The organism is Promicromonospora iranensis, assembly GCF_028994805.1.
Lineage (GTDB): Bacteria > Actinomycetota > Actinomycetes > Actinomycetales > Cellulomonadaceae > Promicromonospora > Promicromonospora iranensis.
In genome coordinates this window covers 173,015-230,685 of sequence record NZ_JAJQQP010000011.1, presented here as the reverse complement: position 1 = coordinate 230,685, position 57,671 = coordinate 173,015, and the positions used below count along the sequence as shown (strand labels likewise).

Sequence of the window (57,671 nt, the reverse complement as noted above, 5' to 3'; positions counted from 1 at the left end):
CAAGGTGATGGCTGTCGTCGACGGTACAGTGGACGCTTACGTCCACGGGGGCGGTCAGTACGAGTGGGACTCCGCCGCCCCTGTTGCCGTTGCCCGGTCCAGGGGCCTCGTCTGCACCCGCCTCGACGGATCCGGGCTCGAGTACAACCGGGAGAGCCCGTGGCTCCCTGACCTGTTCGTATGCCCCCCGGCACTGGCTCAGCGCCTGCGCGAGCTGCTCGACACCGTCGGTGTCGCGTCCGTGGTCGGGGCAGATAGCAAGGTAGGTGCCAAGGAGTGAAGAGTCACGTTCTGACCCAGCTGCGCAGCCTGGAGGCCGAGAGCGTCCACATCATGCGCGAGGTCGTGGCCGAGATGGAGCGGCCGTGCCTGCTGTTCTCCGGCGGCAAGGACTCCATCGTGATGCTGCACCTCGCGGTGAAGGCGTTCGCGCCCGCGCGCGTGCCGTTCCCGATCATGCACGTCGACACGGGACTGAACTTCCAGACCGTGCTCGACTGCCGTGACCGGTGGGTGGAGCGGACAGGTGTGCAGCTGGTCGTGGCCTCCGTCCAGGAGGCGATCGACCGCGGCCTGGTGCAGGAGGAGCCCAACGGCTCCCGCAACCGTATCCAGACGCCGGTGCTGCTGGAGGCCGCCGAGAAGCACGGTTTCGATGCGCTGTTCGGCGGTGGCCGTCGCGACGAGGAGAAGGCCCGCGCCAAGGAACGCGTGTTCTCCTTCCGCGACGACTTCGGCCAGTGGGACCCGAAGAACCAGCGCCCGGAGATCTGGAACCTGTACAACGGGCGTGTCCACCAGGGCGAGTCCATCCGGGTGTTCCCGCTGTCCAACTGGACCGAGCTGGACATCTGGGCGTACATCGAGGCCGAGAACATCGACCTGCCGGACCTCTACCTCGCCAAGGACCGCGAGGTGGTGGAGCGCAGCGGCATGCTCTACGAGGTCAACGAGTTCACCCCGCTCAAGGACGGCGAGACCGCCCAGGTGCTGTCCACGCGCTACCGCACCGTCGGCGACGCGAACCTCACCGCGTGCGTCGAGTCGAAGGCGGCGACGCTCATCGACGTGGTCGAGGAGGTCGCGGCCGTTCGGCTGACCGAGCGTGGTGCCACGCGCGGCGACGACAAGGTCAGCGAGGCCGCCATGGAGGACCGCAAGAAGGAAGGCTACTTCTGATGACTGTTCTTACCGAGGGCGCGGGCGAGGCCGGTCCGGCCTCCGAGACGCACGCCGAGATCGTCAGCGGTGACCTCCTGCGGTTCGCGACGGCCGGCTCGGTCGACGACGGCAAGTCCACCTTGATCGGACGACTGCTGTTCGACAGCAAGTCGATCTTCGCCGACCAGCTCGAGTCGGTCGAGCAGGTCAGCAAGGACCGCGGTAACGACTACGCGGACCTGTCGCTCCTGACCGACGGCCTGCGGGCCGAGCGCGAGCAGGGCATCACCATCGACGTGGCGTACCGCTACTTCGCGACGCCCAAGCGCAAGTTCATCATCGCGGACACGCCGGGCCATACGCAGTACACGCGGAACATGGTCACGGGAGCGTCGACGGCCGACGTGGCGCTGATCCTCATCGACGCGCGCAAGGGTGTCGTCGAGCAGTCGCGTCGGCACACGTTCCTCGCCACGTTGCTGGGCGTGCCGCACGTGGTGGTCTGCGTGAACAAGATGGACCTCGTCGACTACGACGAGCAGGTCTTCGAGAAGATCCGTGCCGAGTTCACGGAGTTCGCCTCCCGCCTGCGCGTGCCCGACCTGACCTTCATCCCGGTGTCCGCCCTGGCGGGCGACAACGTGGTGACGCGGTCCGAGAACATGGAGTGGTTCGACGGCTCGCCGCTGCTCAGCCACCTCGAGCGTCTCCACGTCGCGTCCGACCGTAACCTGGTCGACGTGCGGTTCCCGGTCCAGTACGTGATCCGGCCGCAGCAGAACGACGCGCGCGACTACCGCGGCTACGCGGGCACCGTCGCCTCCGGCGTCATGAAGCCGGGCGACCGCGTGCTCGCCCTGCCTGCCGGCCTGGAGACGACCATCGAGTCGATCGACACGGCCGACGGTCCGGTCGACGAGGCGTACCCGCCCATGTCGGTGACCGTGCGCCTGGCCGACGAGATCGACATCTCGCGGGGTGACATGATCTGCCGCCCCAACAACGCCCCGACGGTCACCCAGGACATCGACGCGCAGATCTGCTGGATGGACGAGTCGGCGTCGCTGGTGCAGGGCAAGAAGTACGCGATCAAGCACACCACCCGGTGGGCGCGAGCGCTGGTCAAGAACATCAACTACCGCGTCGACGTGAACACGCTGCACCGGGACGAGGACGCGACCGAGATCAAGCTGAACGAGATGGCCCGGATCCGCCTGCGTGTGACCCAGCCGCTCTTCGTGGACGCCTATCAGACCAACCGGCAGACGGGTGCGTTCATCCTCGTGGACGAGGCGACCAACAAGACGGTCGCCGCCGGCATGATCGGTGGAGCCGCTCACCAGTACTGAGCCGGCATCGACCGTGACCGGTACGTGACCGGTCCGTATACCGCTTCCTGATACGCTGCGCAACACAGGAGGGCCGCCGACCCGCCGTCGGCGGCCCTCCTCTGCTGCAGAATCGGTGCCTGGCCGGGGGCTGCCGTCGCGGGTGATTCCGAGGATGTGTGCCCGGGCTCGCACGCTCACCCGGAGGTTGACCAGTGACCGTTGTCGCGACTTCGCCGACGCGTTCCGTCGGGCCGGCGGACGCGGGTACGGCGACGGGCGGGCGGTCCGGACCGGGTGGCGGACGGCCGGCCAAGGCGCGCCACGCCGCCGGTCGCCCCGGCGCCGCGCACATCCCCGAGCTGCACGGCCTGCGCGGCCTCGCGCTCGCTCTCGTGGTGGCGTTCCACCTGTTCGGCAACGGGCGGGTGTCCGGTGGCGTCGACGTGTTCCTGGTGCTGTCCGGGTTCCTGGCGACAGGGTCCCTGCTGCGCCGCGCCGAGCGCCGCGAGCTGCGGCTGGCGGACCACTACGGGCGCACGTTCTCCCGCCTGGTTCCCCCGGCGCTCCTGGTGCTCGTCGCCACGGCCGCACTGGCCTGGTGGGTCATGCCGCGCGGAATCTGGCCGCAGACCGGTCGCGAGATCTTCGCGTCGGCGCTCTACTTCGTGAACTGGGAGATGATCTCCGGCCAGCTCGCCTACGGTGCGGCCGGTCCGCAGACCAGCCCGCTGCAGCACTTCTGGTCGATGTCCGTGCAGGGGCAGTTCTTCCTGGCCTGGCCCCTCGTGGTGCTGGTGGTGGCCGCCCTGGCGCGCCTGGTGCGGATCAGGGCGCACGGCCTGCTCCTCGTGGTGGTCACCGGCGCCACTGCGGCGTCGTTCGTCTTCGCTCAGAACCTGCACGTCGTGGACCAGCCGGTCGCGTACTTCCACTCCTGGGCCCGGTTCTGGGAGCTGGGCATCGGCGGGTTGCTGGCCCTGATGCTGCCGTGGCTGCGGCTCCCGGCGTTCCTGCGCCCCGTGCTGGGGTGGGCGGGCCTCGGGCTGGTCGTGTCCAGCGGCTTCGTGCTCGACGGCGGCGCGCTGTTCCCGGGTCGGTGGGCACTGTGGCCGGTGCTGGGAGCGCTGCTCGTGCTGCTCGGCTCCGGCGGGCGTGCGGCCTGGGGTCCGCGCGGGCTGCTCCAGGTGGCGCCGCTCCGGTTCGTCGCCGACATCTCCTACGCGCTGTACCTGTGGCACTGGCCGCTGCTCATCGCCTACCTGCACCACACGGGCCAGGACCGGGTCGACTGGTTCGGCGCCGCGGCGATCCTGGCGGTGTCGGTGGTGCTGTCCTGGCTCACCACCAAGCTCGTGGCGGACCCGGCGCAACGGTTCCGTGCGGCCTGGGGTGGAGTGCGCGCGCTCGTGGCCGCCGTCGCCTGCGTGTCGCTCGTGGCGAGCGGCGCCGTGGTCGCCGAGACCCTGCTCGAGCGGCAGAACGCCCAGCTGCTCGCGGAGGCGGAGGCCGTGGCGGAGGAGGCTGGGCCCGCTCAGTACCCGGGAGCTCTCGCGCTCAGCCCTGCCTACCGCGAGCCGGTCCCGCACGGCGTCGCCGTCCAGCCCGCGCCCGCGGTCGCCGCCCTGGACCTGCCTGACGTCGACAGCGAGGACTGCATCCAGGACAACGTGCGCACCGCCGGGTCGGACGCGGCCCTGAGCTGCTCGGTGACGGACGGACCCGAGCCGGACCACACGGTGGTCATGGTGGGCGACTCGCACATCATCCAGTGGGCGCCCGCGCTGGCCGAGGTGGGGCGGCGGGAGAACTGGCAGGTCCAGCTGATGGCTCGTCGTGGGTGTCGTCTGGCGGCACCCGTCGGGCCGGTGGACACCACCGACATGTGCTGGTCGTGGCGGGTCAACGCGCTCGAGGCGCTCGAGACGATGCGGCCCGACGCGGTAGTGGTGGTCGGTAGCCGCACCTCGCCCTCCGCCCCCGGCGACAAGGTCATCCCGGCGGAGTCACGGGCCTGGCGCCGGCTCGCCGCCGCGGGGATCCGCGTGGTGACGATCCGGGACAACCCACGGTTCGACTTCGACGTCCCGACCTGCATGGAGGCGGATCCCGACGGGATCGGTTGTGCGCGGCCCCGGGCGGACGTCTACTCGCCGACGAACCCGGTCGTGACCACCGAAGGTGTGCCGGAGACGGCGGTGCACCTCGACCTCACGCGCTTCATCTGCGGAGAGCGGTCATGCGCCGGGCGGGTCGGGAACGTGCTGGTCTACCGCGACGACAACCACATGACCGCCACCTACGCGGCGACCCTGACCCGCCCGCTGCACCACGCGCTGCGGGCCAGGGCGCCGTGGCTGTTCGTGGACCCGATGGACCGCCCGCCGGTGCGCATGCGCTACTGACGGGACCGCGCCGGCCGGGCTCGTCGGGACCACGGTCCCGACGAGCCCGGCCGACGGAGCGGTCAGCGGTTCACGGCGTCCAGGGCGTCGGCGATGCCGTCACCGTAGAAGCTGTTCTCCTCGAGCCCGCCCACGCAGGCCGGCCCACGCGTCGTCGTGGTGCACTCGTGGTCGTCGGCCTGGGCACGGACCGCGGCCTCCAGCTGCGCGGGGCTCCAGCGCGGGTGCGCCGACTTCATGAGCGCCAGGACGCCCGCGACGTGCGGGGATGCCATCGACGTGCCGCTCTTGAGGTCCCAGGTGCCGTCGAGCTCCGTGGACAGGATCGCGCTGCCCGGGGCGGAGACGTCGATCTTGCCGAGGCCCCGGTTCGAGAACGCGCTCAGGTCCGTGGTCTGGGTCAACGACGACACCGTCACGACGCCGTCCAGCTCCGCGGGGATGTCCTCGCAGCCGGAGTTGATCACCCGGTCCACGGCCGTCGAGTCGTTGGGGCTCGACGCGTCGGTGGTGTTGTTGGCCAGGTCGGTGGCGGCGTTGCCCGCCGCCGCCGCGTGCACCACGCCCCGCTTGGTCGAGAAGTCCACCGCGCGGCGCACGGCCTCCTTCGCGGCGGCCTGGTCGGGCTGGTCCTCGCACCAGTACATGAACGGGTCGATGTAGTACGAGTTGTTCGTGACGTCCATGCGGTGCATGCCCGCCCAGATGAAGCCGCACACCGCGTACTCCGGGTAGATGAACCCGTCGTCGTTCACCACCTTGACCGAGGCCATCGTGACGCCGGGCGCCACACCCACGATGCCGACGCCGTTCTGCGCCGCGGCGATCGTGCCCGCGACGTGTGTGCCGTGGTCCGAGGTGGTCGGCAGCCAGCCGGTCGCCGACCTGTCCGGCCTACCGGCGTCGGCGCAGTTCACCGACTGGTCGGCGTCGACCTGGGACGCCAGGTCCGGGTGCGACGCGTCGATCCCGGAGTCCAGCACACCGACGACGACGTCGGAGGAGCCGGGGTTGATCTCCAGGGCCTGGTCGGCCTTGATCATCTCCATGTCCCACTGCGTGGCCTCGCCCGGGTCGGGGACGGCGGTGGTGCCGGCCGGCTCGTCGACGGTCCAGCCGGTGGTGTCCTTCGTGGCCTTGCCCTTGACGGCGCGGTCCTTCTTGACGCCCGCGGCCTTGTCCGCACCGGGTGTGCCCTCCGTGGGGGAGACGGTGCGGGTGGCACCGACCGACTCGACGACGCCCGCGCGGTCGGCGACGAGCACCTCCTCACGGAACGAGCCGTTGGCGGAGTGCGCCACGATCACGCCGATCTGCGGCCAGGCCTGGACCGTGACGCCGTCGGCGCGCTGGATGGCCTTGACCGCGAGGACGGTGTCACGGACACCGGCACGCTCCGTGTTGACGACGTAGGAGAACAGTGCCCCGTCCGGAGTCACGATGGGGACCGGCGTCGACTCCGGCTCGTCGGCCGCGTTTCCGGCAACGCTGCCGAGCGCGGTCAGTGCGAGTGCCGTCGCTGTGGCGACGGCGAGTGCTCGCCGGGAATGGGAGATGCGCATGGTTCACTCTCCTGTGCGTGAAGATGAGCCCCCGTGCGGGGCCCGTAGGGCAACCTACGCGTCCTGACGGAGATTGCCATCACATCTGCACAGAAGAGAAGACCGCGACATCCGAATTTTTTACCCTCTCGTCCCCATGGGACAGTAGGGCGTTCTTACCCCCGAGACGAAGAGTGCGACACGCCATGTCGGCAATGACGACCGCACCCGCCGCCACATCAGGCCGGGCGACCGAAGGTTCTGCTCGTCCCCGCAAGTTCCGCCCGGAGGTCCAGGCGCTGCGCGCTCTCGCGGTGCTGCTGGTGCTCGTCTACCACATCGACCCGGACGTCCTGCCCGGCGGGTACATCGGTGTGGACGTCTTCTTCGTGATCTCCGGTTTCCTCATCACCGGGCACCTGTGGCGCGAGGCGTCCACGACAGGCACGGTCGACCTCAAGCGGTTCTGGGCGGCTCGTGCGCGCCGGATCCTGCCGGCCTCCCTCGCCACCACCGTGGGCGTGATCGCGATCGCCCTGGTCCTTCTGCCGCCGTCGCTCGTGGAGTCGTGGTGGAAGCAGGCGCTCGCCTCGGTGCTCTACGTGGAGAACTGGGCGCTCGCCGCGGAGTCCGTCGACTACCAGGCCGCCAGCAACAACCCCACGGCGTTCCAGCACTTCTGGTCCCTGGGGGTCGAGGAACAGTTCTACCTGGTCTGGCCGTTGCTCGTCCTGCTCGCGGCGGGGCTCTGGACCGGCGCCCGCGGCGTCGTCCGGGCCAAGAACCCTGCCGCGCTCCGGCGCATCCTGCTGGCGGTCTTCGGCCTCGTCGCCGTCGCCTCCTTCGCCTGGGGTGTCCAGCAGTCGTCGGGTGCCGACCCGGTGGCGTACTACTCGACACTGACGCGGGTCTGGGAGCTCGCTGCCGGCGGCATCCTGGCGCTCCTGATACGGGACACACGGCGGTTCGCACCCTTGCGCAACACCCTCGTCGTGTTCGGTGTCGCGGCGATCGTCATCGCGGCCTGCCTGTACGACGACAGCACGCCGTTCCCTGGCGTCGCAGCGCTCGCGCCGACGTTGGGCGCGTGCGCCGTGATCGCTGCCGGCCGGACCTCCGGGCCCGGTTCGCTGCGCTCGGTCACCGAGTCGTGGGCGGCGCAGCGCCTCGGTGACATCTCGTACTCGCTGTACCTGTGGCACTTCCCGGTGATCGTCTTCTTCGGGATCTACGCGGGGCGGGACCCGCGGTTCACGGACGTCATGGTGCTCCTCATCGCCTCGTTCGCCCTGGCGATCGCGAGCTACACGCTGATCGAGCAGCCGGTCCGCACCGCCCGCTGGTTCAAGGCCGACGTGCGCATGCTGGTGGCGGCTCTGGTGGCGATGGTGCTGGTCGCCGGCCTCGCGATGACCCTGCCGTGGCGTGTCCAGGGCACCATCGAGCAGTGGGACAGCAATGCGCTGGCCGCCGCGAGCGAGGCGGACGAGTCGATCCCGGAGGGGATCGCGCGGGACTTCGCACCGTTCGTCGACGGGAGCACCGCGATCTCGCCGAACCCGATCAAGGCCGCGGAGGACAAGACTCCGGAGATCAAGGCCTGTCAGGCGGGGCAGCGGGCCACCGTGACGTCCATGTGCGAGTTCGGCGAGACGGAGAACCCGAAGGCGACCGTCGCCGTCGTGGGCGACTCGCACGCCGCCATGTTCTCCGAGCCGATCATCACGATCGCCACGGAGCGCGACTGGCGGGTGGTCACCTACCTGCACTCGGCGTGCCCGTTCAGCGCGGGTCCGCGCAGCGGTGACACCCCCGAGGTCGAGGCCTGTGCGACCGCGAACGCCGGGACGCGCGCCGAGCTCCTCGAGCTGGCACCCCACCTTGTGATCACGACCTACCAGGAGTCCTACACCCTGGCGCCTCGTGGTGGCGAGAAGCACGCGGGTGCCGAAGGGCTCGCCGAGGTGTGGAACGAGCTCGCCGACCTGGGCTCGCAGGTCGTCGTGCTGCGGGACACCCCGCACGCGCGTGAGGACATCATCGAGTGCGTCACCGAGAACTACGCGGATCCCACCCTGTGCGACCAGCCGCGGGAGGACGCCTTCCGCGGACGTGCCACCGTCCCGGCGGCGCTCGAGCTGGCACCACGCGTCAAGAGCGCCTCGTTCGAGGACCATTTCTGTGACGAGACGTCGTGCCCGGCCGTGATCGGGAACGTGCTGGTCTACCGCGACCCGAACCACGTGACCCGTACCTACATGACCCAGCTCACCGACCGGCTACGCGAGGTGCTGCCGGCGTCGTTCTGACCATCGGGTGCCGGATCTGCTCACCCGGCGCGCCGCGACAGGTGGACGTAGCCTGCCATCATGCGGCGGTTCCCGACGCAGCAGCCCGGCACTGCGACCGGCCGGGCCCGCACCAGTGGTCGGAAGACCTGCCGCTGGCTGAGCGGTCTGCTCGCAGCCACTCTTCTGCTACCGGCCGGTGGAGTCGCCGCGGCGTCCCCGGCCACGGGCCTCGGCACCGCCGACCGCGTCGAGGTCACGGTCCCGGCCCGGGTCGCCACAGCGGCGAGGACGAGCCGTCTCACCGGTGGCGTGCAGGAGCGTCAGCTGCGCAAGGGTGAGACCTTCTGGCTGTACGGACAGCTGACCGTGGGCGGATCACCGGCGTCGGGCCGTGCCGTCGTCGCGCAGAAGAAGCGGCTGAACGAGTCCGCGTGGCGGACGGTCGGCAGCGACACCACCAACAGCTCCGGGCGGTACCGGATACGGATCCGCGCGGGTGCCGTGTACCAGTACCGGGCCATCTACCGGGGATCGTCCACCGCGCAGGCGTCGTGGACGCCGCGGATCGGCGTGGGGCTCACGACGGCGGACCGGACCATGACGTCCCGCGCCCGGCAGATGGGTGTGGCACTCGGGCGGCCGACGTCGGGGACACGGCAGGTGACGCGCTCCGTCGTCTCTCGCTCGTACGAGCACGGGATCCTGGTGAAGGTGAACCGCTCCGGGCGGGTACGGACGTGGTGGGTGCACGGCGGGATCCTCCGCGAGTACCGCGAGCGCCGCGGCGCCCAGGGCGCCCTGGGCGCCCCGTTGATGGATCCGTCGTGCGGCCTGGCTCGTGGCGGATGCGTGCAGCGTTTCGAGGGCGGCGTGCTGTACACGAACGCCGACGGTGACGAGGCGTCGACCGGCCTGACGGGTGTCCGGGGCGAGGTGGTGGCGGCCGCGCGTTCCCAGGTGGGTTACACGGTGCGGCACACCCCTGGCAACGGCGCCCGCTACGACTGGCACAGCAAGTACAACGCGTGGGCGCGCACGAACGCACCGTGGTGCGGGCTGTTCCAGTCGTGGTTCTTCAAGGCGTCGGGTCACCGGACGCTCGTACCGCAGTCGACCACGTGGACGGCGTACCGGGACACCGTCCGGCGCACACGGCCGACGGGCTCGACGCCGCGCCCGGGAGCGCTGGCGTTCGTCTCGTACGTCGCGTCGGGCGAGGCGTCGCACGTGATGTTCGTGGTCCAGGTCGACGGCTCGCGGATCAAGGTGATCCACGGCAACACCTGGGGCGGTGGCACGCTCCCGGCGGGCAGACGCGGTGTGGTGGAGCAGTGGGTCCCGGAGTCGCAGGTGCTGTACTACGCGTATCCGGCGTACTGACGCCGTCGCGCACCGACCCGTTCCAGGACGCCCGCCACCAGGCAGCTCGCGACGAGGAGCGCCACGGTGACGGCCACGCCGAGCAGCAGCGAGCGCGCCCAGCCCACCTCGGGAGTGTGCAGGGCGTCGGTGACGAACGGGTGCAGCAGGTACACGTAGAGCGAGTGCCGGCCCACGGTGCGCAGCCCGTCACCGATCAGGGGGAGGGGAGCGCGTAGTGCGTCGCGGAGCGCGGGTACGCACAGCGACGCACCCAGGGACAGCAGGGTGAACGCGACGACGCTCCGCCAGGGTCCGGCCGCGTCGGACGTGTAGACCCAGCTCCGGGCGACCAGCCCCACCACGACGAGGGGCGCGAGCCACCAGAGGCCGATGCGCGGGAACCATCGGTTGCGCACCGCCACGCCGAGCAGCACCCACAGGAAGTACCCCGCGTACCGGGCATCGACGTTCTCCAGGACGACTGTCGGCACGAGGTCCTTGAGCGGCGTCTGGAACAGGAGCGCGCCGGCGACCGCGGCCCCACCGAGCGCCACCCGTGCCGCGGGCGAGCTGGTGAGCGGCCGGCCGAGCAGCCGCAGCAGGAGCACGCTCAGGAACAGCATGGGCACGTACCAGAGGTGGAAGTCCGGGCGCAGCAGCAGCACCTCGAGGAAGGTCTGCACGTCGGCGAACGCGTCCGGCTTCTGCAGCGCGAGCCAGAGCACGCTGACCACGAGCCAGGCGGCGAGCATGCGCTTCCAGTAGTGGCGCAGCAGGTCGCCCCAGGGCCGGCTGTCGAACCGCGCCATCGAGATCATGTACCCGGACAGGAACAGGAACATCGGCATGTGGAAGCCGTAGATCATCCACTTGGTCCACGAGTCGCCGACGCCCTGCCAGAACGTGTGCCCGAAGACGACCAGTACCAAGAGGATGCCCTTGAGCTGGTCCGGGCCAGGATCGTGGAGTGCGTTGCGCATCGCGGCAGAGGCTACCGGGATCTCGCCGGGTCCCCCGCCTCGAAGAGCCCTGGCGCGGCCGAGCGCAGCTGTGTACCGAGGGCGGGGGTGAGCGTGCGTACGTAGGTGTTGGTGAGGTGGTCGTCGTCGCGGTAGACCAGCACGTTCCCGACGACGGCGTCGCACCTGACCGGCCCGCAGATGGAGTCGGTGAGATCCAGGTGCACGGCGCTCTCCGGTACGCCGGGTGCCGTGGTCACGGGCGAGGTCTCGGCGAGCTGTTCCGCGCGCGGCCGCCCGCAGGCCTCGGGGGAGACCGCGTCAGCCATGCACTCAGGAACGAACCACTCGAACCGGGGGTTGTCGCGGAGGGTGATCACGGCGATCCCGGCGTCGTCCAGGGCGCGCCACGCCTCGACCTGGCCGGGCAGCACCTCTTCGGGCGATCCGTCCTCGTGGGTGCGTGTGCCCACCACGACCACGGCGTCCGGGCGGGCGGCGACCAGGGCGCTCAGCGCCCGTTCGTTCCACGTGCGGCACGACGGGCGCTGGTTCCGGGCGCTCGATTCCGCTCCCGGGCCTGAGCTCGAACCCGCGTCCGGGGCCGAGCCCGAGTCCGAGCCCGCGTCCGGGGCCGCCAGGCGACAGCCGTGCTTGAGCATCTCGCGCAGCTCCCAGCCGTGCTCCTGGGCGAGCGCCATGAATGCTTCCTCGTACTGCTGCTCGTGCGAGGCGCCGGCGAGGTAGATCACCGCCGTGGGGTCGGCGGGCGCCACGACCGTGCACTCGAGCAGCTCGGACCGGTCGCCGGCCTGGGCGCAGTGCGGCCGGTCCGGGTGGTCGTCGTACGCCACCCAGGTGGCAGGCCGGAACGGGACGGTGCGCGGCGGCTCGAACGGGGGCGCGTCCGGCGCGAGCGCGGCGGCGCCCGGGTGGTCCGGCGACGGCGTGAGGAGGTCGGCGGCGTCGCTCCGCACGGAGACGTCGTGCGCCGTGGCCGCGGCCTGCGTGCCGCCGAGCACCAGCACGGCCGCCCCGACCAGCACCGCGAGCGTCCGCCTGCCCGACGGCGTCGTGCCGGCCCGCACGGCGACGCCACCGCTCAGGTGGCCGGTGGCCGCCGCGCGGCGGACAGCCAGCCGGTCCGTGACGCGGGCGAGCACGGGCTCGGCGACGTGGTGCGTCGTGACCCAGGCGAGCGCCGTCGAGACGAGCAGGATCCCGGTACCGGCCACCGGCCCCACCCGCTGCGTGCCTGTCGTCAGGAGCCAGAACACCAGGACCGGCCAGTGCCAGAGATAGAGGGCGTAGGAGATGCGTGCGCCGAGGCGCAAGGGGACGCTGTCGAGGATCCGCTCGACGCCCCCGCGGGAGGCCGACGCCACGGCCGGCCCGCTCCGGACCGGGGCCGTGGCGACCAGCACGAGTGCGGCGCCGGCGACGGGGACGAGAGTCCAGGCCCCCGGGAACACGCGGGCGCCGTCGACCAGGAAGCCCGAGCTCACGACCAGGGCGAGCCCGGTCCACCCGAGCGGGCCGCGCCACCGTCCGGGGGGAGCGCCGGACCGGAGGGCCAGGGCGAGCAGTGCGCCCGCGCCGATCTCCCAGAACCGGGTGAACGTGCTGAAGTACGCCACCGGCTGGTTCACCGCGACCAGCCACAGTGCGCCCGCGAACGACGCCACCGTGGCCGCTCCGACGAGCACGACGAGCAGTGCGGCGGGGGAGGGCGAGGTGCCGCCGCGTCGAGCCAGTGCCCGGGCGCAGACCACCGACCCGAGCACCACCAGCGGCCAGACGGCGAAGAACTGGCCCTGGACCGACAGCGACCAGAAGTGCTGGAGCGGGCTCGCGTCCGGTCCGGCGGCGCCGTACGCGAGCGAGGCGTGCACCAGCTCCCAGTTCTGCCAGAACGTCGCGGCCGCCCCGACCTCCCGCAGCCCTGAGGACCAGCGCATCCGCGGGGCGAGCGTGAGCAGGGCGACGGTGACGGCGGCCAGCACGACGAGCGCTGCCGGCAGGAGGCGGGCGAGGGTCCGCGCGTAGTGCGCCGACAGGCGCAGGGTGCCCGCCTCCGCCTGGCGCAGCAGGGTCCCCGTCGCGAAGTACCCGGAGAGCAGGAGGAACACGTCGACGCCGCCCGAGACACGTCCCTGCCCGAACAGGTGGAACGCGACGACGAGGATCAGTGCGAGGCCGCGCAGGCCGTCGACGGCGCCGATCCGCCGGGACGGGCCGGTGCGTGCGGGAACAAGCGCCGTCGGCGCACCGGTGGAGGACACGCCGCCGAGAGTAGGGGCGTCGCCTTACGCGAAGGTTGAGCGCTGATAACGCGCAGGTCTCGACTTCACCCGGGACGGCGTCCGACGTCCGCCCACGGTGGTTCGATGACAGGGTGATCCACACCCGCGACTACGAGATCGAGGACGAGGCCCGCGTGCGCGACCTGGTCCGCACCCACGGCTGGGCCACCCTCGTCTCGGTGGCCGACGACGGGGCGCCCGTCGCCTCCCACCTGCCGGTCCTGCTGGAGGAGACGCCGCCGGGGGAACCGATGAGCCTGCTCGGCCACGTCGGCCGGCCCGACGAGGTGCTGCACCGGCTCGACAGCGGCCGCGAGTCGCTGCTGATCGTCCAGGGGCCGCACGGCTACGTGTCGCCCGGCTGGTACGACATGGCGCCCGCCGTGCCGACGTGGAACTACGTGGCGGTCCACCTGCACTGCACGGTCGAGCTGCTCGGGCCCGAGGAGTCGTACGCGATCCTCTCCGACACCGTCGACCGCTACGAGTCGGTCATGCCCGACCCGGTCCGCCTGCCTCGTGTCGAGGAGTACGCCCGGCGTATCGCCCCGGGGGCCGCGGGGTTCCGCCTGCGTGTCACCCGGTGGCAGGGCAAGGCCAAGCTCAGCCAGGACAAGCCGCGTGCCGTGGCGGACCGTGTGGTGGCGGCCCTGGAGTCGGACCCGCACCACGCGCAGCCCGCGCTCGCGGCCGAGATGCGGGCCGAGCTCGGCCGGCGGTCCGACGGTTCGGGGCACAGCGCGGCCGGCGGCGTGACCGGCGGCGCCGCGTGAGCGCCGGGGACGGCGTCGGCGAGCCGCTGCTGCTGACCGGCGCCCGCCTCGCCGGGCACGGCAAGCCGGTCGACCTGCTGCTGCGGGACGGCCGGGTGCGCGCGGTCGCGCCGTCGGGGACGCTGGCGGGTGGAGAACGGGTGGACCTCGACGGACGGACCGTCCTGCCCGGCCTGTGGGACAAGCACGTCCACCTCACGCAGTGGGCACTGGTGCGGCGCAGGCTCGACCTGTCGGGCGCCGGATCCGCGGCCGAGGCGGTGGCGCTCGTCCGCGACCGCCTGGCCGACGAGCCGCCCGCTCCGGGAACCGCGCTGGTCGGGTTCGGCTTCCGGGACGGCCTGTGGCCGGACCTCCCCACGGCCGCGCTGCTCGACGCCGTGGTGGGCGACGTGCCGGTGGTCCTCGTGTCCGGCGACCTGCACTGCGCCTGGCTCAGCACCGCCGGCCTGCGGTACGTCGGCGTCGACGCGCACCCCACCGGGGTGCTGCGGGAGAGCGAGTGGCTGCCGCTGGCCGCCGTCGTCGACCGGGTGGCCGACGACCTCGCCGACGCCTGGGTGGCCGACGCCGCCGCTGCCGCCGCGGCCCGGGGCGTCGTCGGCGTCGTGGACCTGGAGATCACCGACAACCGCACGGTCTGGCGCCGCCGGTTCGCCGGAGGGTTCGACGCGCTGCACGTCCGGGCCGGCGTCTGGACGTCCTGGCTGGACGACGTCCTCGCCGAGGGCCTGCGCACGGGGGACGTGCTGCCGGGCACGGGCGACCTGCTGGAACAGGGGCCGTACAAGGTGGTCACGGACGGCTCGCTCAACACCCGCACCGCCTACTGCCACGACGCGTACCCCGGCCTGACCGGGCCGGAGGCGCACGGGATCCTGTCCGTGCCGCCGGACGAGCTGGTCCCGCTCATGAAGCGCGCCCACGACGGCGGCCTGGAGTGCGCGATCCACGCGATCGGCGACCATGCCAATGCCCTGGCGCTCGACGCGTTCGCGGCGACCGGCGCTCGCGGCTCGGTCGAGCACGCCCAGCTCCTCGACGCCGCCGACCTCGCCCGGTTCGCCGAGCTCGGCGTGATCGCGTCCGTCCAGCCCGAGCACGCCATGGACGACCGTGACGTCGCCGACCGGCACTGGGCCGGGCGCACCGGTCGCGCCTTCCCGTACGGCTCTCTGGAGGACGCCGGGGCCGTGCTCGCCCTGGGCTCGGACGCGCCGGTCGCGGTCCTCGACCCCTGGGTCGCCGTCGCCGCGGCCGTCAGCCGCGCCCGGGACGGGCGCGCCCCGTGGCACCCGGAGCAGCGGATCGGGCTGCGGACGGCGCTGGCGGCCTCGACGGACGGGCACGGGCTGTACCCGACGGCGGGCGGCCCGGCGGACCTCGTGGTGCTCGACGCGGACCCGCTCGCGCTCGGGGGTGTGGGCCGGAGCGAGGCCGGGGGCGCCGCTGCGGTCGACGTCGGAGGCGAAGGCGTGGCGAAGGCCCTGCGCCACATGCCGGTCGCGGGCACGCTCCTGTCGGGCCGCTGGACCCACCGGACTTTCTGAGCCGTCGCGGCCCAGACCATCGACCCCGACACACTGCACGCGACACGCCGACCGTGGCATGCAGTGTGTCGGGGTCGGTGCGGACGGGAGTCAGCCGGCGAGCGTGCTCAGGACCAGGTATGCCGCACACGCGATGCCGAGCACCAGTGCGGCGGCGGTGGCCAGGGCGATGGGCGCTGCTCCGTGGTCGAGCGAGCCGGTGCTGCGCAGTGCCGTGTTGGCCCGGCGGTAGCCGATGGCGGCGGCGATGTACGCGGCGACCGCCAGACCCGCACCGACGACGCCCGCGAAGACGGCGAGGACTCCGGCCGCATCGACGGTGAACCGCATGGCGACCAGGCTGACGATCCCGAAGGCGAGGCACGTGCGGCGCCAGGCGAGCAGGGTGCGCTCGGTCTGCAGCCCGGGGTCGTAGACGCTGTCCTCGTCGGCCGTCCGGCTCATACGAACAGCCCGATGGTGACCAGTGCGACCGCCACGACGATGCCCACGACGAGCAGCCCGCCGACGGCGAGGCCGGGCAGGGGCCGGCCCCGGCGCAGCGCCGTCTCCGTGGCGGACCAGCCGAGCCAGGCCTGGATCGCGGCGACCGTGCCGAGGACGAGGAAGAGGCCTGCTGCGGCGACCCGCCAGCCGGTCGAGGCCGGCAGCGAGAGCGCCTCGAGGGCGAACGCACCCGCGTACATCCCGAGCGCCGTGCGCAGCCAGGCCAGGAACGTGCGCTCGTTGGCGAGGCTGAACCGGGGGTCAGGCTCCTTGCCGTCACGGTAGACGCGCTGGGGGAACCTCTTCGTGGTCACCGTCCCACGGTAACGGCGTCCGGGCCGGCACGACGGTGTGCGGCCGGGACCCGCGTCAGCGTCCTGCGGCGTATCCCTGTGCCCCTCTCGGGTTGGCGGCGGCGCCCAGCAGCCCGGTGGCCGGGTCGCGGGTCACGGCGGACAGGCGGCCGAGCGCCCAGTCACCGGCCCGGGTCACGACGTGCCCACGGCGTTCCAGGCCCGCGATGACGTCGTCGCCGAGCCGGTCCTCCACCACCGCGCCGCCCGGGGTCCAGGTGCGGGGCCAGAACGAGCCGGGGAACGACGTCGTGTGCAGGGCCGGGGCGTCGATCGCCTGCTGCGGCGTGTACCCGCCGACGAGCACCCGCAGGAGGAACAGGAGCTGCCACTGGTCCTGCTGGTCACCGCCCGGCGAGCCGAGCGCGATCAGCGGCTCACCGTCGCGCAGCACGAGCGTGGGCGTGAGCGTGGTCCGCGGCCGCCGTCCGGGCACCAGGGCCGACGGCGACGCCTCGTCCAGCCAGGTCATCTGCAGCCGCGTGCCCAGGCAGAAGCCCAGGCCGGGGACGGTGGGGGAGGACTGCAGCCAGCCGCCCGACGGCGTCGCCGAGACCATGTTGCCCCAGCGGTCCACGACGTCGATGTGGCAGGTGTCGCCGCGGGTGGCGCCGGTGTGGTCCGGTGAGTCCGGGGTCTCGACGGGCTCGGCCACCGGGACCGTGGGCTCGCCGACGCCCGCGGCCGCGCCACCGGTCGGCGCACCCGGCAGCGAGCCGGCCGGGGCGCTGGTGGCGTACTCGGTGCGCAGGGCCGGCAGGGGCGGTGTCGGGCGGCCGGGCACGTCGCCGGGGCGCACCTCGCGGCTCGCGGTGTCGCCGATCAGCGCCCGGCGGCGAGCCGCGTAGTCCTCGCCGAGGAGGTACGTCAGCGGCACGTCGTCCCCGGCGGGGTCGCCGTACCAGACGTCGCGGTCCGCCATCGCGAGCTTCTGCGCCTCGAGGACCGTGTGCGCGCCGATCTCGGTCGACGGGTCGAGGGCCGCGTCGTCGAACCCCTCGAGGATCTTGAGCGCGGCCAGCAGAGCCGGGCCCTGCCCCCAGGCTCCGGTCTTGGCGACGGTGTACCCGCGGAACGTCGCGGTGCACGCGTCCTCGTAGGACGCCTCGAAGCCGGCGATGTCGGCGGCGGTCATGACACCCGCGTGGTCGCCGCCGTCGGCGTGCCGGTGCGGCGTCCTGACGAACGCCTCCACGGCGGTGCCCACGCGTTCGCGCCAGGCGGCCCGGGCCCGGTCGATCGCCTGACGGCGGTCCGCCGCACCGGAGCCCGCCGCGACGACGGCGTCCAGCAGGTCCGCGTACTCCGGGTTGGTGACGACCGCCCCGGGCGCGGGGACCTCGCCGTCGGGCAGCCAGCGGGCGGCCGAGGTGGGCCAGTGGTCGCGGAACAGGTCGGCCACCATCGAGAGGGTGGCGCTGACCCGGCCGAGCACCGGATGGCCGTCGCGGGCGTACCCGACGGCGTACGCGAGGACGTCGCCGAGGTCCCACGTGCCGTGGTCGCGCAGGAGCAGGAGCCAGGCGTCGACACTGCCCGGCACCGCCGCCGCGAGGGCGCCGGAGCCCGGGACGAGGTCGAGCCCCTCGGACCGGAAGTGCTCGATGGTGGCGCCGGCGGGCGCCGGTCCCTGGCCCATCAGCACACGCGGGGCCGACGGCGCGTCAGCGGTGACGAAGACGCCGGTCATGTCGCCGCCCGGCCCGTTGAGGTGCGGCTCCACGACGTGCAGCACGAACGCCCCGGCGACCGCCGCGTCGAACGCGTTGCCGCCCCGTTCGAGCACGGCCTGGGCGCTCGCGGTGGCGATCCAGTGGGTGGAGCCCACCATGCCGAACGTGCCCTGGAGGTCGGGCCGCGTGGCGGGGCCGACGGGCGGGGTGAAGGACGAGGCGCTGGACGTGGCCGACGACGGAGCGTGCACGGAGAGGATCCAATCCGAGGCTGACGGGGGACGACCGCATACAACCATGGTCGCCGCGGCCGCGGCGTATGCGGTGTGTGGCGGTCCCGTACCCACGCTGCCCACGCCGCCGTTCCCAGCGTCGCTTCCCGGGCGCTTCCCGGCTCCGGGGCAGCACGTGACCGCGCTGGACCACACCTTACGATCGGGTCACAGATCGGCCTGCAGACGGTCATCTGACCATTCGGCGCGCCGACCGCCCGTACGGTGGCGCTGCGCGGGCTGCCACGCGGCCGGCCGCAGCACCCCCTACGTAACGAGCCTTTGTGACCTTTACCGAATACCTGACGCGCAACTATGACAACCTTCTCGAGCTCGGTCTCGAACACCTCAACCTGGTCCTCATCTCGATGGGGATCGCGCTGGTCGTGGGCCTGCCCCTCGGGATCGTGGCGCACCGCAACAAGCTTCTGCGCAACCCGATCCTCAGCACCGCGGGGTTCTTCCTGACACTGCCGTCGCTCGCGCTGTTCGCGATCTTCATCCCGGTGTTCGGCATCGGGGCGCCACCCGCTGTCGCGGCCCTCAGCCTCTACGCACTGCTGCCGATCGTGAGCAACACGGCCACCGGCCTCGCCTCGGTGAGCCCCGCGGTGGTCAAGGCGTCGCAGGGCATGGGGATGACCGGCTACCAGCGGCTGCTCAGGGTCGAGCTGCCGCTGGCCTGGCCGGTGATCCTCACCGGCATCCGCGTCTCCACGCAGGTCGTCGTCGGCATCGCGGCGATCGCCGCCCTCGTGGGCGGTCCCGGTCTCGGTACCGAGATCTTCCGCGGCCTGCGCTCCCAGGGCAACGCGAGCGCCCCCAACCTCGTGTACGGCGGCACGCTCGGCGTCATCGTGCTGGCACTCCTGCTCGATGCCGCCTTCGTCCTGATCCGTCGACTCACCATCTCGCGAGGTATCCGATGACCACCACCGACACGCTGACGCAGGCCGACCCGGCGAGGTCCGGCGCCAAGCCGATGATCGAGCTCGTGGGCCTCACCAAGCGGTTCCCCGGCACCGCGGAGGCAGCGGTGGACGGGCTCACGCTCACGGTCGACGAGGGCGAGATCACGGTGCTCGTCGGCCCCTCCGGCTGCGGCAAGACCACCTCGATGGAGCTGATCAACCGGCTCATCGAGCCCACGTCGGGCCGGATCCTCATCGACGGCAAGGACATGACCCACACGAACCCGGACGAGCTGCGCCGGCACATCGGGTACGTGATCCAGGAGACCGGGCTGCTGCCGCACCGCACCATCGCGCAGAACGTCGGTACCGTGCCCAAGCTGCTCGGCTGGGACAAGGCCCGGATCGCCGCACGGGTCGACGAGCTGCTCGAGATGGTCGGCATGGACCCGGCGACGTACCGCGGGCGCTACCCCAAGGAGCTGTCGGGCGGGCAGCGCCAGCGCGTGGGCGTCGCCAGGGCGCTCGCGGCGGACCCGCCCGTGATGCTCATGGACGAGCCGTTCGGCGCCATCGACCCGATCACGCGCGAGCGGCTGCAGAACGAGTTCCTCCGGCTGCAGCAGCAGGTGCGCAAGACCATCATCTTCGTCACGCACGACATCGACGAGGCACTCAAGATGGGCGACCGGATCGCCGTGCTGCGCAACCAGTCGCACATCGCCCAGTACGACACCCCGGAGAACCTGCTCACGAGCCCGGCCGACGACTACGTGTCGGACTTCATCGGGACGGGCGCCTCGCTGAAGCGGCTGAACCTCAGCCGCGTGCGGGACATCGAGATGGCGACGGACGCGCCGACGGCGAGCGTCTCGGCACCCGTGGCCGAGGTGCGCGCCGCGCTGCTGGCGTCCAGCTGGACGTCCCTGCTGCTGCTCGACGCGGCCGGCCGCCCCGCCCGGTGGGTCACCAGCCGTGATCTGGCCCGCGCCGACCAGGGCGCGGTGCTCGCCGAGGTGGGCCTGCCCGTCGAGGCGATCGTCGAGCCCCATGCGACGCTGGCGGACGCGCTCGACGAGCTCATCGCGTCCAACGTGGGCTGCACGGTGGTGGTCGACGGGTCGGGGGCCTACCAGGGGATCGTGGACCTGGAGACGATCATGACCGTGGTCCGGACGGTCCGGGACGAGTACGAGCGGTTCCACCTCGCCCAGAAGCTCGCCCAGCAGCCGGCCGACGGTCAGGCGCGCTGATGGCGGACACCGCACTCGCCACCCGGGCGACCGGAGCGTCGGACCGCGCCGTGCCGCGACGTGGTGGCTCCCGGCTGAGCTGGTTCGGCATGCCGGTGCTGCTCGCCGTGATCCTGGGCGCCACCTACCTGTGGGTGGGCTCGCTCGAGCTGGACACCATCGAGCGGCGCACCCTCAACGCCGAACAGCTGACGCGGAGCACGCTCGAGCACCTGCACATGACCGCGGTCTCCACGGCCATCGTGATCGTGCTCGCGATCCCGCTCGGAGTCCTCCTGTCACGACCGTTCGCCCGCCCGGTGGTGCCCGCGGTGCTGGGGGTCGCGAACATCGGCCAGGGGGTGCCGTCGTTCGGGCTGATCACCATCGTGATCCTGTGGACCTCGCTGGGCTTCTGGCCCATGATCATCGGCCTCGTGGCCTGCTCGATGCTGCCCATCCTGCGCAACACCATGGTGGGTCTGGAGCAGGTGGACCGCACGGCCGTCAAGGCGTCGCGCGGTATGGGGATGTCGCCGCTGCAGGTGCTCCTCAGGGTCGAGCTGCCGCTGGCCTTCCCGGTCATGATCGCCGGCATCCGCACCGCCCTGATCATCAACGTCGGCACCGCGACCCTCGGGACGTTCTTCGGCCAGGGCGGGCTCGGCTTCATCGTCTACAACGGCATCACGCTGAACCGCACGCCCGTGCTCATCACGGGCGTGGTCCTGGTCTCGGCGCTGGCGCTGCTGGTCGACTACCTGGCCGGGGCTCTCGGCCGGCTGCTCGCCCCCCGGGGCTTGTGACGCGAGGCCCGTGAGCGGGCCTCGCGCGGAGCAGCATCCTCGACGAACAACGCTCTGGAAAGGAGCATCAATGCGCATGAAAAAGGTATTTGCCACGGCAGGCGTCGTCACGCTGTCCTTCGGGCTGGCCGCGTGCGGCGGGGGTGACGGCGGCGGGTCCGCGACCGGCGGCGCCCTCGACGGCGCCGACATCGTCGTGGGGTCCAAGGACTTCGACGAGCAGCTCGTCCTGGGCAACATCACCAAGCTCGCGCTGGAGAACGCCGGCGCCCAGGTCGACGACCAGATCAACCTCGGCGGCACCGACGCGGCGCGCGCCGCGCTGACCTCCGGTGACATCGACACCTACTGGGAGTACAACGGCACCGCCTGGATCAGCTTCTTCGGCGAGACCGAGGCGATCCCGGACCGCATCGAGCAGTACGAGGCCGTGCGCGACCGCGACCTCGAGGAGAACCAGCTGGTCTGGATGCAGCCGGCGGAGTTCAACAACACCTACGCGCTCGCGTTCCCGACCGAGGCCGCCGAGGAGCTGGGCAACCCCACCACGCTCTCCGACCTGGCCACCCTCGCCCAGGACGACCCGGACGCCGCGACGGTGTGCGTCGAGAACGAGTTCTCGACCCGGGACGACGGCCTGCCGGGCCTGGAGGAGACCTACGGGTTCGAGTTCGCGACGGACGACGTCACGGTGCTCGACACCGCGCTCGTGTACACGGCGGCGGACGCGCAGGACCCCTGCAACTTCGGTGAGGTGTTCACCTCTGACGGCCGCGTGGCCTCGCTGGACCTGACCGTGCTCGAGGACGACAAGGGGTTCTTCCCCCTGTACAACCCGAGCCCTGTCTTCCGCGAGGAGGTCTACGAGCAGTACGGCGACCAGCTCGACGAGATCTTCGACCCGATCGCCGCCGCGCTCACCCAGGAGGAGATGACCATGCTCAACGAGCGCGTCTCCGTCGACCTGGAGCAGCCCGCGGACGTGGCCGAGGACTGGCTGACGGAGCAGGGCCTGCTGTAGGTCCCCAGCTCCCGCCCGCGCCCGCGGCCCGACCTGCCCACCCGGCGGGACGGGCCGCGGGCGTGTCCTTTTCCGGCGGGTGAAAGCCTGAGTACAGTCTCGCCATGGAAAAGGACAATGAGGTCACTTCACAAGGGTTGAGCGAGGGGGCGTCCGCGTCGGGCGGCAGGGCCGCCGCCGGGCAGGACGGACCCCTCGAGAAGCCACGCTGGAAGGTCGTCGGCCCGGGCCTCATCGTCGCCGCGACCGGTATCGGCGCGGGCGACCTCGTCGCCACCATGGTCGCGGGCAGCAACTACGGGTACGCACTGCTGTGGGCGGTGATCCTCGGCGTGGTCATCAAGATCGTGCTCGTCGAGGGCGCCGGCCGCTGGTCGCTGGCGACGGGTCGCACCATCTTCGACGGCTGGAAGTCGCTGGGTCTCTGGGCGGTCGTCTACTTCGGCATCTACGTGGTGGTGTGGGGCTTCAGCTTCGGTGCCGCCGCGATGTCGGGCACCGGCCTCGCGCTGAACGGCCTGCTCCCAGGGATCGACGTGCGGTACTGGGCGATGCTCTCCGGCGTCGCCGGGCTGCTGCTCGTCTGGTTCGGCAAGTACAAGCCGTTCGAGAACGTGATGGCGGTCCTCATCGGGGTCATGTTCGTCACCGTCGTCGGCTCGGCGCTGCTGACCACGCCCAACCTCGGTGAGATCGCCGCAGGCCTGGTCCCGGTCATCCCCGAGGGCGCGGTGCTGAACACGCTGGGCCTCGCGGGCGGCGTCGGCGGCACGATCACCTTGGCCGCCTACGGCTACTGGCTCGCCGAGAAGGGCTGGGACACGCCCCGCTGGATGCGTGTCATGCGGATCGACAACGCGTTCGCGTACGTCATGTCGGGCATCTTCGTGGTGTCCATGCTGATCGTGGGCGCCGAGCTGCTGTACTCCGCGGGCATGGCCGTGGCCGACGGCGAAGAGGGGCTCGTCGACCTCGCCGACGTGCTCTCGCAGCGGTACGGGGCCTTCATGGCACCGCTCTTCCTCGTGGGGTTCTTCGCCGCCACGTTCTCGTCGATGCTCGGCGTCTGGCACGGCGTCTCGCTCATGTTCGCGGACTTCGTCGCCACCATGCGCAACCTCCCGAGCGACGACCGCCGCCGCGGCGCGGGCGGCACGTACTACCGGACGTACATCCTGTGGCTGACGTTCCCGCCGATGGCGCTGCTGTTCCTCGACCGGCCGATCCTGCTCGTGGTGATCTACGGCGCGCTGGGCTCGCTGTTCATGCCGTTCCTCGCGCTGACGCTGCTGATCCTCATGAACTCGAAGGCGGTGCCGCCGCAGTGGCGCAACCGGTGGTGGATCAACGTGATCCTCGTCCTGGTCGCCGTGATGTTCCTGGTGCTCGGCGGCAACGAGCTCGTCAAGGCGGTGACGCCGCTCCTGGGCGGGTGACCCCGCGGCGCCGAAGCAGGACCGTGGCGAGACAGAACCAGCGCGGAGCTGCAGTTCGGTCTCGCCACGGTCCTGCTTCGGCGGGGGCGGGTCAGGCTGCCGCGGCGGTCTCGCGCATGCTCCGGACCTTGTCGTAGATGGCCTCGAACGCGTCCAGGGTGTCGTCCACGGCGTGCGCCGCGACGAGCTCCCGGCTGGCCGCACCCATGCGGCGGCGCAGGCCGGCGTCCGCCAGGAGGTCGCCGAGCCGGTTCGCCAGCTCGCGCACGTCACCCGGGGTGTAGAGCCAGCCGTTGACGCCGGGGCGCACCAGGTGGGGCAGCGCCATCGCGTCCGCGGCGACCACCGGCAGACCCGAGGCCATCGCCTCGAGGGTCACCAGGCTCTGCAGCTCGGCCACGCCGGGCATGCAGAACACGTCGGCGTCGGAGTAGGCGGTCAGCAGCTCGTCGTCGGGCACGTAGCCGCGGAAGCGGACGCGGTGCGACACGCCGGAGGACGCGGCGAGCGCGGTCCACTCGTCGGCCTTCACGCCGGTGCCGACGATCTCGAGGCGACCGGGCAGGTCCGCGGGGAGGAGGGCGAACGCCCGGATGATCTCGTCGACCCGCTTCTCCTGGTCCAGACGACCGACGAACAGGACCGTCGGCTCGGTGCGGCCGTCCCGGACGGTGGTGGTGTACCGGTCGGTGTCGATGCCGTTGGAGACCGGGATCGCGTGGGTGAGCCCGGCGTGCTGCGCGAGCAGGTCGACGGCGCGCGGGGTGGGTGCCGTGACGACGTCCGCCTTCGCGTAGACGCGGCCGATGTCCTGCCAGAGCCAGCGTCCGACCGTGCGGTGCATCGAGCTGGGCACCAGCAGGTAGCCGACCAGGTTCTCGGGCATCAGGTGGTTGGTGGCCACCAGGGGGAGGTCCGCACGGTGCGCGGCCTCGACCAGGGCACGGCCGACGATGAAGCTGCCGTTGGTGTGCACGACGTCGGGCTGGATCTCGTCGAGGACCTCCGTGACCGCCCGGCGGGTCTCCCAGGGCAGGGAGATCTGCAGGTTGTGGTGCGTCGGGTAGCGGCTGGAACGCAGCCCGTGCAGGACGACGCCGTCGCGCACCTCGCGCACGGGGCGGCCGGTCGGCGACGGCGCGACGACGTGCACCTCGTACCCGCGGCGGGCCAGGCCGGTGGCCAGGCTGCCGGCGAACCGGGCGGCACCGTTGACGGCAGGCGGGTAGGTATCGGCGCCGATCAAGATCGTGCGGGGAGTACCAGGCAGGTTCACTGTGCTGTACCTCTCGATGGTTCGGGAAGTCTCGAAGGGGTGGAACGCGCCGCGCGGGCCGCGACGGCGTCTGGGTGAAGCCGAGCAAGGACGAAGACCCCGGCGGAGGCGGCGAGCGCCGCACCGCCGAGGAGGAACCAGGTGGCGAGGGGCGTGCCGGCGCCCTCGCCGAGGAGCACCGCGCCGAGGAGCACGGCCACGATCGGGTCCACGACGGTGAGGCACGCGACCACCACCTCCGGCGGGCCAGAGGGGTAGGCCTGCTGCACCAGCCAGCCGCCCACGACCAGGGTGGCGACGGCGCTCGCCGCCGCACCGAGCACGGGCGGCTCGTACCAGAGGGCGTTGCCGGTCGCCAGCTCCTGGAAGATCACGCGCATCAGCGCGGAGAGGAGGCCGAACGCGGTGGCTCCCGCCGTCGCGCAGGCGATGCAGCGCAGCCATCCGCCGACCGCCAGACCGCATGCGCCCAGCCCGACGACGACGGCGCCGACGACGAGGACCGTGGGCAGGGTCGATCCGGGCGGTGGCGCGTCGCCCGTCGTGGCGCCCACCGAGGCCCCGACGAAGACCGCGACACCGGCCATGGTCAGGGCGACACCGAGGAGCACGCTGCGGCCGGGCGCACGCCGCGACCCGAGCGAGGAGAGCAGCACCGCCACCGGGACGGCGAGCACGCCGATCGGCTGGACCAGACGGAGCGGCGCGAGCGCCAGCGCCACGGCGTGCACGATCGTGCCGCCGGCCGCGAGCCCGAACCCGGCCAGCCAGCCGGGCCGACGGGCGATCCTGGCGAGACGGCGGAGGGACAGGACACGTTCGCGGGGGAGTGGTTGCCCGTAGAGGTCGGCGACCTCGCGATGCTGCAGTACCGCAGCGCCGGCGAACAGGGCGGCGCCGAGGACGGCGAGGGCGACCGCTATGGCTGGCATGGGTCAACGGTGACGTAAGGACGGCCTTCTCCGCCACCAGGTTTCCCCCCGGAATCGGATGGGGGTTTACCCCCATCTTTGTCGGACCCCTCCCGCGGCGGTCGCTCACGTGCTTAGGGTCAGCGCGATGAACACCGACACGCACCCGCGTCGCCGCACCGCGCCGCCGCACGGGGCAGGGCCCCACGCACCGCACGTGCCCACGCAGAAGGCACCGTACGCGGACCTCGTCGCGGGCACCTCCGTGCGCGACGAGGACCGGGAGATCCGGGGTGTCCACGCGCACGTCCGGGTGTACGGCGACCCCGCCGCACCGCACCGGCTGGTGTTCCTGCACGGCCTCCGCGGCGACCACCACGGCCTGGAGCCGATCGTCGCGAATCTCCTGCTGCAACGCCCTGACCTGCAGGTATGGGTGCCGGACCTGCCGGGGTTCGGTGCTTCGGCACCGCTCCGCGACGGCATGCACGACGTCGCCGGCTACGCCGCCTGGACAGGCGAGCTGCTGGCCGCCGTCATACCGGAGGGGGATGCCGTACGACCCAGGGGGGACGTCCTGCTGGCCGGTCACTCCTTCGGGTCGATCGTCGCGGCCGCGACGATCGCGGCGTCCGACGCACCCGTCGTGCGAGGTCTCGTCCTGGTCAACCCGATCGCGACGGCGGCGCTCGCGGGGCCCCGGCGGGTGCTGAGCGCCGTGACGGTGGGGGTGCACCGGCTGGCCGCGGCGCTCCCGGAGGTCATCGGGACGGCACTTCTGCGTCATCAACTGTTCACTCGGATCGCGAGCGTGGCGATGGTCACAACCCGCGACCGGAGCCTGCGGCGCTGGATCCACGCGGAGCACGACAGGTACTTCTCGGGCTTCGCCGACCGGCGCTCGCTGCTGGAGGCGTTCCACGCGTCCGTCGGGACCGACGTCGCCGCCCATGCCCCGGCCATCGGCCTGCCGACCCTGCTGGTGGCGTCGGAGAACGACGACGTCGCCCCGCTGCCCGCGCAGCGCGTGCTGGAGGCGATGTTCTCGCGCGGGCGGCTCGTCGTCGTACCGCGGGTCGGACACCTGGCGCACTACGAGGCGCCGGACGTCGTCGCGGGGGAGATCGCGGGGTTCCTGGGTGCCCTGGAGGAGACCAGGGCCGGGCGGGACGAACAGTGAAGGAAGATCAGGTGAAGATCGTCGTCGACTGCCGATATCTGCGGGTCGGTCGCCACGACGGCATCAGCCGGTACACCGCGGGGATCGTGACCGCACTGGCCCGGCTGCACCCCGTGGAGGTGCTGGTCGACGACGAACGCCAGCTCGACCACCTGCCGGACGGCCTGCCGTGGCACCTGGTGAGTGCGCCGACGAGCTGGCGCGAGCCGTTCGTCGCACGACAGGTGCGCCGCACGGGCGCCGACGTCGTGTTCAGCCCGATGCAGACCATGGGCACCTGGGGGCGTGACTACCGGGTGGTGCTGACGTTGCACGACCTCATCTACTACCGGCACCCCACGCCGCCCCGGAACCTGCCGGCCGCCGTGCGCCTGCTGTGGCGGGCCTTCCACCTCGCGTGGTGGCCGCAGCGGGTGCTGCTGAACCGGGCCGACGCGGTGGTCACGGTCTCGGAGACCACGCGCGACCTGATCGCGCGACACCGGCTGACCCGACACGAGGTGACGGTCGTCCCGAACGCGCCGGACCCCGTGCCGGAACTGCCGGCCGGCCAGGCGGCCCCTGCCCGGACCCGTTCGCTCGTCTACATGGGCTCGTTCATGCCGTACAAGAACGTCGAGCTGCCGGCGCGCGCCATGGCGCAGCTGCCCGGGTGGGAGCTGCACCTCATGAGCCCGGTCACGGCCGAGCAGCGGGAGCGGCTGCGCGGGCTCGCCGGCGAGGGCACGCTCGTGTTCCACGACGGGGCGACCGACGAGGTCTACCGCGACGTGCTGCGCTGTGCCTCGGCCCTGGTCTCGGGGTCCCGTGACGAGGGCTTCGGGCTCCCGCTCGTGGAGGCGATGGCGCTCGGTACCCCCGTCGTGGTCAGCGACATCCCGGTGTTCCGTGAGGTCGGCGGGGACGCGGGCGCGTACGTCGACCCGGACGACGTCGCGGGGTTCGTCGCCGCGGTCCGTGAGCTCGACGATCCCGGGACCTGGGCCGAACGATCCGCCGCCGCCCGGATCCGCGCCGCAGGATACGACTGGAACTCCTCAGCGAAGGTATTGCTCGCGCTTCTGGTAGGGTGAACTTTGACCGTTATCGTTCCGTGATCTAAGGTCTGCGGCGATGACCAGCCTGAAGAGCACACCAGCTGAATTGCCCGAGGCAATCCCCGTGACCACGGGTGACCGGAGTTCTTCCGGTCGGCTCCTGGGCATAGACGGCCTGCGGTTCGGAGCTGCCGCCGCCGTCGTGCTGTACCACTTCACGGCGGGCTCGACCGCGGCGTCCTACTGGGGTGCCGACCCGGCCCACGTGTTCCCGGTGCTCAACGAGATCACGCGGTACGGCTGGCTCGCGGTCGAGCTGTTCTTCATGATCTCCGGGTTCGTGATCCTGCTCAGCGCGGACGGCCGCGGGGTCGCAGCCTTCGTCGCCTCTCGCGTGGGGCGGCTGTTCCCGGCGTACTGGGCCTGTATCGCGCTGACGGTGGGCCTGCAGCAGGTGTGGTCCGGAGGCCGCCAGACCAACCTGACCGAGACCCTGGTCAATCTCACGATGGTGCAGGACCTCTTCGCGGTCACCGGCGTCCAGGTCGTCTTCTGGACCCTGCTGGTCGAGCTCAAGTTCTACCTGCTCGTGGTGCTGCTGCTCGCGTTCGGTCCGCCCACGCGCAACCGGGTTCTCGCACTCGCCACGATCTGGCCGCTGGCGGGCTGGGCGGCGCAGGAGTCCGGGACCCCTTGGTTGGCCGACCTGCTGGTCGCGAACTACGCCCCCTACTTCGCCGTCGGCATGCTGCTGTTCCTCGTGTACCGCGACGGCTGGGAGCTGGTCAGCGGCGTGCTGCTCGCCGGGGGAGTCGCGCTGTGCGTGAAGCGCGTCCTGGAGGCCGCCGACCGGGCGGCCGACATGCAGGGCGTGTCGGTCAGCCCGGCCCTCGCCGTGACGGTCATGCTGACGAGCATGATCGCCGTCTGGGCGACGACGATTCCGGGTCGGGGTGCCCCGCGCCGGCGGTTGGCCGCGGTGCTCGGTACCGGCGGCGCCCTGACGTACCCGATCTACCTGGTCCACACGCAGTTCGGGTATGCGGTGATCGACACGCTGGCCCCCGAGACCACGCGCACGGTCGCGCTCCTCGCCGCCGGCGCCCTGAGCCTCGTCCTGGCCGTGGGGATCCACTACGGGGTCGAACGACCCGCGTCGGCCCGGTTGCGCCGGGCGGTGCGGGCCGGCTTGCTGCGTGGTGGGGAGGTCGTGCGCTCGTACGTCTCGAAGCCCGCCGACGCGCCCGCCGTACGGACGTCCTGAGGCCGTGCGCGCCCTCGTCGTGCGCGCCACGGGGTGTCAGCGGGCGGGACGTCAGCGGGGCGGGTCCGCCACCGCGAACGGGAGACGGTGCAGCAGCTCGGCCTGTTCCTCGGCCCGCTTGCGCTCCCGCTGGCCGGCGGCGAGCTCGCGCTCACGGCGCTCGGAGAGGACGGCGTGCAGGAACGCCTCGGGGTGGGTGCCGGGCGGCGGCCCGGGCGCCACGTAGCGCTCGACCTGCCCGGCGAGGTCGTCACCGAGCCTGGCCCGGGACTCGGGCGCGAGCCGGGCGGCGCGGCCCAGGAGCTGACGGGCGGCCAGCGCCAGCCCGTCCGGCAGGCGGCGCATGTCCGCCGTGTGCGCCCAGGAGGCCAGGGACTGGGGCATCACGATCGGGGCCGACGCCGGCTTGCCGCCCCGCACCCGCACGGCGTACGTGCCGGCGGCGAGGTCGCCGAGGCGCTTGCCCTTCGCGTTGGCCAGCGAGGCGATGGCCGCGATGCCGCCGAGCGTGAGCCACAGCTCGATCACGCCGGCCAGGGCGCGCACCAGCGCGTGCCGGAACCGGACCGGGCCGCCGTCGTCGCGTACCACGCGGATACCGCAGGCGAGCTTTCCGAGCGACCGACCGCGCGACAGCGTCTCGACGGTCACGGGCACGCCCACCATGAAGACGACGGCCGCGAGCACGTAGACGACCTGCGCGATGTCCGCGCCCATCGCGGCGTTCTCGAAGAACCAGATACCGCCCACGACCAGCGCGATCACGAGGACCGTGCCGATCACCAGGAAGTCGAGGATGGCGCCCATCCCACGCGTGATGAACGAGGCGGGGCGTGCGTCCAGCACCACGCCCTCGCCGATGACTATGCCGTCCTGCACGGTTCCTCCGGTCGGGTGTCGGGTTTCTCAGGGGCACGCCGTAACTCTTGTGCGGCAGACTACCGCCGTGGACATCGACGCCTTCACCGCCGTGCACGCCGCAGAGTGGGACCGCCTCAAGGAGCTGTCGTCCCGGCGCCGCCTGGACGGCGCCGAGTCCGACGAGCTGGTGCGCCTGTACCAGTCGGTGGCGACACACCTCTCGACGGTCCGGTCGGCAGCGCCCGACCCGGCGCTGGTCACTCGGCTGTCGGACGTGCTGAACCGGGCACGGACCCGGATCGCCGGCACGCACGAGCCCGCCTGGCGCGAGGTGGTGCGGTTCGCGATGGTGTCGCTGCCCGCCGCGTTCTACCGGATCCGCTGGTGGTCGCACGCGGTGACGGCGGCCTGCCTGCTCGTGGCGATCGTCGCCGGCATTCACGTCGCGGGTGATACCGACGCGATGAACTCGCTGATGCCGCCGGCCGCGCAGGAGGAGTACGTGAACGAGGCGTTCGCGTCCTACTACGAGCCCGGTATCGGGTTCGCCGCCGTGGTGGGCACCAACAACGCGTGGATCGCCGCGCAGGCCGTCGGTGGCGGGATCACCGGCATCTTCCCGCTGATAGTGCTCTGGCAGAACGCCGTCCAGATCGGCGCCTACGGCGGCATGATGGCCGCCCACGGCGAGCTCGAGCTGTTCCTCACGCTCATCGCACCCCACGGCCTGCTGGAGCTGACCTGCATCTTCGTCGCCGGCGCCGCGGGGCTGCGGATCTTCTGGACCCTGATCGACCCGGGGCCCCGCAAGCGGTCCGTCGCCATGGCCGCGGAGGGGCGCGCCCTGATCACGACGGCCATCGGGCTCGCGGCGGCGCTCAGCGTCTCGGCACTCGTGGAGGGCTTCGTCACCGGGTCGGAGATGTACTGGTGGCTCAAGATCGTGATCGGCGCGATCGTGCTGGCCGGGTTCTGGGCCTACGTGTACGTCCTGGGCCGCCGCGCCGTCCGCGCCGGAGCCACCGGAGACCTCGCCGAGCACGAGGCGGGCGCCACCGTGGTCACGGCTGGGTGACAGTTGCGCGGAGCCACCGCCGCACCGGCCAGTTTCGCGGCCCGCTGTCAGCCCCGCGTACTAGGGTTGCCGCGCAGGCACGACCCCAAGACGACACCCGGGAGCACGCCCCCATGACGACGCCCGAGAGCGCACCCGACCAGCCGGCGCAGCCGACGCCTCCGCAGCCCGCAGGGTCCCAGCCCGCCGGCTGGGGCGAGCCGCCGCGGTACGGTCAGTACGCGCCCGGGTACGACCCCGCCGCGCCGTCCGCCCCGGCCCAGCCCCAGTACGGCGCACCGCAGTACGGGACGCCCCAGGGTGAGCCTGCGGCGCAGTACGGCCAGAGCCAGTACGGGCAGTACTCCCCGTACTCCTCGCAGGTCCCCGGCTACCGCCCGCCGGCCGACAAGCCCGGCATCGTCCCGCTGCGCCCGCTCAGCCTGGGCGAGCTGTACGACGGCGCGTTCGGCGCCGTCCGGCACAACCCGGGCGTGACGCTGGGCCTGACGGCGATCATCGTCGTCGCGGCCGTCGCGGTCGGCACGCTGATCAGCATCCCCCTCACCACGCTCTTCACCGACCTGTTCGGCAGCCTGTTCGCCGAGGTCGGGACCGACCCGGTCTTCGACGACCTGGGCTTCACGCAGGACATGCTCGGCGTGACCTACGGGTCGGCGCTCGGCACCGGGATGCTGCTGACGCTCGCCACACCGCTCGCCATGGGCGTCATGGCCATCTCCGTCAGCGACTCGGTCATCGGGCGCAAGATCTCCGTGTCCGACGCCTGGGCCCGCACCGCCAAGCGCGCGTGGTTCCTGATCGGGTTCTCGCTCCTGGGTACCCTCGCGGTGCTCCTGGCCTATGCCCTGGCGGTCGGGGTCGTCGCCGCGCTCTTCCTCGTGGACCCGACGCTCGGTGTGATCAGCGGGTTCCTCGTGCTCGCCCTGCTCCTGGTGGCCGCGGTCTGGGTGTTCACCCGTGTCGTCCTCATCCCGCCGGCGCTCGCGGTCGAGGGCGGCGGCTTCTGGGAGACGTGCCGGCGTGCGTGGAAGCTGACGCGGGGCACGTTCTGGCGAGTGCTCGGCATCTACCTGCTGACCTCGCTCATCCTCGGCGTCATCGGCCAGATCGTCGCCGTGCCGGTGAGCCTCCTCCTGAGCCTGTTCATCGTGATGCAGAGCGGCGCCGGCCTCGCGGTCAGCTACGGCATCACCTACGTCATCACCGGGGGGATGAGCGTGCTGTTCCTGGGCGGCGTCATCGCCCTGCTCTACATCGACACCCGGATGCGACGCGAGGGGCTGGACGTGCAGCTGCAGGCCGCGGCGGCCACAGCGGCCACGGCGGACAAGTGACATGAGGGCCGATCTACCCGTCGTCCCTGACCGGGACACCGCGCGCGACTGGCTCGGCAGCGAGCTGCAGCGCCCCGAGTACGCCGAGCGTGAGTCGCTGCTGGCGCGTCTGCTCAACTGGGCGCTGGAGTGGCTGAACGGTATCGACTGGCCCGACACGTCGATGTCCGGCCCGCAGCTGGGCGCCGTCATCGCGGTGGTCGTCGTGGTGGTCCTCCTCATCGCCTGGCTCGTGGCCGGGCCGGTGCGGCTCGGGCGCGAGCGCGCGCGGTCCGCCGAGGTGCTCGACGGCGACGACGCCCGCACCGCTGCGCAGATGCGCGCCGCAGCCGACGCGGCGGCGTCGTCGGGTGACTGGCGGACCGCGTCCGTCGAGCGTTTCCGTGCCGTCGTCCGCTCCCTGGAGGAACGTGTGATCATCGAGCCGCGACCCGGCCGCACGGCCCAGGAGGCCGCGGCCGACGCCGGCCTGCGCCTGCCCGACCAGGCCGCCGGCCTGCGCTCGGGCGCCGACCTGTTCGACGGCGTCGAGTACGGCGATCGCGTCGCCACGGCGGCGGACGACGCGGACCTGCGTGCGCTCGATGCTGCAGTCACCGCCACTCGCCCCGGGGTCGCCGTATGACGTCTCAGCCCGCACCGGCGCCTCCCGCCCCGACACCGCCCGCCTCGCTCTCCGCCACGCAAGGGGGCGCGGGCCCCGCCGACGACGCCCCGGTGGTCATCGGCGACGACACGACCGGCCGGTCCCGCGCCGCGAGCAGGTGGCGCCGGATGCGCTGGCCGCTGACGGTCCTCGTCGTCGTCGCCCTGCTGGTCGTGTTCCTCGCGGTGGTGCGCCCACCGACGTCGGCCGCCCCGTACGCCCCGGACAACCCGGAGCAGGGGGGCGGCATGGCCGTGGCCGAGGTGCTGAAGGACCAGGGGGTGCGGATCACCCACGTGACCACCGTGTCCGAGGCCGTGTCGGCCGCCGGGCCGGACAGCACCCTCCTGGTCACGCCCAACCCGTCGTTCTTCGCCGACGACCAGATCTCCGCGCTGAACCGCACGGGCGCCGATCTCGTGGTCCTCAACCCGGACTTCGGCATGATCGGAGGCGTGAGCCGGAACACCCTCGACTCCACGTACGGCGAGACCGACGCGCCGGTGGCTCCGCAGTGCGACGACCCGACGGCACGGGCGGCGGGCGACCTCGCGTTGCGGCCCGGCCTGACCGACACGTCCACCGCGGAGGACGGCGTGCGCCCGGTCCTGTGCTGGCCCGACGGGCTGGGCGCCTACGCCTACGCCCGCCTGGACTTCCCGGACCGGTCGGTGACCGTGGTGACCGACCCGGCGGTGCTCCGCAACGGCACCGTCCTCGAGGAGGGCAACGCGGCGCTCGCGCTGCGGATGCTCGGGCACCACGAGGACCTGGTCTGGCTGGTGCCGAACCCGATGGACGTCAGCACCGGTGACGACGAGCCCACGCCCGCCGAGCGCGGCCAGGTGAACGAGCTGATGCCGCCCGGTTCTGCGCCCGTCGCCCTGGTCGTCGTGCTCGCGGCCGTGCTGCTCACGCTGTGGCGCGTGCGGCGGATGGGGCCGCTGGTCGTCGAGAACCTGCCGGTGCTCGTCCGGTCGGCCGAGGCCACCCGCGGTCGCGCCCGGCTGTACCGGGCCGCTCGCGCCCGCGGGCACGCCGCGGCAGGCCTGCGTGCGTCGACGGCGGACCGGATCGCCACGCGGCTCGGCCTCGCCCGCTCGTCGGACGCCAACACCGTGGTCGACGCCGTCGTCGCCGCTACCCACCGCCCGTCGCAGCAGGTGGCAGACCTGCTCTACGGCCCACCCCCCGCTGACGACGCCGCGCTCGCCGAGCTCGCGCGCCGACTCGACATCCTGGAGAGCGAGGTCCACCGACCGTGACCGAACCAGCCTTCCCCCAGCAGCCCGTGCCTCAGACCGCTGAGCCGACGGAGCCGCAGCCGACCCCGGCGCCGCAGCAGACCACCGAGCCGCCCGCCCCGTCGCAGGAGCTGCGCTCCGCCCTCGCGGCGGTCCGTACGGAGGTGGGCAAGGCCGTCGTCGGGCAGGACGCGGCCGTGACGAGCCTGCTCATCGCCCTGCTCTGCCAGGGGCACGTGCTCCTGGAGGGTGTGCCGGGTGTCGCGAAGACGCTCCTGGTCCGCACCCTCGCGGCGGCCCTGAAGCTGGACACCAAGCGGGTCCAGTTCACGCCCGACCTCATGCCGGGCGACGTGACGGGTTCGCTCGTCTACGACGCGCGCACCGCCGAGTTCTCGTTCCGCGAGGGCCCGGTCTTCACCAACCTGGTGCTGGCGGACGAGATCAACCGCACGCCCCCCAAGACCCAGGCGTCCCTGCTGGAGGCGATGGAGGAGCGGCAGGTGTCGGTGGACGGCACGCCCCGCCTGCTGCCCGACCCGTTCATGGTGATCGCCACCCAGAACCCCGTGGAGTACGAGGGCACCTACTCGCTGCCCGAGGCCCAGCTCGACCGGTTCCTCCTCAAGCTCGTGCTGCCGCTGCCCGAGCGCGACCAGGAGGTGGAGGTCCTCGCCCGGCACGCCGCGGGATTCGACCCGCGCCACCTGGCCGCGGCCGGCGTCACCCCCGTGGCCGACGCCGACATCCTCGAGCGGGCCCGCGCCGAGGTGGCCCAGGTCCAGGTCTCGCGCGAGGTGCTCGGGTACGCGGTGGACGTCTGCCGCGCCACGCGCTTCTCGCCGTCGCTCTCGCTCGGTGTCTCGCCGCGTGGTGCGACGGCGCTGCTGCGCACCGCACGGGCGTGGGCGTGGCTGTCCGGGCGCTCCTTCGTGACCCCCGACGACATCAAGGCGCTCGCCCACCCGACCCTGCGGCACCGCGTGCAGCTGCGCGCGGAGGCGGAGCTCGAGGGTGTCACCGCCGAGGGCGTGCTGGACACGGTGCTGGCCTCCGTGCCCGTGCCGCGCTGAGGCCGCGCGCATGGTCGTGACGTGGCGTGCCGCCGCCCTGATGGGGCTCGGCGTAGTTCCCGTGCTGCTCCTGCCGGCGGACGGGACGGTGCTCGTGTGGTCGGCGGTGGTGGTCCTCGCGGGTGTCGCCGACGTGGTCCTGGCCGCCTCGCCGCGACGGGTGGCGGTGCAGCGGCGGGTACCCGGCTCGGTCCGGCTGCGCTCGGAGGCCACCAGCGAGCTGGTGGTCCGCAACGCTTCCGGGCGGCGGCTGCGCGCCGTGGTCCGGGACGCGTGGGGGCCCTCGGCAGGAGCCGGTCCGGGGCGGGGGAGCACCGAGCGGGTGCGCCCGGCGTCGGGCGGAGCGGGGCGGCACCACGTGGACCTGCCGGACGGAGAGGCCGCACGCCTGCCCACGACGCTCGTGCCGACCCGGCGGGGCGACCGGACCGCGGGCGGCGTGACGATCCGCAGCCTCGGCCCGCTCGGGCTGGCGGGCCGCCAGGTCACGCTGCCTGTCCCGGGCCGTCTGCGGGTGCTGCCGGAGTTCGCGAGCCGCAAGCACCTCCCCTCGCGCCTCGCACGGCTGCGGGAGATGGACGGTCGCGCGGCGGTGCAGATCCGCGGCGAGGGCACCGAGTTCGACTCGCTGCGGGAGTACGTGGTGGGCGACGACGTCCGCTCGATCGACTGGCGCGCCACGGCCCGGCGCCGCGAGGTGGTGGTGCGCACGTGGCGCCCCGAGCGGGACCGGCGTGTGCTCATCGTGCTGGACACCGGACGCACGTCCGCCGCGCGCGTGGGTGCCGCGGACTCGACGGGCGCGCCCCGTCTGGATGCCAGCATCGAGGCGGCACTGCTGCTCGCGGCGCTGGCCGGGCACGCGGGCGACCGGGTGGAGCTCGTGGCGTTCGACCGCACCGTACGCTCCCGCGTGGTGGGCGCCGCAGGCCCCCGGCTCATGCCGGCCATGGCGGAGTCCCTGGCCACCGTCGAACCGGTGCTGCTGGAGACGGACTGGCCCGGGGTGGTCGCGCAGGTGCGGACCCGCATGACGCAGCGCGCGCTCGTGGTGCTGCTGACCACCCTCGACCCGGCGGCGGTGGAGAACGGCCTGCTCCCGGTCGTGGACCAGCTCGCCCGCGACCACACGGTGGTCGTCGCCTCCGTCGCGGACGAGGAGGTGGCGGGGCTGCGCTCCGGCCGGGACACGGTCGCCGAGGTGTACGACGCCGCTGCTGCCGCACGGGGCGACCTGGAGCGCACGGCGGTCACCACGATGCTGCGCCGCTACGGGGCGGACGTGGTCGAGGCGTTGCCCGACGACCTGGCGCCGCGCCTGGCGGACGAGTACCTGGCCCTCAAGGCGGCCGGTCGGCTCTGACCGGCAGGTCGCCCACGACAGCCGAACACAGGAGCGCCCGGCCGCACGAGGCGGCCGGGCGCTCTCGCGCACTGCCGAGCTAGTTGTTCGTCGAGACCGCGAGCCTGCGCACGGCCCTGTCGAAGTGCGGCGCACCCATGGACCGGTTGGCAGGGGTGCCGTACGACGTCACGCCCCGGACGTACCCGAGGCGGGTGCTGTTGTTGTAGTGCCACACCCACGGGCCGCCCGATGCTCCGGTGCCGAAGTTGCACCCGCTGATCAGTGAGGTACGCGCCGCGACTCCACTCTTGCGGGTCATGCCCTGACAGCCCCACATCGACTGGCCGTCGGACAGGTTGGACGGGTAGCCGAACACCGTCGCCGGCCAGCGGTAGTACTGGTCGATCTTGAGGCCGTTGCCGCCGACCGCCTTGACGACCCGCTTGCCCTGCCCGTTCGAGAACGTGGTGAGCATGCCCACGTCTCGGTACCAGCCCTGCGACGTGCCGCCCTTCTGGATCCACGTCTTGAAGGTGTGCAGGGTGCGCGCCTGGAAGGTCCCGTACGGCGTCTTGTTGACCGCTTCACCTCTGAAGTCGGGCACGAAGACCAGGTTGCTGTACCAGCTGCCGCCCCGCCCACTGTGCAGGCAGTGCCCTGCGGTGATGACCACGCGCTTGGACTTGGTGTTGATCGTCGCGGCCGAGCAGTAGGAGCCACTGCCGTACCCGCCGATGAAGAGCTTGCCGTTGCTGATCGGCCACCGCCTGATCGCGTTGGTCTGCGCGCCGCCGGCGTTCTCGGGCGCCACCGGGCGGCTGACGATCGTGCCACCCTGACCGGAGTCTCCGGCGGGAGCGCTCGGCAGGGTGTTCGCCTTGCCGACGGCCGTGCCCGAGGCGAGGCCCGCCGCGACGTCCTGCGCCATCCGCTGCACGAGTGCGCTGTCGCCCGGCGCATCCAGCGGCTTGGCCGCGGCCATCCGCTCCGGCGTCCAGTACTCGAGCACGGCCGGGTCACCGCCCGCCGCGTCGACGCGCTGCAGCTCCTTGGCCGAGTAGCGACGGGTCGAGCTGCCGTCGGCCTTCAGCACGGGTGCCACGGTCGACACGATGTCCGAGTCGACCGGCTGGGTGGCCCGGGCGGGAGCCGCGCTGACCGCCTGGGTCGCACCGGTGTTCCCGGCACCCCACGCGGCCGGGACGCACGCGACCGTCGCGGTGACGGTGACGGCGGCCGCCATCGCCACGAGGCGCACCCTCTGAGTTCTGCCCACTTGATTTCCCCTGTCCGCCTTATGGCCGGTTTATCCGGTCCGTCGGCAATTGAGGGGATCGTAGCCAAGATCGGTCGGGAGGGAGCCCGATATCACCCGAGCGGGGCGGTGGTCACATCCGGGGCCACCAGGTTCGACGAGGAGCGTCTCCCGTCGGAAATGTCCGGTGCGCCGGAGCGTGGCGAGGTGCTCCTGGCGGGTGAACCTGCGGCATTCCCGCGCCCTCGCGGCCCGGTAGGCCGGCTTTGCTGGACCCGCCTGGCACACTGGAGGACATGAAGGTACGAGTTCTCGTCGTCGACGACGACACAGCGCTGGCAGAAATGATCGGCATCGTCCTCAAGGGCGAGGGGATCGATGCCGTGTTCTGTGCCGACGGCGACTCCGCGCTGGGGATGTTCCGCACCCACCAGCCGGACCTCGTGCTGCTCGATCTCATGCTGCCCGGCAAGGACGGCGTACAGGTCTGCCGCGAGATCCGCGCCGAGTCCGGGGTGCCGATCATCATGCTGACGGCCAAGTCCGACACGCTCGACGTCGTGGTGGGCCTGGAGTCGGGTGCCGACGACTACGTCTCCAAGCCGTTCAAGCCCAAGGAGCTCGTCGCCCGGATCAAGGCCCGGATGCGCCGCAGCGAGGACCCGGGCCCGGAGCGCCTCGTCGTGGGTGACGTCGAGATCGACGTCACCGGCCACACGGTCATGCGCGACGGCGAGCGCATCGCGCTCACGCCGCTGGAGTTCGACCTGCTCGTGGCGCTGGCCCGCAAGCCGTGGCAGGTGTTCACGCGCGAGGTGCTCCTCGAACGGGTCTGGGGCTACCGCCACAGCGCCGACACGCGCCTGGTCAACGTCCACGTCCAGCGCCTGCGCTCCAAGATCGAGCGTGACCCGGAGAACCCGGAGATCGTGCTCACGGTGCGTGGCGTCGGTTACAAGGCGGGCGCGACACGCTGATGCCGCACGGCCTGGTCACGTGGCTGCGCCGGGCGGTGCACCGGGCCCGTGTGGTCACGGTCCGGTCCACCCGGCGCGCGGTCGCGCAGTGGCGCTCCTCCCTGCAGCTGCGCGTGGTCACCACCGCGCTGGCGATCGGCTTCGCGGCGATCGCCGTGCTCGGGCTGTACCTGTCCACGTCGGTCCGGGACGGCATCTACGAGCAGCGGCTCGCCGCCATCGACAAGGAGGCCGCCGCACTGACCACGCAGGTGTCGGAGAACTTCTCGGACACGGCGACGACGTCGGACGGCGAGCTGCAGACCCTGCTGCTGGACACGATGGCGACCCTCGGTGCCACGAGCGGCTCCACCGCGGACGAGTACTTCCTGATGCACGAGCTGGGTACCACCGCGCAGGTGGCCGACTTCGCCTCCCGGGCCGACCTGACCGACGTGGTGATCACCAGCGAGCTGCGCCAGGCGAACCTCGCGTCCGAGGACGACCAGGTGCTGCAGGCGGTGGGCGTCCCCACGGCCGACGGGTCCGGCATGGACCAACCGGGTGTCATCGTGGGCTCCACGGTCCAGGCCACGCCCGACGCCAGGTACGAGATCTACTACCTCTACTCGCTGGAGCCCGAGCAGGAGACGCTGTCGTTCGTGCACCGCGTGCTCCTCGCCGGCGGGTTCGGCATGCTGGCGCTCCTCGGCGTCGTGACCTGGACCATGGCCCGGCAGACGGTGACGCCGGTGACCCGGGCGGCGACGGTGGCGGAGCGGCTCGCCGAGGGGCACCTGTCCGAGCGCATGCCGGGCGCCCGCGGCACCGACGAGATGGCGAGCCTCGCACGGTCGTTCAACGAGATGGCGGAGAGCCTCCAGGACCAGATCCGGCGTATGGAGGAGCTCTCCGCCATGCAGCGCCGGTTCGTGTCCGACGTGTCGCACGAGCTGCGTACCCCGCTCACGACCATCCGCATGGCGAGCGAGATCATCCACGAGTCGCGGCACCAGATGGACGAGGACGCCGCCCGCTCGGCCGAGCTGCTGCTCGGCCAGATCGACCGCTTCGAGTCCCTCCTGTCCGACCTGCTGGAGATCAGCCGGTTCGACGCCGGCGCCGCCGTCCTCGATGCCGAGCGCCGCGACCTGCGCGACGTCGTCATGTCGGTGGTCGAGCAGGCCGCCCCGCTCGCGAACAGCAAGGACGTCCGGGTCTCGGTGCGGCTGCCCGACGCCGACGCGGCGGCCGACTTCGACCCGCGCCGGATCGAGCGCATCCTGCGCAACCTCGTGGTCAACGCGATCGAGCACGCCGAGGAGCGGCCGGTCGAGGTGACGGTCGCCGAGGACGACCGCGCCGTCGCCGTCGTCGTGCGCGACTACGGCGTCGGCATGACCAAGCAGGAGGTCGAGCACGTCTTCGACCGCTTCTGGCGCGCCGACCCGGCGCGTGCCCGTACCACCGGCGGGTCCGGCCTGGGCCTCGCGATCGCCCTCGAGGACGCCCACCTGCACGCGGGGCGCCTCGACGCGTGGGGCCGCCCCGGGCAGGGCGCGAGCTTCCGGCTGACGCTGCCGCGCAGCGCCGGCGTGCAGGTGGGCGAGCCGCCGGTGACCATGGCGCCCGCCTCGCACGAGCCCGGGCTCCGGACCGGCCAGATCCCCGTGATCAACCCGCCCACGGGCCCCACCCCGACGGCGATCCCGGACCTGTCCGACCCCGGGAGCACCGACGTGGTGGGGATGTCCGCAGGCAACGACGTGGAGGTGCACTGATGCGCAAGGGAACCCACGTCGTGGCTGCCGTCGCCGCGCTGGCCTGTGCCGTCACGCTCGGGGCCTGCGCCCAGATCCCGACGTCCGGCCCGGTCCGGGTGAGTACCGCGAACGCGGACCCGCAGGTCGACATCGCACTGCTCCCGCAGGGTCCGGCGGTCGGCGCCGAACCACGCGCGATCGTCTCGGGTTTCCTGGGTGCGGCCGTCGCCGCCACGACGTCACCGAAGGAGTTCCAGACCGCGCGGGAGTTCCTGACCGATGACGCGGCGGGCACGTGGGACCCCGACGGGTCGGTGCGGGTGGTCCGTGAGCCGCCACTGCTGGAACCGTCCGTGAGCGGCGTCGACGTCAAGGACGGCGAGACCGTCGAGGTGGCCGCGCACGCGACGACCATCGCGACCCTCGACACGGCCGGCACGTACACCGAGGTGGGGAACCCGCGGGAGCTGAGCTACCGGTTCACGCTCACCCAGGCGGGCGGCGAGTGGCGCATCTCCGGGCTCGACAACGGGGTGCTCGTGCCCGCCAACCTGTTCGCGAACCAGTACCGGGCGACCCGCCTGTACTTCCCCGCCGAAGGGAACATCAAGAGCTTCGTCCCCGACATGCGGTGGTTCCCGCGGCAGTCCTGGCGCCGGGACGCGGTCCAGGAGCTGCTCGCCGGGCCGCCCGAGTGGCTGCAGGGAGCCACCCGGTCCCTCGTGCCGGAGGGCACCCAGCTCGTGTCACCGTCGATCCAGGACACGGACGGGAACGAGCCTGTCGCCGTCCGCCTCAGCGAGCAGATCAGCACCGCCCCTGCCGCCGAGCGCTCCGTGGTCGCGGCGCAGATCTCGGCGACCCTCTCCGAGGGGGCAGGCCGCACGGTGGCCGTGGACCTGTTCAGCGACACCAGCCGCCTCTCCGTGGACCAGACGGACGTCGACCTGCCCGCCACCATCGTCCAGGCGATGGCGCTGCAGGACGACCAGCTGTACCGCGTCGAGGACGGCAGGCTCGTCGAGCACGACGTGCCCGTGGACCTGTCGGCGTTGGACCCGACCGCGCTCGCGCTCAGCCCGGCGACCACACCGGTCGTGGTGCGGGACGGTACCGACCAGATCGTGAACGTCTCGTCCGACGACGAGGGCGGTCCCGTGACGCTCATCGTCGGGCCGGACCTGGCAGCTCCCTCGGTCGACAAGTTCGGCAACACCTGGAGCAGCGGCGACACCGGCGAGCTGCAGGTGTCGACCAAGACGGTCGAGGTGGTCGAGGTGGAGCCCGACTGGCTGAGCGGCCGCAAGGTGCTCAGCGTGTCGGTGTCGCCGGAGGGATCGCGCATCGCGGTCGTGAGCCAGGCGCCCACCGGCACCCAGGTGCAGGTGGCCGGCATCGTGCGGAACGGCGAGAAGGTCCCGGTCGACCTCGCGCCGCCCATCTCGGTCGCGGCGCCGGTGGCCCGCGTCGAGGAGGCTCGCTGGTCCGGGCTCACCACCCTCGCGCTCCTGGCGAGCGACGGCGAGGGCACGTCGGGCGTCTGGAACGCCGGCGTCGGCGGCCTCCCGGGTGCCGGTGGCCAGTCGAAGCAGCTGCCGGGGCTGACGGACGTCGTGCAGCTGGCGGCCGGGGTGGCCGACAAGGGGATCATGGTGATCACCAAGGACGGCGACCTCGAGCACGAGGAGACCGGCGTGTGGCAGCCGCTGGCCGAGGACGTCGACCTGGTCGCCTACCCGGGCTGACCCGCCCCGGGACGGCACTGGCGAAGTAGGACCGCAGCGCCGGCCGCGGTGCTACTTCGCCAGGTCTTCCGTCCAGCCGGAGCGCCGCCTCGGCGGGCTCAGATCGGGCGGCTCAGGCCAGGTCGGCTCAGGTCAGGTCGGTGACCGGCGCTGTGCCGCAGGTGTTGTCGAGCTGGATCACACCGAAGGACCAGCCCTTGCGCTTGTAGAGCACCGAGGGGCGCGACGTCTCCTTGTCGATGAACAGGTAGAAGTCGTGGCCCACCATCTCCATCTCGTAGACGGCGTCGTCGAGCGTCATCGGGTCCGCGTGGTGGAGCTTCTGCCGGATCACCACGGGCGAGTCGCCGATGGTGGTCTCCACGGAGTCACCGGGCTCGGACAGCGCGGCCGGTGTCGAGACCTGCGGCTCGGGTGCTTCGGCGGACGCGTTGTCCTCGTCGAAGATCTCCTCGAGCGGACGGACGTCCACGGGGGCGACCACCTTGTTGTTCCGGTGGTCCTTGCGCCGGTCGCGGGCGCGACGCAGGCGCTCGTTCAGCTTGTCGATCGCGAGGTCCAGGGCGCCGAAGCGGTCGTCCGCTGCGGCCTCGGCGCGGATCACCGGACCCTTGGCGCGCAGCGTGAGCTCTACTCGCTCGCGGTTCTCGGAGAGTCGTGGGTTGTTCTCGTGCGTGACTTCCACATCCACCCGACGTACGTAGGGAGACAGCAGCTCTACCTTCGCGAGCTTCTCCTCGACGTGCTGGCGAAACCGGTCCGCCACGTCCGTGTGCCTGCCGACAACGACAATTTCCATGTGTGTATCTCCGCTCCGGGAACTCTGGGCCACGCCGTCCCTTGCCGGCGGCGCGCACCCGTCTCTACTCGTCATGGCACCCCCTGCTACCGGTGCCGGGCACGAACCACCTCCCGTCGCGTACGCCCCGTCAACGTCGGCAGGGCTCCGATCTCGCGTGGAACGTTCAGGCTAACTCCGTCACCTGGGTAACGACAGCCCCAACGGACAGTGAACAAGACGACAGAGATCTGTCAGACTTTCAGGTTCTGATCAGATTCCTCCCCGGTGTCCCGCGCCGAGCGCGGCGCGATCCCGGACTCGTGCGCCGGGGGCGGCGTCGCTGCCAGCACAGTCGCTCCCAGCACGTCGTGACCGGCGTCCTCGAGCACTCGTTCGACGGCGGCCAGTGTGGCCCCCGTCGTCAGGACGTCGTCCACAAGAATGCATACGGATCTTTGTCCGAGCGCCCGCGCTCCGCGTCTCGTCATGCGGACGGCGCCCGCGAGGTTGCGGCCACGGGCGCGGGCACCGAGGCCCACCTGGTCCCGTGCGGCGCCGCGGCGGACGAGGGCGGGGACCAGACGAGCACGGACACCGGCGTCGTGCAGGCCGTGGGTGACCGCCCGGGCCAGGACCGCCACGGGCTCACGGCTCCGCGCCCGGCGGGCCGCGCCGGTCGAGGGCACCGGCACGACGGCGACGGGGGCGCCGCCGAGCGCGGGCACGAGCGCCGGGCCGATACGGGCAGCGGCCCGCCGCAGCGCGGGCGCGAGGAGCCGGTCGAGGTCCGCCCGTCCCCGGTCCTTCCAGTGCACGACGACGTCCCGCACCGGCCCCGTGTACGGCGTGAGCGCCCACACCGGCACCGGCGGGACCCCGTCGAGCCGGTCCAGGCGGGGTGCACCGTGCTCGGTGCGCACCGGCGGGCCGGCCAGGAGCGCCGCGCACCGCGCGCACCACCGCACGTCGCGCTCGCCGCACGGACACGAGACGGGCAGCAGCAGACGGGCGAGCTCGCGGACGGGTTGCACGCCACCACGTTCCTGCATCCGGGGCGTCCCCGCTGCTTGTCCCCAGGGAGTGTCAGTGGGTCGGGGCACGATGTTCCTGTGCAACCGATCTCCCTGTCTCTCGACCAGGCCCGCCGGGTCGCCATCGCGGCCCAGGGCCTGAACCGCCCGCGCACCGACGGGCCGCGCACCATGCGGCACGTGCAGGGGGTGGTCGACCGGCTCGGCCTGCTCCAGATCGACTCGGTGAACGTCCTCGCCCGGGCGCACCTGCTGCCTCTCTTCTCGCGGCTGGGCGCGTACGACACCGACCTGCTGGACCGGGCGACGGCGTCGGGCAGGTACGCCCGGCGGACGGGCAGGGCCGCAGCAGCCGACCGCCGTCTCGTGGAGAGCTGGGCGCACGTCGCCGCCTATGTGCCCCCGCGCGCATGGCCGTTGCTGGCCTTCCGGCGCCGGTGGTTCGCGGAGGAGTACGACTGGCGGGAGCTGGACGGCGTACGCCTGCCGGACGCCCCGCAGGTCGCCGAGGTACGCGACCTGGTCGCGGCGGAGGGGCCGCTGTCGGCCTCCCAGATCCACGACCGGTTCGTGTCCGAAGGGCGCTCGGTGCGCCGCAAGCGAGGCACGTGGTGGGACTGGAGCACCGAGAAGCGCGTGGTGGAGCACCTGTTCTTCACGGGCGAGGTGGTCTCCGCGGGCCGGAACACCCAGTTCGAGCGGTTGTACGACCTGCCGGAGCGTGTGCTGCCGCCCTCGGCGCTCGCCGAGGTGCCCGAGGTCGAGGCCAAGCGGGCCCTGCTGGAGCTCGGGGCGCGGGCGCACGGCATCGGGACGGCCCGTTGCATCAAGGACTACTACCGGCTCCGGGGGCCGGTGGCGGACCAGGCGCTCGCTGATCTCGTGGAGGAGGGCGTGCTGCTGCCGGCCCGCGTGGCAGGTGGCTCCGAGCAGTGGTTCCTGCACCGCGAAGCCGCTCGCCCCCGCCGGGCCACGGGACAGGCGCTCCTTGCGCCGTTCGATCCCCTGGTGTGGGAGCGCAAGCGGCTGGAGCGCCTCTTCGGGATGCGGTACCGGATCGGCATCTACACCCCGGCCGCCCAGCGTGTCGACGGGTACTACGTGCTGCCGTTCCTCGAGGACTCGCAGCTCACGGCCCGGGTGGACCTCAAGGCGGACCGCGCCGCGGGCGTGCTGCGCGTGCAGTCCGCGCACGCCGAACCGACCCTGACGGCGGACACCCCCGCCCGACTGGCGGCCGAGCTTCGCGAGATGGCCCGGTGGCTGGGACTCGAGGGGGTGACTGTGCAGGCCGAGGGGTCTCTTTCACCCGCTCTGCACGCGGTGGTGACCGCTACCTGAAACATACGACAACTAAACTCTGCTCATGGGAACCGCTGCGATCTTCCTGCTCGTCACGGTCGCGGCCGGGCTCGGGGCGGTCCTGCTTCGGCTGCCACCCCTCGTGGGTTTCCTGGTGGCGGGGTTCGGGCTGCACGCGGCCGGCCTTGCGGAGCCTGGCTACCTCGGGACCCTCGCCGACCTCGGCGTGACCCTGCTGCTGTTCGGCATCGGGCTCAAGCTCGACGTCAAGACGCTGCTGCGCAAGGACGTGTGGTTCACCACCGTGGCGCACCTCGTGATGAGTGTCGCCATCGCCGTCGGGTTCCTCGGTCTGCTGGGCGTGATCGGGTTCTCGATGCTCGAGGGCGAGGGCCTGGGAGTCCTCGCCCTGCTGGGTCTCGCCCTCTCGTTCTCCTCCACCGTGTTCGTGGTCAAGGTGCTCGACGGCCGCTCCGACCAGTCCGCGCTCTACGGCCGGATCGCCATCGGCGTGCTCATCATGCAGGACCTGATCGCCGTCATCTTCCTGTCCGTGGCGTCGAACCACCCGCCCAGCCTGTGGGCGTTCGGCCTCGTGCTGCTGATCCCGGGCGCCTGGCTGCTGCGCCGGGTGTGGTCGCGGGTGGGCCACGGCGAGCTGCAGGCGCTGTTCGGCGTGGCGGTCGCGCTCGGCCCCGGCTACGCGCTGTTCGACGCCGTCGGGCTCAAGGGCGACCTCGGCGCCCTCGTCATGGGCATGCTCCTGGCCGGCCACCCCGCCGCCACCGAGCTGTCGCGCAACCTGTTCACCCTCAAGGAGCTGCTGCTCGTCGGCTTCTTCGTGTCCATCGGCTTCTCGGGGGAGCTCACCTGGCAGGCCGCGGCGATCGGGCTGCTCATGCTGCTCATGCTGCCGCTGCAGGGCATCGTGACCGCGGTGCTGCTGCGCCTGATGCGGCTGCGCAAGCGCACGGCGATCCTGTCGGGCCTGGTGCTGGCCAACTACTCGGAGTTCGGCCTGATCGTCGTCGCCGTCGGATCCCAGACCGGCCTGCTGAACGACGAATGGCTGGTGGTGCTCGCCGTCGCCGTGGCGGCCAGCTTCGTGCTCTCCTCGGCGGTCAACACCCGCGGCAACGAGTTCGCGATGGCGCTCGCCAGGCGTTTCCCGTCCAAGCCCAACGAGTGGCTGCACCGGGAGGAACGGCTCATCGACGTGTCGGGCGCGGAGGCGCTCGTGCTGGGTATGGGGCGCGTCGGCCGTGGCGCCGTCCGCCAGCTGCGCGACGACTACGGCATGAACGTGGTGGGCGTCGAGCACGACCCGGCTCGCGTCGCCACCTTGCGCACCGGGGGCTTCACGGTGGTGCAGGCCGACGCCACCGACATCGAGTTCTGGGGCCGGGTACGCAGTGCCGGAGCCGTCCGGCTCGCGATCTTGGCCATGCCGTTCCACGCGGCGAACCTGATCGCGCTGTCCCAGCTGCGCGCGAGCGGCTTCGAGGGCACGGTTGCCGCCGTCGCACGGTACGACGACGACGTGGCCGAGCTCGCGCGGCACGGCGCCGACGCCGTCTTCCACCTGTATGGCACGGCAGGCCTGGCGCTGGCCGACGAAGCGGCAGAGGCGGCGTTCGGCTACGTCGCCGCCGAGGGGATGCGCGACGCGCAGGCGGAGCGCCGAGGAGTCCTGGCACCGGGCCCCGAGCCCGTCTCGGAGCCGGCTACCGGAGCGGGTACCGGGGCCGGCGCCGGGGCCGGCACCACCTGACCCGGCTGCCGCATCCTGCCTCAGCGGCTGTCGTCGTCCACCGTGCGGAGCTCGGGGCCGACCTTGTCGGTGCGCAGGCCCGCGCTGCCCACCATGTGCGCGGCCACCGGGGAGGTCATCAGCTGGAAGATCGCCACGAGCACGAGCATGGCGACCGTGCCCTGGTCCTGCAGCCGGAGCGCCACCCCGGTCAGGAGCAGGAGCATGCCGAGCACCTGGGGCTTGGCCACGACGTGCACCCGGGCGAGCAGGTTGTCGAACCGCACGACACCGACTCCTGCCGAGAACGAGAAGAAGGCGCCCAGCAGCAGACAGACCGCGGCGGCGACATCGGTGGCGAGGCTCATGAGCCCTCCGGCGGGTCGTGGGCATCCTGTCCGGGCGGCCTGCCCGTCGGCGCGGGTCGTGCGTGGTCGGGCGCCTGGTCCTTGCGCGGTTCGGCGGCGGCGAAGCGCGCGATGGTCACCGACCCGATGAAACCGACCATTGAGAGCACCACGAGGATCGGTATCGACTCGGTGCGGCGGGACAGCGCCGCCTCGACCGCTATGGCGCCGACCAGCGCGGTGGTCAGCACGTCGAACGCCACTGACCGGTCCAGCATCGAGGGACCACGCTCCATCCGGACGACAGCGCACAGGGCACCGACCGCGAGCAGCGCCGTGGCGACGATCCCGACGGCGAGCATCATGGCTGTCCCTCCTTGCCCGGGGTGGGTGCGGGACCGTCGGACGGCTCGGCCAGGCCGAGCCGGACCAGCTCGGCGCGGGTCACGAAGGCGCGCAGCAGCCGCCCCTCGAGGGCCCGCACCGACTCCCGGACGCCGTCAGGACCGCCGGAACCGGCGAGATCGAGCACGTGCACCTGCAGGGTGGCGCCGGACCGGTCCAGATCGACCACCACCGTGCCGGGAACCATCGACGACAGCCCCGCGGTGATAGCGACGAGCAGCTCCGACGTCGAGCGCAGCGGCACCTCGACCAGCCCGCCCTGCGGCGTCGGGCCGGGCCGGACGGCGGTCCAGGCCACCTGGAAGGACGCGACGACGAGGTCGGAGGCGAACCGGCCGACGAGATGGGCCAGCGGACCCGGTCGCAGCGTCCCGGCCGTGCCCACGGGCGGGAGCGGGAAGGCGAGCGCCACCAGCGCGCCGAGCGCGACGCCGGACAGCACGTTCGCCCACGACAGGTCCCCCCACAGGAGCACCCAGAGTGCCCCGCCCATCACCATCGTCGGCCACAGCGTGGCGAACCGTGGTGCCCGGCTGCGCCAGGGCCGCTCGGGCTGCTGCGTCTCCGGCGCCCCGTCGGAGCGCCGCGTCCGTCCGGTGCCGCGGACGGCCTCCGGGTCGGTGCCCGTCATGATCGGCCCTCCTCGCCGTCGTCGGTGATCTCGTCGGACGTGCCCGTGCCGCGAGGCGCCCCGTCGGGGAACACGGCGTCGACGTACGAGCGCCCGTCCATCGCCATGTCCGCCGCTCGCGCCGCGTAGTCGTAGAGCGGCCCCGCCGCGAAGGTCAGGCTCACGCTCACGGCCACGAGCGCCGCCGTCGGGCCGACCATGCCCCAGGGCAGGGGAGCGGGTTCTTCCGGCACCCGCACGTCCTCCGGGCTGGGCTGCCAGAACGCCTTGTTCCAGGCCCGGACCACGGCGTACAGGGTGAGCAGCGAGGTGACCACCGACCCGACCACCAGGGCCCAGGCGAGCACCGAGCCGTCCAGCACGCCGGCCTCCAGGAGGCCCACCTTGCCCAGGAAACCGGACAGCGGCGGGATGCCCGCGAGGTTCATGGCCGGCACGAAGAACAGGATCGCCAGGCCCGGGGCGAGCGTCGCGAGGCCGCCCAGGCGGTCGAGCGACGTCGTACCGCTGCGACGCTCGACCAGCCCGACGACCAGGAACAGCGCCGTCTGCACGGTGATGTGGTGCACCACGTAGAAGATGGCCGCGGCGGTGCTCGCCTGGGTCGCCAGGGCGACGCCGAAGACCATGTACCCGATATGGCTGACCAGCGTGAACGACAGCAGACGTTTCACGTCGTCCTGCGCCACCGCGCCCAGGACACCGACGAGCATCGTGGCGAGCGCCAGCACCAGCAGCACCGCCTCCAACGTCTCGTTCGCCGGGAAGAGCAGGGTCTGGGTGCGCAGGATGGCGTAGACGCCGACCTTCGTGAGCAGGCCCGCGAACACCGCGGTGACCGGGGCGGGCGCCGTCGGGTAGGAGTCGGGGAGCCACGCGGACAGCGGGAAGATCGCCGCCTTGATCCCGAAGGCGAGCAGCAGCAGGGCCTGGATGCCCAGCCGTACCCCGGGATCGACATCGGGCAGGCGCTCGGCGAGCTGGGCCATGTTCACCGTGCCGGTCGCCGCATAGACCAGGCCGACGGCGAGCAGGAACACTATCGAGCTGAGCAGCGCGACGACGACGTAGACGCTGCCCGCCCGGATGCGCTCGCTGGTGCCGCCGAGCGTGAGCAGCACGTACGACGCGGCGAGCAGGATCTCGAACCCGACGAAGAGGTTGAACAGGTCCCCGGCGAGGAAGGCGTCAGCGACGCCCGCCGCCAGGATCAGGAACGTCGGGTGGAAGATCGCGACGGGCAGGGCATCGCGCTGCCCGCCCTCGTCGGCGTCCGGGTCCTGCGCCTCCAGCGCCGTGCGCAGTTCCTCCGCGTCCGTCGTCGCCGGCGCGGTCCGGTCGTTGCCGTCCGCGATGCCCTGTGCCATCGAGTAGAGCAGCACGCAGAGCAGCATGATGCTGCTCACGAGCAGCATGAGCGAGGCGAGCGGGTCGGCCACCAGGTTGACGCCGACCGGGGCCGCCCAGCCGCCGAGGTCGAGCGGCACCGGCCCGTGCTGGGCCGCGACCACCAGGCCGGCGGAGGCGGCCGCGACGACCGACAGGGCGACGACCGAGATGATCCGCTGGGCGCGTTGGTACCGGTGCAGCGCCAGGGCGAGCCCTGCCCCGAACAGCGGCACCAGCACCGGCAGCGGGACGAGGGTCTGCACGGTCCACAGGTTCATGGTCCGTCACCCCCGCCGTCCCGCGGTCTCACCACGGGGTCGGGGAGCGCCACCTCATCACGTGTGGCCACCGCCTCCTCGTCCAGGGTGACGCCTGGCTCCACGGCGTCGCTGTCGGCGTACGACGGCGCGTCCTCGACGGCGAGCCGCGCGATGCGGGTGTCCTCCAGGTCGTCCTGCACCTCGTCGTGGCCGTGCAGCTGCCAGGACCGGTAGGCCATGGCCAGCACGAACGCCACCAGTGCGAGCGTGATGACGATGGACGTCAGGATCATGACCTGCGCCAGCGGGTCGCTCATCGGCTCCCGGTCGTCGGCGCCGGTGATCGGCGGAGCGCCGGCCCGCCCGCCGGCCACCAGGATCGCCAGGTTGGCCCCGTTCCCCAGCAGGACGAAGCCGAGGAGCACGCGGGTCAGCGATCGTTCCAGCAGCAGGTACACCCCCGCGGCGAACAGCACGCCCACGGCCAGCAGAAGGGCGCCGGAGGGGACGTTGTCGAGCACGATCACGCGCGGTCACCTCCTGCCCGGTGCGCCGTGCGGCCGTGCGAGCCGACGGTGCGGGAGTGGGGCTCGGCCTGCCGGTCCAGCTCGGCGCCGAACGTGCGCAGGATGTCGATGACCAGGCCGATGACCACGAGGAAAACTCCGACGTCGAAGAACAGGCTGGTGACCAGGTGCACGTGGCCGAGCACCGGCAGGTGCAGGTCGATGATCGTGCTCTCGAGCGCGGCCTGGCCGGCGAGCAGCGCGACCAGGCCCACGCCCGCCGACAGGAACAGCCCGGTGCCGAGGACGAGACCGGGATGGACCGGGGCCGCCTCGCCGAGCTCGTACCGGCCGCCGGCCAGGTAGCGGACCGTCAGCGCCAGACCCGCGACCAGGCCCGCCGCGAATCCGCCCCCGGGCGAGTTGTGCCCGCTGAACAGCAGGAACAGGGCGAACAGCAGCATCGGGTGGAACAGCGCACGGGTCAGCACCTCGAAGAGCACCGACCGCTTCTGGGGGTCGAGGGTCGGGCCCGCGAGCAGCCAGGTACCCGGCCGCACCTGACGGCCACCAGCACGTGCGGGGCGCTCCCCGGACTCGTCGTCCCCGGTGGGGTCGAGGCGCAGCAGGTTGCCGCTGCGCTGGCGCAGGAAGACGAGCGAGGCGACGCCGGTGGCCGCGACCAGCAGCACCGAGATCTCGCCCACGGTGTCCCAGGCGCGGATGTCGACGAGGGTGACGTTGACGATGTTGTGCCCACCGCCGAACGTCTCGGCCTCCTCGGGGAAGTCGACGGAGACCGGAAGATGCACACGGACCAGGGGTGCCGCGGCGACGAACATCATGACGACGAGGCCTGTGAGCACGCCGATCGCCAGCCTGACCCAGCGGCTCGCCGCCAGCGGCCGGTCCGAGAAGTACGGTGGCAGGCGCCGGAGCACCAGGACCATGACGACGAGCGTCAGGGTCTCGCACAGGACCTGGGTCAGCGCGAGGTCGGGCGCTCCGTGCAGCAGGAACAGCACGGCGTTGCCGTATCCCGCGACGCCCATGAGGAACACCGCCTTGAGCCGGCGGCGTGCGCGGGCGGTCAGGACGGCGGCCACCACGACCACCAGGACGACGACGAGCTGGGCGGGACGGTCCCACGGCACCATCGCGAACGGGCCGAGGTGCAGCACGTCGCCCCGCCCCGCCGCGTCGGCCGCGACGGGCAGCGCGTCGGCGCCCGTATCACCCACGAGGCCCACGGCGAGCGCGACCCCCGGGCCGACCGCGAGCGTCACGAGGATGACCCCGAGGTAGAAGGGCAGCGAACCACGCTGCGTGCCTGCGGTGACGTCGCTCGCGAACCGGTCCAGGCTGCGCATGAGACGCCGGTAGGCGAGGTCGGCGCCGTCCGGGGTCCAGAGCGCCGCCTGCAGCCGCTCGACGCGGTCGTGCTGCCAGAACATCAGCACACCCAGCAGGAGCACCGCGGCGGTGACCGCGAGGACCGGGGTGAGCCCGTCCCAGAGGGTGAGGTGCCCGGGGTCGCCGACGGGATAGGTGCTGGCGTACGGGCCGAGCAGCTCCTCGCCGACCTGCGGCACGAGGGCCACCGCGAGGCCGAGGACCGCGAGGACCAGTGGCGGCGCGACCATCGAGAACGGCTGGGGGTGCGCGACCTCGGGCGCCTCGCCCGGCCCTTGGCCCGGCCCTTCGCCCGGCACGGCCGAGGCCGTCGCCGGCAGGCGGGGCTTGAAGGCGCCCCACAGGAACCGGAGCCCGTAGGCCACCGTCAGGGCCGAGCCCACGGCGACCACCACGATCATGATCATGCCCAGCGGGTCGCCGTCGTGCGCCCAGGCGGCGAGCGCGGCCTCCTTGGCGACGTAGCCGGCGAACGGTGGCAGGCCGATCATCGACGCGGTGGCGAGCGTGGCGGCCAGCGCGGTGACCGGTAGGCGCCGTCCGACCCCCGCGAGCTTGCGCAGGTCGCGGGTGCCCGCTGCCGCGTCGACGACGCCGACGACCAGGAACAGCGAGGCCTTGAACAGGGCGTGCGCGCCCAGGAGCGCCAGCCCGGCGAGCGCCGTCGCCCGCGTCCCGTAGCCGAGCAGGAGCGTGAGGAGCCCGAGCTGGGAGACGGTGCCGAACGCGAGGACGAGCTTGAGGTCGTGCTGGCGCAGCGCACGGTACCCGCCGAGCAGGAGCGTGGCACCGCCGAGCACGAGCACCACGGTGCGCCAGGCGGCGAGGTCGGAGAACGCGGGCGCGAACCGGGCGATCAGGTAGATGCCCGCCTTGACCATGGCGGCGGCATGGAGGTAGGCCGAGACGGGCGTGGGGGCGGCCATCGCGGCGGGCAGCCAGAAGTGCGTGGGCACGAGCGCGGACTTGGTGGCGGCGCCGGCCAGCAGGCAGACCACGGCCACCGTGACGGCGGGGCCCGACGGCGGGTCGGCGATGACCGCCGAGAGGCTCCAGGTCCCGGCGGTGACCCCGAGCACCACGAGCCCGACCAGCATCGCCAGGCCGCCGGCGGTGGTCACGATCAGCGCCTGCATGGCGGCCCGGCGCGACGCGGTGCGGTCCGTGTGATGACCGATCAGCAGGTAGGAGAACACCGTGGTGAGCTCCCAGAACACGAAGAGCAGGAGCAGGTCGTCGGCGAGCACGAGGCCCGTCATCGTGCCGGCGAACGCCACCAGGAAGCCGCTGAACCGGCCGAGGCCGCGTGCCTCGCGGGAGAAGTAGGCGCTGCAGTAGAGCATCACCAGGGTGCCGACGCCACCGACCACCAGCAGCATCACCCAGGACAGCAGGTCCAGCCGGAGATCGATCGCGAGGCCGAGCGCGGGGATCCACTGCAGGTGTTCCGTGGGGGTGCGGCCCTCCAGGACGGCGGTGGTCCGGGACAGCGCGTAGATCGTCGCCGCGGCCGGTCCGAGGGCGAGCAACCAGAAGGCGCGCCGGCCCAGGGCCGCGACGAGGGCCGGGGCGGCCAGAGCCAGGACCCCGTGGGCGAGGAGTACCAGAAGCACGTCCGGACCGTCCTGTCAGGGCTCGTCGACAGGACGTCGTGGCCGGTACCCCGGGGACTCCCCGGCCGAGCACGGGACGGCATGCCGCGCGAGCGCGGGCGGGTGGGCGATGGTGGCCACTTTATCCGGAGGTCGGACCCGGGGCAGGAGGAGCCTCCGTGGAACCCTGCGACGGCCGCGGTCGTTACCCCGGGAGCGAACCCATCGGTCCGCTGTCCGTCTTTGGGTCACAGGCCCAGGTTTACGGCCTACGATGGACGACGGCGAAACTTGACGACGACCTGGGAGAACCCGCGTGTCCATCCTCGACAAGGTCCTACGCATCGGCGAAGGACGTGTCCTGAAGAAGCTGCACTCCGTGGCTGAGCAGGTCAACCGCTTGGAGCCCAGCTTCGTCGAGCTGAGCGACACCGAGCTGCGTGAGGAGACCGCACGTTTCCGGGAACGGCTGGAGCACGGCGCCACCCTGGACGAGCTCATGCCGGAGGCGTTCGCGGCGATCCGCGAGGCGGCTCACCGCACGCTCGGCCAGCGGCACTTCGACGTCCAGATCATGGGTGGTGCGGCGCTGCACCTCGGCAACATCGCCGAGATGCGCACCGGTGAGGGAAAGACGCTGGTGGCCACGACCGCCGCGTACCTCAACGCGCTCTCCGGCGACGGCGTCCACGTCATCACCACCAACGACTACCTGGCCAAGTACCAGGGAGAGCTGATGGGCCGCGTCTTCCGGTTCATGGGCATGACCACCGGGGTGATCCTGTCGGGCCAGACCCCGGCGCAGCGGCGCGAGATGTACGCCGCGGACATCACCTACGGCACGAACAACGAGTTCGGCTTCGACTACCTGCGCGACAACATGGCCTGGTCCGTCGACGACCTGGTGCAGCGCGGGCACAACTTCGCGATCGTCGACGAGGTCGACTCGATCCTCATCGACGAGGCGCGGACGCCGCTGATCATCTCGGGCCCCGCGGCCGGCGATGCGAACCGCTGGTACAACGAGTTCGCCAAGGTCGTGCGCCGCCTGGTGCCGACCGTCGACTACGAGGTCGACGAGAAGAAGCGCACCGTCGGCGTGCTCGAGCCGGGTATCGCGAAGATCGAGGACTACCTCGGCATCGACAACCTCTACGAGTCGCTGAACACGCCCCTGATCGGGTTCCTCAACAACGCGATCAAGGCGAAGGAGCTGTTCAAGCGCGACAAGGACTACGTCGTGCTGAACGGCGAGGTCATGATCGTCGACGAGCACACGGGCCGTATCCTCGCGGGCCGTCGCTACAACGAGGGCATGCACCAGGCCATCGAGGCCAAGGAGGGGGTGGAGATCAAGGCGGAGAACCAGACGCTCGCCACGATCACCCTCCAGAACTACTTCCGCCTGTACGGCAAGCTCGCCGGGATGACCGGTACCGCCGAGACCGAGGCCGCCGAGTTCCAGAGCACGTACAAGCTCGGCGTCGTCCCGATCCCGACGAACAAGGACCCGCAGCGGATCGACCAGCCGGACCTCGTCTACAAGAACGAGGACGGCAAGTTCAACGCCGTGGTCGCGGACATCGTGGAGCGGCACGCCTACGGCCAGCCGGTGCTCGTGGGTACCACCAGCGTCGAGAAGTCAGAGCTGCTGAGCGCCAAGCTCAAGAAGGCCGGCGTGCCGCACAACGTCCTGAACGCGAAGGAGCACGAGCGCGAGGCCGCGGTCATCGCGATGGCGGGCCGCAAGGGCGCCGTCACGGTCGCCACGAACATGGCCGGCCGCGGTACGGACATCATGCTCGGTGGCAACGCCGAGTACCTCGCGGTCACGGACCTCGCCGAGCGGGGTCTCGACCCGGTCGAGACGCCGGACGAGTACGAGGCGGCCTGGCCGCAGGCGCTCGAGAAGGCGAAGGAGCGCGTCGCGGCGGAGCACGACGAGGTCAAGGAGGCCGGCGGCCTCTACGTGCTCGGCACCGAGCGCCACGAGTCCCGCCGTATCGACAACCAGCTGCGGGGCCGTTCCGGTCGTCAGGGCGACCCGGGGGAGTCCCGGTTCTACCTGTCGATGCAGGACGACCTGATGCGGCTGTTCAACTCGGGTCTCGCCGAGTCGATGATGAACCGGGCCGGGTTCCCGGACGACATGCCGCTCGAGTCCAAGATGGTCACGCGCGGCATCATGTCCGCGCAGGGCCAGGTGGAGTCGCGCAACTTCGAGATCCGCAAGAACGTCCTGAAGTATGACGACGTGCTCTCCCGCCAGCGCACCGTCATCTACGCCGAGCGCCTCCGGGTGCTCGAGGGCGAGGACCTGCACGAGCAGATCCAGCACTTCCTCACCGACACCATCACCGACTACGTGACCAACGCGACGTCGGACGGCACGTCCGAGCAGTGGGACCTCGACGCCCTGTGGACGGCCCTGAAGGCCGTGTACCCGGTGTCGCTGACGCCGGACGAGGTCGCCGAGGAGGCCGGTGGTATCGACCGGCTCACCGGCGAGATGCTGCTCGAGGAGATCCTGTCCGACGCGCGGGTGGCCTACCAGGCGCGCGAGGACGAGCTGACGTCGCCGGCCATGCGCCAGCTCGAGCGCCGGGTGGTGCTCTCGGTGCTGGACCGCAAGTGGCGTGAGCATCTCTACGAGATGGACTACCTCAAGGAGGGCATCGGGCTGCGCGCCATGGCGCAGCGCGACCCGCTGATCGAGTACCAGCGCGAGGGCTTCCAGCTGTTCCAGGCCATGACCGACGCCATCAAGGAGGAGTCGGTCGGGTTCCTGTTCAACCTCGAGGTCACGGTGCAGCAGCCGGACGCGGAGCAGGCGGGCGAGGGCAGCTCGGAGCTGCCCGCCGTCGGCCCGGTGCCGCCGCGCGGACGCCTGGGCACGGGGCAGCCGGACGCACCGCCGACCACGCAGATCCCCACGGTGCCGCCCGCGGGCGCAGCGGGGCAGGGCCAGCCCGGTCAGCCGCCGGCACCGCGGCAGCGCCGTGCTGCGGGCGCCGCGACGGAGCCGATCCTGCTCGCGAAGGGGCTCGACACCCCGAGCCGGCCGCAGTCGCTGACGTACTCGGCACCGAGCGAGGACGGCTCGGGCTCGGCGTTCGTGCAGTCGTCCGACGGTGCCCGCCGTCGTGCGGCTCTGCACGGCGAGGCGACGGCCGCCACGAGCGACGGCCGGACGTTCCCGGGCACACCGCGCAACGCGCAGTGCCCGTGCGGCTCCGGCAAGAAGTACAAGGTCTGCCACGGGGTCAACGAGGCCTGACCGCCCGACCCCGCCGAGGTAGTCACCTGGGGAGGTAGTCACTTGGCGAGGTAGTCACTTGGCGAGGTAGTCATCCCGGCGAGGACCGGGTGACTACCTCGCCTCATGACTACCTCGGCGGGGTCGTGGTGAGACGATCGCCTCGGGTGTCGGATG

Annotated in this window: 47 protein-coding genes and 1 pseudogene (1 of these 48 cut by a window edge); 30 read left to right on the top strand and 18 right to left on the bottom strand. The window is 72.1% G+C overall.

The features are described from left to right. The 4 genes from LUM46_RS19515 to LUM46_RS19500 all read left to right on the top strand — a co-directional run. On the top strand, window positions 1–280 hold the 3' end of the coding sequence (locus LUM46_RS19515; RefSeq protein ID WP_274996219.1) for a 3'(2'),5'-bisphosphate nucleotidase CysQ. The gene continues 602 nt to the left of window position 1, outside the view; only the last 280 of its 882 coding nucleotides appear in the window; the start codon falls outside the window, past its left edge; it ends in the stop codon at window positions 278–280. After that, the gene (gene cysD / locus LUM46_RS19510) at window positions 277–1,179 is read left to right on the top strand and encodes a sulfate adenylyltransferase subunit CysD (RefSeq protein ID WP_274996218.1); all 903 of its coding nucleotides are present in this window, start codon (window positions 277–279) and stop codon (window positions 1,177–1,179) included. The genes LUM46_RS19515 and cysD overlap by 4 nt, the downstream gene beginning before the upstream one ends. After that, window positions 1,179–2,510: a sulfate adenylyltransferase subunit CysN gene (gene cysN, locus LUM46_RS19505; RefSeq protein ID WP_274996217.1), complete on the top strand. Its 1,332-nt coding sequence runs from the start codon at window positions 1,179–1,181 to the stop codon at window positions 2,508–2,510. The genes cysD and cysN overlap by 1 nt, the downstream gene beginning before the upstream one ends. A gap of 194 nt (window positions 2,511–2,704) precedes the next feature. Beyond that, a complete protein-coding gene (locus LUM46_RS19500) occupies window positions 2,705–4,894 on the top strand; it encodes an acyltransferase family protein (RefSeq protein ID WP_274996216.1) in 2,190 nt (729 codons plus the stop codon). Between the two features lie 62 nt (window positions 4,895–4,956). Here the strand turns inward: LUM46_RS19500 and LUM46_RS19495 are convergent, their stop codons facing one another. Next, window positions 4,957–6,456: a S8 family peptidase gene (locus tag LUM46_RS19495; RefSeq protein WP_274996215.1), complete on the bottom strand. Its 1,500-nt coding sequence runs from the start codon at window positions 6,454–6,456 to the stop codon at window positions 4,957–4,959. Window positions 6,457–6,650: 194 nt separating this feature from the next. Between LUM46_RS19495 and LUM46_RS19490 the strand changes: the two genes are divergently transcribed. Continuing rightward, window positions 6,651–8,744, top strand: coding sequence for an acyltransferase family protein (locus tag LUM46_RS19490; protein WP_274996213.1), 2,094 nt, complete (start codon window positions 6,651–6,653; stop codon window positions 8,742–8,744). A 60-nt stretch (window positions 8,745–8,804) separates the two neighbouring features. Beyond that, on the top strand, window positions 8,805–10,106 hold the full coding sequence (locus LUM46_RS19485; RefSeq protein ID WP_274996212.1) for a CHAP domain-containing protein: 1,302 nt from the start codon (window positions 8,805–8,807) through the stop codon (window positions 10,104–10,106). Here the strand turns inward: LUM46_RS19485 and LUM46_RS19480 are convergent. Together LUM46_RS19480 and LUM46_RS19475 are read right to left on the bottom strand one after the other, a co-directional pair. Further along, window positions 10,085–11,068, bottom strand: coding sequence for an acyltransferase family protein (locus LUM46_RS19480; RefSeq protein WP_274996211.1), 984 nt, complete (start codon window positions 11,066–11,068; stop codon window positions 10,085–10,087). The two genes, LUM46_RS19485 and LUM46_RS19480, sit on opposite strands and share 22 nt — an antisense overlap. Before the next feature lie 11 nt (window positions 11,069–11,079). Beyond that, on the bottom strand, window positions 11,080–13,329 hold the full coding sequence (locus tag LUM46_RS19475) for an acyltransferase family protein (RefSeq protein WP_274996209.1): 2,250 nt from the start codon (window positions 13,327–13,329) through the stop codon (window positions 11,080–11,082). Between the two features lie 113 nt (window positions 13,330–13,442). Here LUM46_RS19475 and LUM46_RS19470 point away from each other — a divergent pair, with 113 nt between their 5' ends. Both LUM46_RS19470 and LUM46_RS19465 read left to right on the top strand, forming a co-directional pair. Further along, a complete protein-coding gene (locus LUM46_RS19470; RefSeq protein ID WP_274996208.1) occupies window positions 13,443–14,123 on the top strand; it encodes an FMN-binding negative transcriptional regulator in 681 nt (226 codons plus the stop codon). Continuing rightward, complete coding sequence (locus LUM46_RS19465; protein ID WP_274996207.1) at window positions 14,120–15,673, top strand: amidohydrolase; 1,554 nt, start codon at window positions 14,120–14,122, stop codon at window positions 15,671–15,673. The genes LUM46_RS19470 and LUM46_RS19465 overlap by 4 nt, the downstream gene beginning before the upstream one ends. 90 nt (window positions 15,674–15,763) lie before the next feature. Here LUM46_RS19465 and LUM46_RS19460 read toward each other — a convergent pair whose 3' ends face one another. Genes LUM46_RS19460 through LUM46_RS19450 form a run of 3 tightly spaced genes read right to left on the bottom strand, consistent with a single transcriptional unit; the run spans window position 15,764 to window position 18,343 of the window. Further along, window positions 15,764–16,117, bottom strand: coding sequence for a DUF202 domain-containing protein (locus LUM46_RS19460; protein ID WP_274996205.1), 354 nt, complete (start codon window positions 16,115–16,117; stop codon window positions 15,764–15,766). Continuing rightward, window positions 16,114–16,473, bottom strand: a complete 360-nt coding sequence (locus LUM46_RS19455; protein ID WP_274996204.1) for a YidH family protein — start codon at window positions 16,471–16,473, stop codon at window positions 16,114–16,116. The genes LUM46_RS19460 and LUM46_RS19455 overlap by 4 nt, the downstream gene beginning before the upstream one ends. 55 nt (window positions 16,474–16,528) lie before the next feature. Beyond that, on the bottom strand, window positions 16,529–18,343 hold the full coding sequence (locus LUM46_RS19450; protein WP_274996281.1) for a gamma-glutamyltransferase family protein: 1,815 nt from the start codon (window positions 18,341–18,343) through the stop codon (window positions 16,529–16,531). A 398-nt stretch (window positions 18,344–18,741) separates the two neighbouring features. Between LUM46_RS19450 and LUM46_RS19445 the strand changes: the two genes are divergently transcribed. From LUM46_RS19445 to LUM46_RS19425, 5 genes are all read left to right on the top strand, one after another. Further along, complete coding sequence (locus LUM46_RS19445) at window positions 18,742–19,386, top strand: ABC transporter permease (protein WP_274996203.1); 645 nt, start codon at window positions 18,742–18,744, stop codon at window positions 19,384–19,386. Next, window positions 19,383–20,621: a betaine/proline/choline family ABC transporter ATP-binding protein gene (locus LUM46_RS19440; RefSeq protein ID WP_274996200.1), complete on the top strand. Its 1,239-nt coding sequence runs from the start codon at window positions 19,383–19,385 to the stop codon at window positions 20,619–20,621. The genes LUM46_RS19445 and LUM46_RS19440 overlap by 4 nt, the downstream gene beginning before the upstream one ends. Continuing rightward, the gene (locus LUM46_RS19435; protein WP_274996199.1) at window positions 20,621–21,406 is read left to right on the top strand and encodes an ABC transporter permease; all 786 of its coding nucleotides are present in this window, start codon (window positions 20,621–20,623) and stop codon (window positions 21,404–21,406) included. The genes LUM46_RS19440 and LUM46_RS19435 overlap by 1 nt, the downstream gene beginning before the upstream one ends. Window positions 21,407–21,482: 76 nt before the next feature. Further along, window positions 21,483–22,427 carry a glycine betaine ABC transporter substrate-binding protein gene (locus LUM46_RS19430; RefSeq protein ID WP_274996196.1) on the top strand — a complete coding sequence of 315 codons (945 nt, stop codon included), beginning with the start codon at window positions 21,483–21,485 and terminating at the stop codon, window positions 22,425–22,427. Window positions 22,428–22,531: 104 nt separating this feature from the next. Beyond that, entirely contained in the window at window positions 22,532–23,863 is a 1,332-nt protein-coding gene (locus LUM46_RS19425) for an Nramp family divalent metal transporter (protein ID WP_274996195.1), read from the top strand. Window positions 23,864–23,954: 91 nt separating this feature from the next. Here the strand turns inward: LUM46_RS19425 and LUM46_RS19420 are convergent, their stop codons facing one another. Then, window positions 23,955–25,139, bottom strand: coding sequence for a glycosyltransferase (locus LUM46_RS19420; protein WP_274996194.1), 1,185 nt, complete (start codon window positions 25,137–25,139; stop codon window positions 23,955–23,957). Beyond that, the gene (locus LUM46_RS19415; RefSeq protein ID WP_274996193.1) at window positions 25,136–26,071 is read right to left on the bottom strand and encodes a DMT family protein; all 936 of its coding nucleotides are present in this window, start codon (window positions 26,069–26,071) and stop codon (window positions 25,136–25,138) included. The genes LUM46_RS19420 and LUM46_RS19415 overlap by 4 nt, the downstream gene beginning before the upstream one ends. Before the next feature lie 127 nt (window positions 26,072–26,198). Between LUM46_RS19415 and LUM46_RS19410 the strand changes: the two genes are divergently transcribed. The 3 genes from LUM46_RS19410 to LUM46_RS19400 are packed head-to-tail and all read left to right on the top strand — an operon-like array spanning window position 26,199 to window position 29,531. After that, window positions 26,199–27,230 (top strand): alpha/beta fold hydrolase, encoded by a 1,032-nt coding sequence (locus LUM46_RS19410; RefSeq protein WP_274996192.1) that lies wholly within the window; start codon window positions 26,199–26,201, stop codon window positions 27,228–27,230. Window positions 27,231–27,241: 11 nt separating this feature from the next. Beyond that, window positions 27,242–28,303, top strand: coding sequence for a glycosyltransferase family 4 protein (locus tag LUM46_RS19405; protein WP_274996191.1), 1,062 nt, complete (start codon window positions 27,242–27,244; stop codon window positions 28,301–28,303). A gap of 40 nt (window positions 28,304–28,343) precedes the next feature. After that, window positions 28,344–29,531: an acyltransferase family protein gene (locus tag LUM46_RS19400; RefSeq protein ID WP_274996190.1), complete on the top strand. Its 1,188-nt coding sequence runs from the start codon at window positions 28,344–28,346 to the stop codon at window positions 29,529–29,531. Window positions 29,532–29,582: 51 nt separating this feature from the next. Here LUM46_RS19400 and LUM46_RS19395 read toward each other — a convergent pair whose 3' ends face one another. Then, window positions 29,583–30,410 carry an RDD family protein gene (locus tag LUM46_RS19395; protein WP_274996189.1) on the bottom strand — a complete coding sequence of 276 codons (828 nt, stop codon included), beginning with the start codon at window positions 30,408–30,410 and terminating at the stop codon, window positions 29,583–29,585. Window positions 30,411–30,477: 67 nt separating this feature from the next. Here LUM46_RS19395 and LUM46_RS19390 point away from each other — a divergent pair, with 67 nt between their 5' ends. The 6 genes from LUM46_RS19390 (at window position 30,478) to LUM46_RS19365 (ending at window position 37,130) form a co-directional block, all read left to right on the top strand. Beyond that, on the top strand, window positions 30,478–31,467 hold the full coding sequence (locus tag LUM46_RS19390; RefSeq protein ID WP_274996186.1) for a stage II sporulation protein M: 990 nt from the start codon (window positions 30,478–30,480) through the stop codon (window positions 31,465–31,467). 113 nt (window positions 31,468–31,580) lie between these two features. Beyond that, a complete protein-coding gene (locus tag LUM46_RS19385) occupies window positions 31,581–32,804 on the top strand; it encodes a hypothetical protein (protein WP_274996184.1) in 1,224 nt (407 codons plus the stop codon). A gap of 1 nt (window position 32,805) precedes the next feature. Then, window positions 32,806–33,429: a DUF4129 domain-containing protein gene (locus LUM46_RS19380; protein ID WP_274996183.1), complete on the top strand. Its 624-nt coding sequence runs from the start codon at window positions 32,806–32,808 to the stop codon at window positions 33,427–33,429. After that, window positions 33,426–34,715, top strand: a complete 1,290-nt coding sequence (locus LUM46_RS19375; RefSeq protein WP_274996181.1) for a DUF4350 domain-containing protein — start codon at window positions 33,426–33,428, stop codon at window positions 34,713–34,715. Before LUM46_RS19380 ends, LUM46_RS19375 begins: the two co-directional genes overlap by 4 nt. Beyond that, window positions 34,712–35,767 (top strand): AAA family ATPase, encoded by a 1,056-nt coding sequence (locus LUM46_RS19370; protein WP_445376106.1) that lies wholly within the window; start codon window positions 34,712–34,714, stop codon window positions 35,765–35,767. Before LUM46_RS19375 ends, LUM46_RS19370 begins: the two co-directional genes overlap by 4 nt. Window positions 35,768–35,777: 10 nt before the next feature. After that, on the top strand, window positions 35,778–37,130 hold the full coding sequence (locus LUM46_RS19365; protein WP_274996180.1) for a DUF58 domain-containing protein: 1,353 nt from the start codon (window positions 35,778–35,780) through the stop codon (window positions 37,128–37,130). Between the two features lie 79 nt (window positions 37,131–37,209). Here LUM46_RS19365 and LUM46_RS19360 read toward each other — a convergent pair whose 3' ends face one another. After that, a complete protein-coding gene (locus LUM46_RS19360; RefSeq protein WP_274996178.1) occupies window positions 37,210–38,214 on the bottom strand; it encodes a trypsin-like serine peptidase in 1,005 nt (334 codons plus the stop codon). A gap of 10 nt (window positions 38,215–38,224) precedes the next feature. On the opposite strand from LUM46_RS19360, the gene LUM46_RS19355 reads away from it, so the two are divergent. The 4 genes from LUM46_RS19355 to LUM46_RS19340 all read left to right on the top strand — a co-directional run bounded on the left by LUM46_RS19355 (window position 38,225) and on the right by LUM46_RS19340 (window position 42,831). Further along, on the top strand, window positions 38,225–38,377 hold the full coding sequence (locus LUM46_RS19355; RefSeq protein WP_274996176.1) for a hypothetical protein: 153 nt from the start codon (window positions 38,225–38,227) through the stop codon (window positions 38,375–38,377). A gap of 286 nt (window positions 38,378–38,663) precedes the next feature. Then, a complete protein-coding gene (mtrA, locus tag LUM46_RS19350; RefSeq protein ID WP_274996175.1) occupies window positions 38,664–39,344 on the top strand; it encodes an MtrAB system response regulator MtrA in 681 nt (226 codons plus the stop codon). Further along, window positions 39,344–41,104: an MtrAB system histidine kinase MtrB gene (mtrB, locus tag LUM46_RS19345; protein WP_274996172.1), complete on the top strand. Its 1,761-nt coding sequence runs from the start codon at window positions 39,344–39,346 to the stop codon at window positions 41,102–41,104. The genes mtrA and mtrB overlap by 1 nt, the downstream gene beginning before the upstream one ends. Continuing rightward, window positions 41,104–42,831 carry an LpqB family beta-propeller domain-containing protein gene (locus tag LUM46_RS19340; RefSeq protein WP_274996171.1) on the top strand — a complete coding sequence of 576 codons (1,728 nt, stop codon included), beginning with the start codon at window positions 41,104–41,106 and terminating at the stop codon, window positions 42,829–42,831. Before mtrB ends, LUM46_RS19340 begins: the two co-directional genes overlap by 1 nt. A 127-nt stretch (window positions 42,832–42,958) precedes the next feature. Here the strand turns inward: LUM46_RS19340 and hpf are convergent, their stop codons facing one another. Both hpf and LUM46_RS19330 read right to left on the bottom strand, forming a co-directional pair. Continuing rightward, entirely contained in the window at window positions 42,959–43,630 is a 672-nt protein-coding gene (hpf, locus tag LUM46_RS19335) for a ribosome hibernation-promoting factor, HPF/YfiA family (protein WP_274996170.1), read from the bottom strand. A gap of 233 nt (window positions 43,631–43,863) precedes the next feature. Further along, entirely contained in the window at window positions 43,864–44,643 is a 780-nt protein-coding gene (locus tag LUM46_RS19330; protein WP_274996169.1) for a ComF family protein, read from the bottom strand. A gap of 78 nt (window positions 44,644–44,721) precedes the next feature. On the opposite strand from LUM46_RS19330, the gene LUM46_RS19325 reads away from it, so the two are divergent. After that, a complete protein-coding gene (locus LUM46_RS19325; protein ID WP_274996168.1) occupies window positions 44,722–45,984 on the top strand; it encodes a winged helix-turn-helix domain-containing protein in 1,263 nt (420 codons plus the stop codon). A gap of 25 nt (window positions 45,985–46,009) precedes the next feature. After that, the gene (locus LUM46_RS19320; RefSeq protein ID WP_274996167.1) at window positions 46,010–47,716 is read left to right on the top strand and encodes a cation:proton antiporter family protein; all 1,707 of its coding nucleotides are present in this window, start codon (window positions 46,010–46,012) and stop codon (window positions 47,714–47,716) included. A gap of 20 nt (window positions 47,717–47,736) precedes the next feature. Here the strand turns inward: LUM46_RS19320 and mnhG are convergent, their stop codons facing one another. The 6 genes from mnhG to LUM46_RS19290 are packed head-to-tail and all read right to left on the bottom strand — an operon-like array spanning window position 47,737 to window position 54,259. Further along, window positions 47,737–48,063, bottom strand: a complete 327-nt coding sequence (gene mnhG, locus LUM46_RS19315) for a monovalent cation/H(+) antiporter subunit G (RefSeq protein WP_274996165.1) — start codon at window positions 48,061–48,063, stop codon at window positions 47,737–47,739. Then, entirely contained in the window at window positions 48,060–48,407 is a 348-nt protein-coding gene (locus LUM46_RS19310; protein WP_274996162.1) for an MrpF/PhaF family protein, read from the bottom strand. The genes mnhG and LUM46_RS19310 overlap by 4 nt, the downstream gene beginning before the upstream one ends. Further along, a complete protein-coding gene (locus LUM46_RS19305) occupies window positions 48,404–49,078 on the bottom strand; it encodes a Na+/H+ antiporter subunit E (RefSeq protein ID WP_274996160.1) in 675 nt (224 codons plus the stop codon). Before LUM46_RS19305 ends, LUM46_RS19310 begins: the two co-directional genes overlap by 4 nt. Further along, window positions 49,075–50,745 (bottom strand): Na+/H+ antiporter subunit D, encoded by a 1,671-nt coding sequence (locus tag LUM46_RS19300; RefSeq protein ID WP_274996158.1) that lies wholly within the window; start codon window positions 50,743–50,745, stop codon window positions 49,075–49,077. Before LUM46_RS19300 ends, LUM46_RS19305 begins: the two co-directional genes overlap by 4 nt. Beyond that, window positions 50,742–51,254, bottom strand: a complete 513-nt coding sequence (locus LUM46_RS19295) for a Na(+)/H(+) antiporter subunit C (RefSeq protein WP_274996155.1) — start codon at window positions 51,252–51,254, stop codon at window positions 50,742–50,744. Before LUM46_RS19295 ends, LUM46_RS19300 begins: the two co-directional genes overlap by 4 nt. Beyond that, a complete protein-coding gene (locus LUM46_RS19290) occupies window positions 51,251–54,259 on the bottom strand; it encodes a Na+/H+ antiporter subunit A (RefSeq protein ID WP_274996152.1) in 3,009 nt (1,002 codons plus the stop codon). Before LUM46_RS19290 ends, LUM46_RS19295 begins: the two co-directional genes overlap by 4 nt. A gap of 295 nt (window positions 54,260–54,554) precedes the next feature. Here LUM46_RS19290 and secA point away from each other — a divergent pair. Both secA and LUM46_RS26725 read left to right on the top strand, forming a co-directional pair. Then, window positions 54,555–57,047, top strand: a pseudogene (gene secA / locus LUM46_RS19285) (preprotein translocase subunit SecA); the annotation flags it as partial. Next, window positions 57,045–57,515: an SEC-C metal-binding domain-containing protein gene (locus LUM46_RS26725; protein ID WP_420875794.1), complete on the top strand. Its 471-nt coding sequence runs from the start codon at window positions 57,045–57,047 to the stop codon at window positions 57,513–57,515. The pseudogene secA and the gene LUM46_RS26725, both read left to right, overlap by 3 nt. The last annotated feature ends 156 nt before the right edge of the window (window positions 57,516–57,671 follow it).

Excerpts from the sequence above, each read along its gene's own strand:
- cysN (WP_274996217.1), top strand. The coding sequence starts at position 1,179 with ATGACTGTTCTTACCGAGGGCGCGGGCGAGGCCGGTCCGGCCTCCGAG.
- LUM46_RS19495 (WP_274996215.1), bottom strand. The coding sequence starts at position 6,456 with ATGCGCATCTCCCATTCCCGGCGAGCACTCGCCGTCGCCACAGCGACG.
- LUM46_RS19490 (WP_274996213.1), top strand. The coding sequence starts at position 6,651 with ATGACGACCGCACCCGCCGCCACATCAGGCCGGGCGACCGAAGGTTCT.
- LUM46_RS19485 (WP_274996212.1), top strand. The coding sequence starts at position 8,805 with ATGCGGCGGTTCCCGACGCAGCAGCCCGGCACTGCGACCGGCCGGGCC.
- LUM46_RS19480 (WP_274996211.1), bottom strand. The coding sequence starts at position 11,068 with ATGCGCAACGCACTCCACGATCCTGGCCCGGACCAGCTCAAGGGCATC.
- LUM46_RS19460 (WP_274996205.1), bottom strand. The coding sequence starts at position 16,117 with ATGAGCCGGACGGCCGACGAGGACAGCGTCTACGACCCCGGGCTGCAG.
- LUM46_RS19450 (WP_274996281.1), bottom strand. The coding sequence starts at position 18,343 with ATGGTGGGCTCCACCCACTGGATCGCCACCGCGAGCGCCCAGGCCGTG.
- LUM46_RS19440 (WP_274996200.1), top strand. The coding sequence starts at position 19,383 with ATGACCACCACCGACACGCTGACGCAGGCCGACCCGGCGAGGTCCGGC.
- LUM46_RS19435 (WP_274996199.1), top strand. The coding sequence starts at position 20,621 with ATGGCGGACACCGCACTCGCCACCCGGGCGACCGGAGCGTCGGACCGC.
- LUM46_RS19430 (WP_274996196.1), top strand. The coding sequence starts at position 21,483 with ATGAAAAAGGTATTTGCCACGGCAGGCGTCGTCACGCTGTCCTTCGGG.
- LUM46_RS19425 (WP_274996195.1), top strand. The coding sequence starts at position 22,532 with ATGGAAAAGGACAATGAGGTCACTTCACAAGGGTTGAGCGAGGGGGCG.
- LUM46_RS19415 (WP_274996193.1), bottom strand. The coding sequence starts at position 26,071 with ATGCCAGCCATAGCGGTCGCCCTCGCCGTCCTCGGCGCCGCCCTGTTC.
- LUM46_RS19410 (WP_274996192.1), top strand. The coding sequence starts at position 26,199 with ATGAACACCGACACGCACCCGCGTCGCCGCACCGCGCCGCCGCACGGG.
- LUM46_RS19400 (WP_274996190.1), top strand. The coding sequence starts at position 28,344 with ATGACCAGCCTGAAGAGCACACCAGCTGAATTGCCCGAGGCAATCCCC.
- LUM46_RS19385 (WP_274996184.1), top strand. The coding sequence starts at position 31,581 with ATGACGACGCCCGAGAGCGCACCCGACCAGCCGGCGCAGCCGACGCCT.
- LUM46_RS19380 (WP_274996183.1), top strand. The coding sequence starts at position 32,806 with ATGAGGGCCGATCTACCCGTCGTCCCTGACCGGGACACCGCGCGCGAC.
- LUM46_RS19375 (WP_274996181.1), top strand. The coding sequence starts at position 33,426 with ATGACGTCTCAGCCCGCACCGGCGCCTCCCGCCCCGACACCGCCCGCC.
- LUM46_RS19365 (WP_274996180.1), top strand. The coding sequence starts at position 35,778 with ATGGTCGTGACGTGGCGTGCCGCCGCCCTGATGGGGCTCGGCGTAGTT.
- LUM46_RS19355 (WP_274996176.1), top strand. The coding sequence starts at position 38,225 with ATGTCCGAGTCGACCGGCTGGGTGGCCCGGGCGGGAGCCGCGCTGACC.
- mtrA (WP_274996175.1), top strand. The coding sequence starts at position 38,664 with ATGAAGGTACGAGTTCTCGTCGTCGACGACGACACAGCGCTGGCAGAA.
- mtrB (WP_274996172.1), top strand. The coding sequence starts at position 39,344 with ATGCCGCACGGCCTGGTCACGTGGCTGCGCCGGGCGGTGCACCGGGCC.
- LUM46_RS19340 (WP_274996171.1), top strand. The coding sequence starts at position 41,104 with ATGCGCAAGGGAACCCACGTCGTGGCTGCCGTCGCCGCGCTGGCCTGT.
- hpf (WP_274996170.1), bottom strand. The coding sequence starts at position 43,630 with ATGGAAATTGTCGTTGTCGGCAGGCACACGGACGTGGCGGACCGGTTT.
- LUM46_RS19320 (WP_274996167.1), top strand. The coding sequence starts at position 46,010 with ATGGGAACCGCTGCGATCTTCCTGCTCGTCACGGTCGCGGCCGGGCTC.
- mnhG (WP_274996165.1), bottom strand. The coding sequence starts at position 48,063 with ATGAGCCTCGCCACCGATGTCGCCGCCGCGGTCTGTCTGCTGCTGGGC.
- LUM46_RS19310 (WP_274996162.1), bottom strand. The coding sequence starts at position 48,407 with ATGATGCTCGCCGTCGGGATCGTCGCCACGGCGCTGCTCGCGGTCGGT.
- LUM46_RS19305 (WP_274996160.1), bottom strand. The coding sequence starts at position 49,078 with ATGACGGGCACCGACCCGGAGGCCGTCCGCGGCACCGGACGGACGCGG.
- LUM46_RS19300 (WP_274996158.1), bottom strand. The coding sequence starts at position 50,745 with ATGAACCTGTGGACCGTGCAGACCCTCGTCCCGCTGCCGGTGCTGGTG.